A 57,671-nucleotide genomic window follows, 5' to 3' on the forward strand; every position below is an offset into this window, starting at 1 on the left:
CCTAGCCACCGCTACACCACAACCCATCCCACGCCGCTTCGCGACGCGGGATGCTGCCGCGTGTCTACGCACGGTTCGATTTTCGAGTTAGGGGGTGTAGTGCTGGTCGTGGGCTTGGCGGGGGGCGCAGACGGAGGCGCGGGAGCAGGAGCAACGGGAGCCGTCCGCGTCGAGGCGTACGGTCACCGCGTCGCGGGGCACGCTGTGGCCGACCACTCGACCACTGCCCTCGGGCGTCGTGACCCGACTACCGACGGCGGGCGCGGTCTCCTGGAAGCGCTGGTACAGCGGATGTTCGTACTTGAGGCAACACATCAGTCGACCGCAGGCTCCCGAGATCCGCAGCGGGTTCAGCGGCAGGTCCTGGTCCTTGGCCATCCGGATGGTCACCGGCTCGAAGTCGGTGAGGAACGTCGCGCAGCACAGGTCACGACCACACGAGCCGATGCCGCCCTGGACCCGAGCCGAGTCGCGCGCCGAGAGCTGGCGCAGCTCGACCCGGCAGTGCAGGGTGGCGCCGAGGTCGCGGACCAGTGACCGGAAATCCACCCGGTGCGGGGCGGTGAAGTAGACCGTGCTGCGCTCGCCGCCGCCGTCGGCGGAGCCGAGCACATGGTCGACGGCCACCACTTTCATCGGCAGGCCGTGCGCGCGGATCAGCCGTTTGGCCGCCACCTTCGCCTCGGCCTTACGACGGCGCAGCGCCTCATCACGGCGCAGGTCGTCGTCGCCGGCCAGCCCCACCAGCCGGGGGAAGCCGTCGGTCTCCTCGCTCACCCACTGGGCGGCCCAGACGCACTCGGCGACCTCGGGTCCGTCGTCGGTCGGCACGAGCACCCGGTCGCCCACCTGGGGACTCAGGTCGCCCGGGTCCAGGTAGTAGAGGCGCCCGTACCGGTTGAAGCTGACCGCGCAGAGCATGCCCATCCCTCCACCCTACGACGGATCACCGCGGAGAACGCGGCGGGCGATACCTCCATCTCCATCCATGACCGTCGACTCGACCGATTGCCGGGCCACCCGTCGTGCCGATGATCCTCGCCCGGACGGTTGAATCCGTGCCCGGGAAGGGGACAAACGCTGCCGGACAGCGTTGAGTGGAGGCAGACCTGCGGGGGGTGCAGGGGGAAGACCACGGCGTCGCCGTGTGCGCCGGCTCTGCTCTGGCGCCCGCGAGCGACGCCGTGGCCTGTCCGCGAACCAACACCACGACCAGGCCCGGGAGCGGGCGCCGGATACGGCTACCAGCCAACCCGGGTGTGCTGGTCGTAGCGGGCGCGCTCCTGGGTCGGCGACCGCCAGGTGGACTCGGCCAGGCTCGGTGCCCACTGGCGCAGGAGTGTCTCGGCGCCGTCGTACGCGACGCAGAGCACCGCCAGCACCCGCGCGGCGATCTCGGCGGCGTCGGCGACGCCCGGCCCGACCGGCGTCAGGCGGTTCGGTGGGCCGGCGGCGGTGGCGGCGACCACGGCCACCGCCTCGGCCGAGCGCAGCAGGTCGGCCAGCGTCCGGGCGAGGGCGAGACGGCTGCCCTCCACCCAGTCGGCGAGCGCGTCCGCGTACCCGGCGGTGGATTCCATCCGCCCGACCAGGCTCTCCGGCCCCTCGTCCAGGTGGCGCAGCAGCGCGGCACGCTCCTGCCCGTACGCCGAGGCGGCCGGCCCGGACCAGAGCACGGGGTCGGTGAGCGCGGCACCGACGTCGTCGTACCCCCGGACGAGCCGGCGCACGGCGTGCCCGGCGCTGACGAGCGGCGCCGGGTGCAGGTCGAGGAAGCCCCGGACGGCGTCGCCCGGCAACACCTGCATCCGACGGAGCAGGGGCCACACCCGGTGCCCTTCGGGAACACCGGCGGCGAGCAACGCGTCCACCCGGCGCAGCAGGTCGAGGCCGGGTTCGGCGAGCCGGTCCAGTGGGTCCATCACGGCTCTCCGGTGATCCGGCGGCGGGCGGCGCGGTCGACCTCGGCGTACCGGTCGGCGGCCTCGCGGACCGCCGAGGCGGCAGCGGCGAGGCGGCCGGCGGCGGCTCGGGCCTCGCGGGCCCGGTCGTCGGAGGCGGCGGCCCACTGCCGATGCAGGGCGCGACCGATCTCGCCGGGGCGGCCCGGGGCGTCCGCGCCGAACGCGGCCTGGGCGGGATCACTGGCGGTGACGGTGTGGGACAGGGTGGTGAGCGTGGCGCTCGCCTCGTCGAGCCGGGCGGAGAGCGCGCGCAGCGTGTCCATGTCAGGCCCCCGCGAGCGGTCGGTAGGCGGCGAACGTCTCGTTGTGCAGCTTCTCCCGGGCCCACTCGGCCGCGTCCGCCGCCGCGGTGACCGCGGCCTGCACCGAGCCGGCCACGTCGCGCGGGCTGCGGGCGTGCAGTGGCCCCAGGAACCGGACGTCGGTGATGCGGCCGGCGGCGGTGACCACCACCTCGACCAACCCGTCCGGCGAACGGACGGTGACCTCGACCGTCGACACGGCCTGGTCGAACTCGGCCTGCAACGACTCGATACGGCGATAGCGCCGCACCGCCTCCTCGATCCAGGCCTCGTCGATCTCCCCCCGCGGCATCGGCGACTCCTCCCGGATGGATCATCACTGAGCGTGCCGCCACCGTCACCACGGCACACCGGACCGTACCGCACACCAATCGCACGTGTCGATGGCTGTGGACAACCGGCGGAAGCTGCTGGTCAGCCTTTCCAGAGGGCAAGCATCATCGCCTCGACGGCGATGCGCGGTTTGACGTTCGCGTCGATGGCCGCACGGCAGGCGAGCACGGCCTCCAGCCGGCGCAGCGACCCCTCGGCGTCCCACTTCTGGGCCCCGGCGCCGGCGAGCGCGGCGGTGTCGGTGTGCACCGGGTCGACCGGTGCGCGCAGCGCCATGGTGAGCGCGTCGCGGTAGAAGCCGGCCAGGTCGACGAGCGCGCGGTCCAGCGCGTCGCGCTGGGCGCGGGTGGCCCGCGACTTCTGCCGCTTCTCCAGCTCCTTGAGCTGACCGGCGGCACCCCGGATCGCGCCGGCCGCGCCCCGGCCGGTGCCGCCCGCGCCGAGCGCCGTCTCCAGTGCCGCCCGTTCGGCCGTGTCGGCCTCGGCGACCGACGCCTCGGCCTCCGCCTCGGCAGCCTCGATCAGCGCGGACGCCGCGTCGAACGCCGCGCCCACGCCGGTCAGCCGGCGCGGCACGGCGAGTACCGCCTCACGCCGCTTGCGGGCCTCCGGGTCGCGGGCCAGCCGGCGGGCCCGACCCACGTGCCCCTGCGCGGCCGCCGCCGCCCACTGCGCCACGTCGGGCGCGATGCCGTCCCGACGGACCAGCACCTCGGCCACCGCGGTGGCCGGCGGCTGCCGCAGGGGTACGACCCGACAGCGCGACCGGATGGTCACCGAGATGTCGTCCGGGTGGGTGGACGGGGCGCAGAGCAGGAAGACCGTCCGCGGTGGCGGCTCCTCGATGGCCTTGAGCAGGGCGTTACCGGCTGCCTCGGTGAGCCGGTCGGCGTCCTCGATGACCACCACCTGCCAGCGGCCGCCGGACGGGGTGCTGGCCGCGCGGAGCACCAGCGCGCGCATCTCGCCGACGCCGATGGAGAGCCCTTCCGGCACCACCAGCCGGACGTCGGCGTTGGTCCCGCCCATCGTGGTGTGGCAGCCGGGGCACTCGCCGCAACCGGTGCCGTACGCACACTGCAGGGCCGCGGCGAAGGCGCGCGCGGCGACCGAGCGACCGGACCCGGGTGGCCCGGTGAAGATCCAGGCGTGGGTCATCCCGGCGGACGGGTCGGGGGTGCCCGCCCCGGTTTCGGCCTCGCCCGCTGCGACGAGTGCGGGAGTCCGATCGGTCGCGGCGGCACGCAGCACGGCCGCCGCCGCGGCGGCGGCGCGGCGCAGTTCGGTCACCGCCTCGTCCTGACCGACCAGGTCGGCGAAGACGTCCGGCATCAGGTCTTGTGCTCCATCGTCACCAGCTCCGCGTCGGATAACTCAGGCTGCACCGAGGTGTCCGGGCCCTGCGCGGGGCGTGGGTGCACGATGCCGCCGGGCTTGCCGAGCATCTCCTCGACGCGCCGGACCACCAGCTGAGTGATCTCGCCGACCGGCCGGGACGCGTCGAGTACCAGGTAGCGCTTCGGGTCGGCGGCGGCGAGGTCGAGGAAGGCGTAGCGGACGCGCTCGTGGAAGGCGATCGACTCGGCTTCGAGCCGGTCGGCGGCACCGCTGCGCGAGGCGACCCGGGACAGGCCGGTGCGCGGCTCGACGTCGAGCAGCACCACGAGGTCGGGCTTGAGGCCGCCGGTGGCCCAGGAGGAGAGCCAGGAGACCTCGTCGACCGGGAGCGTGCGCCCGGCGCCCTGGTAGGCGAGCGACGAGTCGACGTACCGGTCACTGATCACCACGCCACCGCGGATGAGCGCGGGCCGGACGACGGAGGCCACGTGGTGCGCCCGGTCGGCGGCGTAGAGCAGCGCCTCGGCGCGTGGGGACGGCGCCTCGTCGCCGGAGGTGTCCAGCACCAGCGACCGGATCCGCCGGCCGACGGCGGTGGCCCCCGGTTCGCGGGTGACCAGCACGTCGCGCCCGTCGGTGCGCAGCCGCTCGGCGAGCGCGGTGAGTTGGGTGGACTTGCCGGCGCCCTCGCCGCCCTCGAACACCACGAACAGCCCGGCGGAGACGAACGGCTCCGCCGGGGTCAGCGGGCGGCCCCGGATCGAGCCCCAGAGGTCGGCGAGGACCGGGACGCCCTTCTTGTCGTCCATCTGGCCGAAGGCGCTGATCCCGGCGAAGATGCCGGCGGCGCCGGCCGCGAGCAGCAGCAGTCGGGTGGAGGAGACGGAGATGCCGAGGTCGGCGATCTCCAGCTTGCGCGAGCCACCGACGCCGACCAGGACGCTGCTCAGCCCGATGGCCAGGATCAGCACCAGTCGGGTGCCGATCTGCACCACCGCGAACACCCGGCCACGCACCTCGTCGGCCACCTCCCCGCCCAGCAGCGTGGTGCCGGCCAGGAAGGCCATGCCCGCGCCGGCGCCGACCAGCACCGCGCCGACGATCGCCATGGACAGGTGGATAGCGAAGGCGAGGGTCATCACGGCGGCGCTGGCCAGCACGATGCTAATGCCGAACCAGCGACGCCGGGACATCTCCTTGACGACCATCGGGCCGAGCCCGATGCCGAGCGCCAGACCGACGAAGATCGCGCCGAAGAGCAGCGAGAACGCGGCGTCGCCGGCGCCCAGTGAGTTGGCGAAGAACTTGGCCGTGCCGACCACGATGCCGCCGCCGGCGAACGCGCCGAAGATGCCCAGCACCAGGCCGCGCACGAGCGGGGTCTGGCCGATGAATTTCCAGCCCTCGGAGAACTGCCGGAACATGCTCTGCTCGGAACGCCCCGCCTCGCCGCGCTGGGCCTCGCTGATCTCCTTGATCCCGAACGCCACCACCAACGCGGTGGCGAGCCGGGAGAAGGCGTTGAACCAGAGTGCGAGTTGAGCCGGTTCGGCCCAGGAGGGTAGGTCGCCGCCCACCGCGCCTCTGACACCACGGTCCAGCACGGCGAGGCCGATGGCCGCGGCCACCGGGGTGAGGCCGTACGTGGTGATCAACGTGAGCTGGTTGGCCGCCTCCAGGCGGGCCCGCGGGATCAGGTTGGGGACCGCGGCCTCCTTGGCCGGGATCCAGAGCAGGGTGAGCGACTCGATCAGGAAGGTGGCGATCAGCGCCCAGCCGACCACCAGGCCGCCGGCGGCGCCGCTGAGCGCGTAGAGCGGAATGGAGGCGAAGAGCACGAAGCGCAGCAGGTCGCAGATGACCATCGTCCAACGCCGGTCGAACCGGTCGGCGAAGACGCCGGCCACCGGGCCGAGCACCAGCGCGGGCAACAGTCGGATCGCGGTGACCCCGCCGAACGCGGCACCCTGGGCGGTGCTGCCCTGCACCTGCGAGGCGGCGAAGAGGGCGGTGGCGAGCAAGCCGAGCCAGTCACCGAAGGAGGCCGCGCCGAGCACGATCCAGAGCCGGCGGAACGGCCTGATTCGCAGTACCGAGCGGATCGCGGCGTAGCCGGACGCGTCGACCTGACCACCGCTGGACTGGTTGGCGGCGCTGCCCGACTGCTCACCCGCGCGCGACACGCCGGGCGACTCGCCGCTGTTCTGGCTTTCGATGGCCGTACCTCCACGTGCCGGCCCATCGCTGGGCACCCCCGGTGGAACACTCTAGACCCGGTGGGGGCCGCCCCACCGGCGACATTCTCCTGCTCGCTGAGCCTAGGCCGCCGACGCCGTCGACCGCAGCCCGGGACGTATGCGAGGGTGTTTCGCATTCATCGTCGGACAGTTAGCGTGCACACGTGGCCATCGAAAGCGACAAACTGCGCGAGCGCCTGGACCGGGCGACCGCCCATCTCGACCCCCCGTACGCCGTGGTGGATCTCACCGCCTATGACGCCAACGCGGCGGCCCTGGCCGACCGCGCAGCCGGCAAGCCGATCCGGCTGGCCAGCAAGTCCGTGCGCAGCCGGGACCTGATCGGCCGGGCGCTCAACCGGCCCGGTTGGCAGGGTGTCATGGCGTTCACCCTCCCCGAGGCGATCTGGCTGGTCCGGGCCGGTCTGAGCGACGACGTGCTGGTGGCGTACCCGAGCGCCGACCGGGCGGCCCTCACCGAGCTGGCCGCCGATCCGACACTCGCCGCCGCGATCACCCTGATGATCGACGGCACCGGTCAGCTCGACTTCGTCGACGCCGTCCGCGCCCCGGGGCAACGCGCCGAGCTGCGGCTCTGCCTCGACCTGGACGCCTCCTGGCGACCGCTGCGTGGCGTGCACGTCGGCGTCCGCCGCTCGCCGGTGCACAGCGCCCGGGCGGCGGGCGCGCTCGCCGCCACCGTCGCCGGCCGCGCCGGCTTCCGGCTGGTCGGGCTCATGTCGTACGAGGCGCAGATCGCCGGCCTGGGCGACGCGCCGCCGGGGCGGACGCTGCTGGCGGGCGCGATCAGGCTGGCCCAGCGCGGCTCCTACCGCGAGTTGCTGGCCCGCCGTGGCGCGGCGGTGGCGGCGGTACGCGAACACGCCGACCTGGAGTTCGTCAACGGCGGCGGCACCGGCAGCGTGGCCGCGACCAGCGCCGATCCCGCGGTCACCGAGGTCACCGCGGGATCGGGCCTGTACGGGCCGACGCTGTTCGACGCGTACCGCGCCTGGCGGCCCACCCCGGCGGCGTTCTTCGCCTGCGCGGTGGTCCGCCGACCGACGCCGGAGTTGGCGACCGTGCTCGGCGGCGGTTGGATCGCCTCCGGCCAGGCCGCCGACAGCCGGCTGCCCCGACCGTGGCTGCCGGCCGGCCTGAAGCTCGTCGGCACCGAGGGCGCCGGCGAGGTGCAGACCCCTCTCTCCGGCGCGGCGGCGGCCACCCTGCGCGTCGGCGACCGGGTGTGGTTCCGGCACGCCAAGGCAGGTGAGCTGTGCGAACGGGTCAACGAGCTGCACCTTGTCGAGGGGGACGCGGTCGTGGCGACCGTGCCCACCTACCGGGGCGAGGGCAAGGCCTTCCTTTAGGTGGCCCGCACCGCCAGGTCAGGCGGACTGGGCGGCCTCTGCGCGCTGCTCGCTCTCGCATCCGTCGACCTGGCGGTGCAGGTACTCCCGGATCAGCGCCTTCGCCTCGAGCAGGACCCGCTCGTCGCCGTCGGACTTCCGTCGGAACGCGAGCTTGATCAACGCGTCGGCGGCCTCCACGGCGATCTCCAGGACGAAGCGCAGCTTCGGCACGTCGGTCAGACCGAAGCGCTCGGTGAGCACCCGCGCCAACTGGTCGGCGATCACGCCGTTGTTGTCACGCTGCTCGTCGAGCAGGTGCAGGTCGACCACGTCGCCGAAGTGCAGGGTACGGAAGCCGGGAACGGTGCGGTGCATCGTGATGTACTCGTCGATTCCCGCGTCGACGCCGTCCCACCAGTGGGTCATCTCGTCGGAGGCGAAGCGCTCGTCGAGCCGCTGCAGGTAGGACTCCATCGTGCGCAGGGTCAACGCCTGCACGATCGCCCGCTTGTCCGGAAAGAACTGGTAGACCGACCCGATCGCCACTTCGGCGCGCTCCGCGAGCAGGGTCGTGGTCAGCCCCTCGTACCCCACCTCGTCGACGAGCTCGGCGCAGGCGTCCAACATGCGCTGTACCCGCGCGACACTTCGACCCTGCACCGGTACGCGGCGCAGCGGCCCGGTCGTGGCGGCTGGTGTGGACACTCGGCGCCACCCCCCTTCGACGGATGAACATATCTCTTGGTCACGAGTCCGTGACTACCGGTACAACGAGCGGACTGCAATTGCGGTATTTACCAGGGACAACGTTCCTGATATGAAGTCAGTTCATATTCATGAATGAGGAGCGCGCATGGTCGGCACCGCACCGCTCACCGCCCCCTGGTCCAACTGGGCCGGCAACCAGCGTGGCAGCGCCACCGCCATCCTGCGCCCCGGCTCGCCGGACGATGCGGCGGAAGCCGTCCGGGACGCCGCCGCCGCCGGAGGCCGCATCCGCGTCGCGGGCAGCGGCCACTCGTTCACCGCCGTCGCCCTCGCCGACGACCGGCGGATGGAGTTGTCCGAGCTGGAGACCTGCGTCAGCGTGGACGTCGCGCGCCGACTGGTCACCGTGCCGGCGGGAATGCCCCTGCACGCGCTCAACGGACTGCTCGCCCGGCACGGCCTCGCGCTGCCCAACCTGGGCGACATCGACGCGCAGACCATCGCCGGCGCCATCTCCACCGGCACCCACGGCACCGGCGCCGGCTACGGCTGCCTCTCCACCTTCGTCGAGGCCCTCACCCTGGTCACCGGCACGGGCGAGGTGCTGCGCTGCTCCGCGGACGAGCACCCCGACGTCTTCGCCGCCGCCCGGGTCTCGCTCGGCGCGCTCGGCGTCCTGGTCGAGGTGACCCTGCGCTGCGTGGACGCCTTCGTCCTACACGCCCACAAACGCCCCGCCGCCCTCGACGACGTGCTCGGCGACCTGCCCGCGCTGATCGGCCGGCACGACCACGTCGAGTTCTACTGGTTCCCCTACACGTCCCGGGTCCAGGTGAAGGCCAACGACCGGGTACCCGCCAACGACCGGCCGCTGTCCCGCTGGCGCGGCTGGCTGGACGACGACTTCCTGTCCAACCGGGTCTTCGCCGGGGCCTGCCGCCTCGGTCGGGCCGTGCCCGCCCTGGCACCCGGCATCAGCGCTGTCTCGGCCCGCGCGCTCACCGAACGGCGGTACACCGGACGCTCCGACCGGGTGTTCTGCACCCCGCGCCGGGTTCGCTTCGTCGAGATGGAGTACGGCCTCCCCCGCGCCGCGCTACCCGAGGCGCTCACCGCGCTGCGACGGATCGTGGACGGGCTCCCGTTCAAGATCCTCTTCCCGGTCGAGGTGCGCTTCACCGCCGCCGACGACATCTGGCTGTCCCACGGCTACGGCCGGGACAACGCGTACATCGCCGTACACCAGTACGTCGGCATGCCGTACGAGCCGTACTTTCAGGCGTTCGAGAAGGTCGCCGCGGCACTGGGCGGCCGCCCGCACTGGGGCAAGCTGCACTACCGCGACGCGGCGTCCCTCGCCGAGGCGTACCCCCGTTTCGCCGACTTCCAGGCGGTCCGCGACCGCCTGGACCCCCACCGCGTCTTCGCCAGCCCTCACCTGACCCACGTCCTCGGCGCCTGAGGGCGGCGTCCGCCCGTCAGACGTCCAGGACCACCGGCGGTGTCGACCACGTGGTGCGCGCCCGCGGTCGGCGCCTGTTCGACCTGGTCGCGCGTGGCGCTCAGCCGCCCGACGCCACCACCTGGTCCGGGCCGGCACCCAGGGCCCGGACGTAGCCGAGCACCCGCTGGTACGCCGTCCGATAGTCGCCCCGGAGGGGTGGCGGGGTGCCCGGGTCGGCAAGCGCCGCGGTCAGGTCGACCAGCCGGAGGGCCGGCGTCAGGTCGGTCCAGGTTGGCAGTGCCTCCATCCGGGTCACCGTCCAGCGCCCCGGAGCCGTCTCGGTGAAGGTCGCCCGGACCATCACACCCTCGCGGTTGTCGTCGATCGGCTCCTCGTGCCGGGCCAGTTCGTTGCCCATGCCGAAGACCACCCACTTGTCGCCGAAGCGCTGGAACGGCTGCACCGCGTGGGCGTGATGGCCCAGGATGAGGTCCACGTCGGGCGAGGAGATCAACTGCTGGGCCCAGGCCCGCTGGTCGGAGTCCGGCAGGTGCTGATACTCCGTGCCCCAGTGCAGGCTGAGCACGACGATGTCGGCACCGGCGGCCCGCGCCCTGTGGGCGGCGGCGAGGATCTCGGGCGGATCGATCAGGTTGGCCAACCACGGCTTGCCCGGGGGGCGACTCAGCCCGTTGAAGTTCAGGCTGTACGCCAGGTGCGCGACGCGAACGTCGCCGACCTGGTAGATCCGGGGTCGGGTCGCTTCGGCGGCGCTGCGGGCACTGCCGGTGTGCCCCAGCCCGGCGGCGTCGAGTGCGCGGATTGTCCGGGCCACCCCGTCGGCGCCTTGGTCGAGGGTGTGGTTGGAGGCGGTTGAGCAGCCGTCAAACCCGGTGGCGCGCAGCCCGTCGAGCACCTGCGGGGGCGCGTTGAACGACGGATAGCCGGCGAACGGGCCGGCGGGATCGGCCAGCGGCGTCTCGAGGTGGCACAGCGCCAGGTCGGCGTCGCGGACCGCCGGGGCGACCCCGGCGAACATCGGGGCGAAGTCCATGCTTCCGGCGCGGGCACCGTCCCGGCGCGCCTGGTCGGTCACCGCTGGATGGATCAGAACGTCGCCCGCGGCGACGAGTCGTACGGTCCGCCGGTCGGCGGGACTCCGGGTCGGCCCGGCGGACGGCCCGGGGGCGACGGCCTGCGGTGGAGCGTGCCACGCGCCAGCGACGGCTGGCGAGGGGTCGTCCGCGTCCATCGTCCGGATGCCGATCGCGGCCACGACGAGCAGCAACGCACCCGCCGCAGAACCGATGAGAACGCGGGGGCGCGGGACAGGGACTGCGAACATCCCCTCACGTTAGGCAGTCCACGCCAGAGCCCGGCCACCAAACTGGACATTTAACCCATTTGGGGCGGAAGCTAGTGTCACCCCTCGGCAGGACCGGTGGCGGCCTTCTTCGGAGCCGCCTTCTTCGCCGGAGCCGCCTTCCTGGCCGCCGTCGCCTTGGCAGTGGTGGTCTTCTTCGCGGCGGTGGACTTCGCGGCGGCAGCCGTCTTCTTCGTCGCCGTGGCCTTCTTCGCCGCCGTCGCCTTCTTCGCCGGGGCCTTCTTCGCCGCCGCCTTCTTGCGCGGCGCCGGACCCTTGGCCCGCTTGTCGGCCAGCATCTCGGACGCTTCCTCGATGCTCAGCGCCTCCGGGGTCTGCCCGCGCCGCAGGGACGCGTTGAACTCGCCGTCGGTGACGTACGGGCCGAACCGCCCGTCCTTGATCACCAGCGGCTTCTCGGTCAACGGGTCGACGCCCATCTCGCGCAGCGGCGGCGCGGCGGCCCGGCGGCCCCGGGTCTTCGGAGCGGCCAACAGGGCCAGCGCCTCGTCCAGGGTGACCGTGAACATCTGCTCTTCGGATTCGAGCGAGCGGAACTCCTCGCCCTGCTTCACGTACGGGCCGTAGCGACCGTTGTTGGCGAACACCTCAACGCCGTCGGGCGCGACGCCCACCAACCGGGGCAGGCTCAGCAGCCGCAGCGCCTCGTCGAGGGAGAGCGAGTCCGGTGTCTGCGAGCGCAGCAGCGAGGACTTGCGCTCGCCGCTGGAGACGTACGGGCCGAAGCGGCCGGACTTGAGCACGATCGGCTCGCCGGTGGCCGGGTCGTCGCCGAGCTTGCGCTCGCCGCTGCCGCCGAGGAACAGCTCGTGCACCTTCTCCGGGGTCAGCTCGTCCGGGGCCATGCCCTCGGGGATCGGCGCCCGGTCACCCTGGGGGCCAGCCTCCTCGCCCTCGGCCGGAGCGGCCGGCGTCTCGCCGGGAACCGCCCGCTGGAGGTACGGCCCGTACCGCCCGACCCGGACGACGACCTCGCGGCCGTCCTCGTCGGTGAAGAGCGGGATCGAGTTGACGCTGCGCGCGTCGATCTCGCTCAGGTTCTCGGTGACGAGCTTCTTGAGCCCACCGGAGCGGGCGATGTCCTGGTCGCCGGCACCGTTGGAGCTGCCGAAGTAGAACGCGGTGAGGAAGTCGACAGCGGCGTGGTCACCACCGGCGATCTCGTCCAGCTCGTTCTCCATCGTGGCGGTGAAGTCGTAGTCGATGAGGCGGGGGTAGTGCCGCTCCATCAGTCCGATCACCGCGAAGGCCAGGAACGTGGGGATCATCGCCTGGCCGCGCTTGGTGACGTACCCCCGGTCCTGGATCGTCTGCATGATCGACGCGTACGTCGACGGGCGGCCGATGCCCAACTCCTCCAGGGCCTTGACCAGCGACGCCTCGGTGTAGCGCGACGGCGGCTGGGTGTGGTGGCCCTGCGCGGCCAGCTCGTCGGCGGTCAGCCGCTGGTCCTTGACCAGGGTGGGCAGCCGACGCTCGGCGTCCTCGGCCTCGGCGTTCTCGTCGTCGCTGGACTCGACGTACGCGCGCAGGAAGCCCGGGTCGGTGATGGTCTTGCCGGTCGCGCCGAAGTCGGCCTCCTCCTGGGAGGTGGAGACCGCGCGGATGCGCACCGAGACGCTGGAACCGACGGCGTCGGTCATCTGCGAGGCGATCGTGCGCCGCCAGATCAGCTCGTAGAGCTTGAACTCCTCGGCGGACAGCTCCTTGGCCACCTCGCCCGGGGTACGGAAGTTGTCCCCCGCCGGGCGGATCGCCTCGTGCGCCTCCTGGGCATTCTTGACCTTGCCGGTGTAGCGACGCGGCTCCGGCGGAACGCTGCGCTCGCCGTACAGCTCGACGATCTGCCGGCGGGCCGCCGAGATGGCGGTCTCCGACAGGTTCACCGAGTCGGTACGCATATAGGTGATGTAGCCGTTCTCGTAGAGGCGCTGCGCGGTGCGCATCGTCTGCTGCGAGGACAGGCGCAGCTTGCGGGCCGCCTCCTGCTGGAGCGTCGAGGTGATGAACGGCGCGTACGGGCGGCGGCGGTACGGCTTCTCCTCGACCCGGGTGACCGTGAACGGCCGCCCGTCGAGCCGGGCGGCCAGACCCCGGGCACCGCTCTCGTCGAGGTGGACGACGCCCGCGCCGGCCCGGACCTTGCCCGTGGTGGGCTCGAAGTCCTTACCGGTGGCGATCCGGTCGCCGTTGAGCGCGATCAGGGTGGCGTTGAAGGTACGCGGCCCCTCACCGGCGTTGACCACGGCGAGGGTGGCCAGGATGTCCCAGTATTCGGCGGTGCGGAACGCCATCCGCTGCCGCTCCCGCTCCACCACGATCCGGGTCGCCACGGACTGCACCCGGCCCGCCGAGAGCTTCGGCATGACCTTCTTCCACAGCACCGGGGAGACCTCGTAGCCGTAGAGGCGGTCGAGGATGCGCCGCGCCTCCTGGGCGTCGACCAGGTCGCGGTCGATCTCCCGGGGGTTGGCCACGGCGGCCTGGATCGCCGGCTTGGTGATCTCGTGGAAGACCATCCGCTTGACCGGGACCTTGGGCTTGAGGGTCTCGACCAGGTGCCAGGCGATGGCCTCGCCCTCGCGGTCCTCATCCGTCGCCAGGAAGATCTCGTCGACCTCCTTGGACAGCTTCACCAGCTTGCTGATCTGCTGTCGGCGGTCGGCCGAGACGACGTAGAGGGCGTGGAAGCCGTTGTCCACATCCACCCCGAGGCGGGCCCAGGACTCGCCCTTGTACTTGGCCGGCACGTCGGCGGCGTTGCGCGGCAGGTCGCGGACGTGACCGAAGCTGGCCTCCACGACGTACCCCGGGCCGAGGTAGCCCGAGATCGTCTTGGCCTTCGCCGGTGACTCGACGATGACCAGACGGGTGGTTCCAGCGTTGCTCGGCACGTCTCTCCCCGACCTCACTCCTGCTCGTGGCCGGCCGGCGCCTAACGACAGCGACCGCTCTCGACCCCGCCGTGGCACCGGCGGTCCGGATGTCCAACGTAACGCGCCGTCCGCGTTTCGGGTTTCGCGGGCGGCAATCCGCTGCGGCGCGGCGGTCGAATCCCGCCCGCCGTGCTCGACACTGCCAGACGGCGCCACCGTACACCGTGGGTAGGCCCCGAAGCGGGTCCCTGTGACGATGAGGGACCCCCAACCAGCCCATCCAAGCCCAGCTGTCCAACACCAGACACCCCACCCCGGCCCCTCCCCGGCCCCTCCCGCTCGCGTCGATCATGGAGTTGTGGTGGGCGTTTAGGCCCCGAAGGAGAAGTACGTCCACCACCACAACTCCATGATCGACGCCGACTTTGGGCGGGGGCGGGGCGGCGGGGCGGCGGGCCGGGGCGGGGAGGGTTAGGGCCAGGCGTCGGGTGGGGCGGGTGCAGGCGGGGCGCCGACCAGTTCGGCGAGGCGGGCCAACCGGCGTCTGCCGGTTATCCGATACGCCGGGCCGCCCTCGTCGGGGCCGAGCAGCGTGCCGGCCAGGCCGGCGGCGGCGAGGGCCGCGCCGATCGCGTCCCAGGACCGCTGGTCATCCGCGCCGAGGCGCAGCAGGAAGCCGCCGGGCGGCTCCGGCGTCCCCGCGGCGGCGAGCCACAGCCGCAGCCGCCGGCCGGTCAGGTGGAAGGCCGGCGGAGGACGCTTCGCCGGCCCGTCCAGCCAGGCGACCGCGAGCGGCTTCAACAACCGGGTGTACGACGTCCGCACGGCGTGCCGCTGGTCCTCGGTCGGCTCCCAGCTCGCGGCCAACCCGCGCAGCGCCAGTTCGGCGACGAGCACGTGCACCCGCCAGGCGGCGTCCACCCGCACCGCGAGTCGGGCGGTCCCGCCCATCCGGACGACCTCGCCCGGCCCGGCGAGCAGCCCGGCCAGATCGGCGACCGCCGGTTCGGCCGCATCCGCGCCGAAGAAGACGAGTTGCCGTCCCCCGTCGTCGGCCCGGGGTGGCCCGGGAGGGGTCGACTCGGAACCGCCGCGCCGCCGGCTCGGACCCGCAGGCGCCGGGTCGGCCCGCGACGGGTCGGGCTCGGGTACGGGGAACAGCGCCGGCAGCGACTGCGCGGCCGGCGTGTCACCGAGCCCGTTCACCGACACTCGGGCACCTCGTCGAAGGCCTGTTTCAGCTCCTCGGAGTTGAGCTTGCTGGTGTCCAGCGCGCTGGCGTCGTACTCCTTGTTCAAGGTGTCGACGGCGGCCCGCACGCCGTCGTAGAAGGCGGCGGGCTCGCCGGTGCCCAGCCCCTCGATGGTGTCCCGGGCGCGGCCGTAGGCGTCCCGCATCTTCTCCAGCGACCCCCGGAAACCGGCGGAGATGGCCGCACCGTTGTCGGTCTCCGGGACGCCGGCCTGCTCGACCTTGCGGCGCGCGAGCTCGCTGGCCTGTTCCGCGCCGCCGAAGAGCCGCACCAGGTTCTCCTTGGCCTGCGCCGGAGTGGTCTGCGCCGTCATCTGCTGATCGGTGCTGCTGGTCAACTTGCTGATCTCGGAGCGCCACGGGGTGAGCGCGCCGCAGACCGAGGCCGCCCAGGCCCGTGGGCTGGGCCCACCGCAGCCGGTGAGGACGACGACGAGCGTGGCCAGGACCACCGTGAGCTTTCCGACGGCAGACGCCCGGCACGTACGCATGCGTTGCAGCGTACGACCTTCGGCCAGGTGTGGCACCGGGCCGGATGGCCGGGGTCCCCGCCCGACGGGTACGTCGAGCGGGGACCCCGGTGCCGCCGGTGTCAGGCGTTGACGGTCTCCGGACGGTGGTCGGCGCTGCCCGCGCCGGTGTCGGAGTCGTCCATGGCGATGCCCTTGCGCTTGCTGAAGACCACCGACGCCACGATGATCAGCGTCGCGACCAGCGCGATACCGATCCGCAGGCCGACATTGCGTTCGTCACCGACGCTCCAGGCCACCACGGCGGGGGCGATCAGCAGCGAGACCAGGTTCATCACCTTGATCAGCGGGTTGATGGCCGGGCCGGCGGTGTCCTTGAACGGGTCGCCGACGGTGTCGCCGATGACCGTGGCGGCGTGCGACTCGGAGCCCTTGCCGCCGTACGCGCCGTCCTCGACCAGCTTCTTGGCGTTGTCCCAGGCCCCACCGGAGTTGGACAGGAACACCGCCATCAGCGTGCCGGCTCCGATCGCGCCGGCCAGGTAGGAGGCCAGCGCGCCCGGGCCGAGGCCGAAGCCGACGGCGATCGGCGCCAGGATGGCGAGCAGGCCGGGGGTCATCAGTTCGCGCTGCGCGTCCCGGGTGCAGATGTCGACGACCTTGCCGTACTCCGGGCGCTGGGTGCGGTCCATGATGCCGGGCAGCTCACGGAACTGCCGGCGGACCTCCATGACGACCGCGCCGGCCGAGCGGGACACCGCGTTGATCGCCAGCCCGGAGAAGAGGAAGACGACCGCCGCACCGATGATCAGTCCGACCAGGTTGCGCGGGTTGGCCACGTTCAGCGAGTTGAGGATCTCGGTGCCGACGTCGCCCACGCCGGCGTCCGCGTACGCGGTCCGCAGGGTGTCCGTGTACGAGCCGAACAGCGCGGTCGCCGCCAGCACCGCGGTGGCGATCGCGATGCCCTTGGTGATGGCCTTGGTGGTGTTACCGACCGCGTCCAGCTCGGTGAGGATGCGCGCGCCGTGCTCGTCGATGTCGCCGGACATCTCCGCCACGCCCTGGGCGTTGTCGGAGATCGGCCCGAAGGTGTCCATGGCGACGATGACGCCGACGGTGGTGAGCAGGCCGGTGCCGGCCAGCGCCACCGCGAACAGCGACAGCGTGATGGAGCTGCCGCCGAGCAGGAACGCACCGAAAACGCCGGCGCCGATCAGCAGCGCCGAGTAGACCGCCGACTCCAGACCCACGCTGATGCCGGCGAGGATGACGGTGGCCGCGCCGGTCTGCGAGCTCTTGCCGATGTCCTGTACGGGCCGCTTGTTGGTCTCGGTGAAGTAGCCGGTCAGCGCCTGGATCGCGGCGGCCAGCACGATGCCGATCACCACCGCGCCGATGGCCACCAGTCGCGGGTTGCGGTCGACGTCGGTGAGGCCACCCTCCAGGTCGGCGAAGGTCGCCGGCAGGTACGCGTACGCGGCGATCGCCACCAGCACCGCGGAGATCACGGCGGAGATGTAGAAGGCCCGGTTGATCGCGGTGAGACCGTTGCGGTCGGAGGCGCGCAGCCGGGTGATGAAGACGCCGACGATGGCGACCAGCACGCCGATGGTGGAGATGATCAGCGGGAAGACCAGACCGTCCTCGCCGAAGGCGGCCCGCCCGAGGATCAGCGCGGCCACCAGCGTCACCGCGTACGACTCGAACAGGTCGGCGGCCATGCCGGCGCAGTCACCGACGTTGTCGCCCACGTTGTCGGCGATGGTGGCGGCGTTGCGCGGGTCGTCCTCGGGGATGCCCTGCTCGACCTTGCCGACCAGGTCGGCGCCGACGTCGGCGGCCTTGGTGAAGATGCCGCCGCCGACCCGCATGAACATCGCCAGCAGGGCGGCGCCGAAGCCGAAGCCCTCCAGCACCGTGGGCGCGTCACCCCGGTAGACCAGGACGACCAGCGCGGCGCCGAAGAGGCCGAGGCCGACGGTGAGGAAGCCGACCACGCCGCCGGTCCGGAAGGCGATCTTCATGGCGGCCTCCCGGCCACCCTGTCGCTCCCGGGCGGCGGCGGCCACGCGCAGGTTCGCGCGGGTCGCCAGCCACATGCCGGCGCCACCGATGGACGCGCTGAACACGGCGCCCACCACGAAGAAGAGCGAGCGGCCGAGCTTCACGGCCATCTCGCTGCCGTCGGTGTCGTGCACCGGCAGCAGGAAGAGCAGCACCACGGCGACGACGACGAAGATCGCCAAGGTGCGGAACTGGCGGAGCAGGTAGGCCGAGGCGCCCTCCTGGACCGCCCCCGAGATCTCCTGCATGTTGGTGGTGCCCTTGCCGGCTGCCAGCACGGTCTTCGTCAAAGCGGCGGCGAAGACGAGCGCCACCAGCGCGATGACCGCGGCGATGACGACGTACGTGACATTGCCTCCGGTAAGGGAAAGCCCGCCGCCATCGGCGGCCAAGGTCTCGGACATCTGTGTCCTCCTGTTACCGAACACTCGCGTCGACGGGTGGAGACGCACCGGTCGACGCCTGGATGCGGACTCGCAAGCGCGCGCCAACCCACCCCAGCGGACCAGCGATGACCACCCATACCCGCTGGCTGCGGGTTGGATCACTTGCTGACAACCCGGGTACTGTAGCCCTCCACAGTGTTCGAGGTCACACCGAGGTGGCACCGTGTCTCGATGATCTTCGTCGCTGTGTTATGAAACGAAATCTGATATAGGGCCCGATCGATGACGACAAGGCCGCATCCCCGGTGGGGACACGGCCTTGTGAGCATTCGTTCCGAAGTCAGCGCCCGACGGGCCACACCATTCGCACCTCGGTGCCGATGCCCTCGTCGACCGGGCGCACCTGCAGGTCCTCCACGAAGCCCGCGAGCAGAGCGAACCCGACACCAGTGGTCAACGCCTCGTCGGTCAGCGACTCGTCGGCCAACTCGTCCGGCGGCAGCGCCGCCAGCCCGATGCTGGCCTCGATCGGCGCCCGGTCCACGACCCGCACCGCGTACGTGCCACCGTCGGACATCTCCACCAGCACCGGATCGGCCAGGCCGTACTGACGGTGCAGCGCGACCGCCCGGGTGCACGCCTCACCGATGGCCAGGCGCACCTCGTCCAGCAGGTCCTCGCGGACACCGGCCCGTCGGGCGACGGCCACGCCGACCAGTCGGGCGGTACGCACGTGCACCGGGGCCGGAGAGAAGGAGAGCCGGACCGTCGCCATCACGCGTTGGCGCCGCTCGGGCCCGCGCCGGCCGCGGCCTCGACCGTGGCGTGCAGCGGGAACACCTGGTCCAGCGCCGTGATCCGGAAGATCTTGAGCAGCGGCTCCTTGTCACAGACCAGGGCGAACGAGCCGCCCGCCGTGCGCAGCCGCTTGTGCGCGCCCACCAGCACGCCCAGCCCGGTCGAGTCGAGGAAGTCCACCCGCCCGAGGTCCACGATCACGTGCCGGGCGCCGCCGTCGATCAGCTCGAGGAGACGTTCGCGGAGCCGGGGCGCGGTGTAGACGTCCACCTCACCGCCGACCTCAAGCACCGTGTGCTCGCCCACGGTACGCGTCGCCAGCGACAGCTCCATCGGTCCTCCTCGCCAGAGCCGTAAACTCTCCTGGGCATCTAACCACTACCGCCGGGACACCCTGCGGTCACCGGCGGCGGCTCTTCCCTTACCCCGGGGCCCGGCTTTTCATCTCCGAACACCAGTGCGAGAGTGCAGGACGTGACTTCCTCCCCGCCGGTCGACCTGCTGCGCCGGCTGCGCGCACGGGGCGCGGGCGACCCGGTCACCCACGTCGAGCGGGTGCCCGCCCGCGTCGGGGTGCCGGCGCCGTGGCCGGCGTGGGCGCCGCCGGAGCTTCGGGCGGCGTTCGCCCGCCGCGGCGTGGTCGCGCCCTGGCAGCACCAGGCCGAGGCGGCCACCCTGGCGTACGAGGGCAGCCACGTGATCGTCGCCACCGGCACCGCGTCCGGCAAGTCCCTGGCGTACCAGCTCCCGGCGCTGGCCACGCTGCTCGCCGACCCCCGGGCCACCGTGCTCTACCTGGCACCGACCAAGGCCCTCGCCGCCGACCAGCTGCGGGCCGTCGCCGGCCTGGAGCTGGAGGGGGTACGCCCCGCCTGCTACGACGGGGACACGCCGCGCGCGGAACGGGAGTGGATCCGCCGACACTCCCGCTTTGTGCTGACCAACCCGGACATGCTGCACCACGGCGTCCTGCCCGGCCACGCCCAGTGGTCGGGGTTCCTGCGCCGACTGGCGTACGTGGTGATCGACGAGTGCCACACCTACCGGGGTGTGTTCGGCTCGCACGTGGCGCACGTACTGCGCCGGTTGCGCCGGCAGTGCGCGCGCTTCGGGGCCAGCCCGGTGTTCGTCCTCGCCTCGGCCACCTCCGGCGACCCGGCGACCGCCGCCGCGCGACTCACCGGACTGCCGGTGACCGCGGTCACCGAGGACACCTCGCCGCGCGGCGGGGTGACCTTCGCGCTCTGGGAACCGCCACTGCTGCCACCGGACTCGGGCTCCTCTTCCCCGGTCCCCCCGCAGGCGACAGGCGACCACGACGACCTTCGTCAGGTCCGCCGGTCCGCGCTGCGCGAGACCGCGGACCTGCTCGCCGACACGGTCGCCGAGGGGGTACGCACGCTCGCGTTCGTCCGTTCCCGCAAGGGCGCCGAGGTGGTGGCGGCCAACGCGCGGCGGGCGCTCGACGACGCCGTGCCCGGGCTCGGCGACCGGGTGGCCGCCTACCGGGGCGGCTACCTGCGCGAGGAGCGCCGCGAGCTGGAACGCGCGCTGCTGCACGGTGACCTGCTCGGCCTGGCCTCCACCAACGCGCTGGAGCTGGGCGTGGACCTGGTGGGGCTGGACGCGGTGTTGATCTGCGGCTATCCGGGCACCCGGGCGTCGCTGTGGCAGCAGGCGGGCCGCGCCGGGCGTTCCGGTCAGGAGGCCCTCGCGGTGCTGGTGGCCCGGGACGACCCGCTGGACACCTACCTGGTGCACCACCCGGAGGCGATCTTCGGTGCGCCGGTGGAGGCGACGGTGCTCGACCCGGCCAACCCGTACGTGCTGGCCCCGCAGCTGGCCTGCGCCGCCGCCGAGGCGCCGCTGACGCCGGCCGACCTGGCGCTCTTCGGCGACGGGGCAAAGGAGGCCATCGACCAGTTGGTCGATGCCGGGGCGCTGCGACAGCGGCCCACCGGCTGGTACTGGCGACACCGCGAGCGCCCCGAGGTGGACCTGCGCGGCGAGGGCGGCGCGCCGGTCTGCGTGGTGGAGTCGGCCACCGGCCGGCTGCTCGGCACCGTCGACGGCAGCTCGTCCCACTTCCTGCTCCACCCCGGCGCGGTCTACCTGCACCAGGGCGTCTCATACGTGGTCGACGAGCTGGACCTCGCCGACGGCTGCGCGCTGGTGCACGTCGAGGAGCCGGACTGGTCCACCCACGCCCGGGACGTCACCGACCTGTCCGTGGTGTCGGTGCGCTCCTACGTCGACGCCGGGCCGGTCGGGATGTTCCTCGGCGAGGTGGACGTCACCAGCCAGGTGGTGTCGTACCAGCGGCGCAGGATCGCCACCGGCGAGGTGATCGACACCCGGCCGCTGGACCTGCCCGCCCGGGAGCTGCGGACGGTGGCGGTGTGGTTCACGCTGTCCGAGCGGTCGCTGACGTCCGCCGGGGTGCAGCCGGCCGACGTGCCGGGCGCGCTGCACGCCGCCGAACACGCCGCGATCGGCCTGCTTCCGCTGATGGCGACGTGCGACAGGTGGGACATCGGCGGCCTCTCCACCGCCCTGCACCCGGACACCGAGGCGCCGACGGTGTTCGTCTACGACGGTCACCCGGGCGGCGCGGGCTTCGCGGAGCGCGCCTACGGGACGGCGTCGGCGTGGCTCCGGGCCACCCGCGACGCGATCGCGGAGTGCGGCTGCGAGACCGGCTGCCCGTCCTGCGTGCAGTCGCCGAAGTGCGGCAACGGCAACAACCCTCTCTCGAAGCCGGACGCGATCCGGGTCCTCGACGTGGTGCTGGGCAATCTGCCCTCCTGAGCCACCTTGCATGAATCCCGGTGGCACTGGGCACAATGATGTGGGAGCGCTTCCATCGATGTTTGTGTTGTAGTTCGCCCCCGCGCCCGAGGAGAAGTTGTGGCCGACACGATCGCTGAGACCGTCGACCTGCTCTACACCATCGACCAGGAACACCTCACCCTCGACCAGCAGATCGCGCTCGGGGCCGCGCTGGCCGCGTTGGCTCAGGCCGAACGGCTGGAGCAGATCAACGAGAGACTGCGCGGCATCCACCAGGTGCTCAACACCTGGTCGTTGAAGTCGACGGTGGACGGTCGCTGAACCCGCGCGTGACCGGTCCGGCCGGGCGGACCGGTCAGGCTGGGCCAGTCGGGGCGAACTGGTCGGAGTGAGCCCGGGTCGGGGTGGCCTCGGGGTGAGCCGGTTCGGGGTGCGCGGGTTCGGGGTGCGCGGGTTCGGGGTGCGCGGATTGGTCGGGTGGGTGAGTCGGATGAGCATGGGCCGACGGGGTTTGCCCGGCTGTGCGAGACTCCGGCGCGACACCCCCTGAGGAGACCAGATGCAGCTCGACAACTTGCAGACCCTGCAGCAGTTCCACATCCGCCAGCGGCTGCGGATGATGGTCAACCAGTACGAGGTCCGCGCGGTGGCGCCGGACGGCAGCGAGGGCGAGTTGCTGGCCTTCGCGCAGCAGAAGCGGCTCGCTTTCAAGGAGCAGGTGACGATCTACACCGACGACTCCAAGCAGCAGCCCCTGCTCGGTTTCAAGGCCCGCCAGCGCCTCGACCTCGGCGCCACGTACGACGTCACCGACGCGGCCGGCAACCCGATCGGCCTGTTCCGTAAGGACTTCGCCCAGTCCCTGCTCCGCTCCACGTGGCACGTCGAGCAGGCCGGTCTGCCGCAGGTGACGGGTCAGGAGCGCAGCCTGCCGGTGGCGCTGCTGCGCCGGTTCGTCGACTCGCTGTCCTGGCTGCCGTACCACTTCGACTTCCTCGCCGGCGGCCAGCCCGTCTTCTCGGTGGTCAAGAAGTGGGGCCTGCGCGACAAGTACGTCGTCGAGGTGCAGAACCCACAGATCGACCGCCGCCTGGTGATCGCCATGGCCGTCGCCCTCGACGCGCTTCAGGCTCGCTGACGCACCCTGGCTGGCGTTTTCGCCACCTTGCCCGCGATCTTGCACTTTGTGCGCTGACATAGGCCACGAAAGCCACATCTCGTCGACACAAAGTGCAAGATCGGCGGAGCTGCCCACTCAAGCTCGGCCGGCGGGGCAGGGCCTACTGCCCCGCCCTGCCCCGCCGCCGACTGCTGCCCAGTCCAACCCGACCAGGGCCCTACCCACTCCGATCCGGCCGGGTTCTGCCGTTCAGCCGCGTACCGGCCCGGCGCGGGCCGTCGACGCCGCGACCCGCGTCAGACCCGGAATCGGCGTGAACGCCACCTCGACGGTCACCAGCACGTCCAGCCCGTCGACAACGCAGTCCACCATCCGGCCGTCGTTGCGCTGGACGATGTCCGTGGCGTACGCGCACGCCGCCCCGTCACCGTCGAGCGCCCGGGTAGCACCGGCCAGCGCGCCGAGATCAGCGGCCACCGCCGCGCGCTGAGACGCCATCCCGGTCGCGGCGACGGCGGCGCCGAATGTCCCGACCAGCACGAACACGAGCCCCAGCGCGAGCAGCAGAACGGTCGCGCCACCCCGCTCCGCGTCCGCTCGGCCGTCACGCTCTCGCTCCATGTCAAGGCTGCGGCTGCGGAACTGACCGTGGCGTGAGCCGATGCCAGGGCTGCCGCCGTTACCGGGCGACCGTACCTTTAGCCGGGGCATCACCCGCTGATTTCCTGAGCGCCGGGTTCCATCGCTGCGACGGCGGTGGCTACCACGGTGATCCGTGGTAGCCGGCCCCCGAGCGCACGGACGGGCGCACGGACGGTCGCCTGCACCCGATCGCCGTCGATCGACACCGACACCTCGGCCCCCGGTGGCGCGGTCTGTGCACCGTCCTCGTTGCCGACCCCCCGGGCGGCGGCGAGCGCGGCTTCCCGGGCGGTGTGCAGGCAACTCGCCTGTGTGCTGACGGCGTTCACCGCCGTCAGGCCGGCGAGGAGGAGCAGGAGAAGCGCCGGCAGGCCGGCCGCCAGTTCGGCGGTGAAGGATCCCCGCTCGTCGCCGACGAGGTGGGCCCACCGGCCGCCGTCGGACGCGCGCCCGGGAGCGTCCGTGTTCCGCGTACGGTCGACCTGCCGGCGCCCGATCACTTGAGTGCCCGGTCGATGACCGCGGTCAGCGCCGACTGGACGTTGCCGGAGGTCAGCACCTTCAACAGGATCCCGGCGAAGGCCACCGCGGCGAGCGTGCCGACGGCGTACTCGGCGGTGTTCATCCCGTCGTCGCCGCGCAGTCGGGCCATGAGTTTGCGCATGGATCTTCCCTTCCTCGATCGGTCAGAGCACGTCGCCGAGAACGGCGACGATCACCGGCACCAGGCCGGCGAGAATGAACGCGGGCAGGAAACAGAGCCCCAGTGGCAGCACGATGAGGACGCCCGCCCGACGGGCCGACGCCTCGGCGGCGGTGGCCCGGTCGGCCCGCAGGTCGTCGGCGAGACGGGTCAGCGCACCGGCCAGCGCCGCGCCGCTGTTGGCCGAGCGGAACGCCGCCGCGGCCATCCGATCCGCCCCTGGCACACCGTCCAACGCAGACCACGCCTCCGTCGGGCCGCCGCCGAGGAGCAACGTGCGGCCCACCCGGGCCAGTCGGGTGGCCAGCGGGCCGTCCAACGCCTCGGCCACCGACAGGACCGAGCGGTCCACCGGCGCACCGGCCCGCATCGCCGCCGCCAGGAGGTCGGCGGCGAGCGGCAGGTCGGCGGCCTCCCGAAGCCGCTGGTTGCGTACGGCGGGAGGCTCGATCCGCCGCAGCGACACATCCAGCAGGACGGCGACCGGAACTGCGCCCAGCAATCCGAACCATCCGCCGACAACCACTGCCACGGCGAGCCCGGCCATGCCTGCCGCGAGTCGGATCGCATCCGGACGGCGGCGTATCCCGGCAGTCCAGCGAGTGACCAGCGCCGTGGACATCAGGTGGTCCGTCCCGGCCCAGCGCCCAGCCGCTCAGCCCAGAAGAGGCCGACGATCTGTAGGGCGACGGCGAGGACCGCGCACACCCCACCGACCGTGTCGTGCAGGAGCACCGCCAGGGGGTCGACCCCGATCCCGTACCCGAGCCCGATCCCACCGATCGGCAGAGCCGCTAGCAACCAGGCGGTAGCGCGTGCGCCCGCCGCCTGTGCCGCTGCGGCGGCCAGCCCACGGTCGGTCGCACGGGCGTCCGCCTCGATCCGCTCGATCAGCTCCGCCAGCGGCGCGCCGGTCCGATCCGCCAGCCGCACGGCGGCCGAGGTCAGGTCGCGAAGCCGATCGACGCCGGCCATCGATGCTCCCGCGACGGAGGCGATCTCGAGGGCCGGCGGCACGGGCGAACCCGCCCGAAGGTCGGCCGCCAGGCCGCACAGGAGGTCCAGGCCGCGCCGTCGATTCAGCTCGACCTGCCGATTCGTTCTCCAGCGCAGCAGGGCGCGGATAGCGAGCGTGCCGTAGCCGGCCATCGCCACGGCGGCCACCGGCCCGCCGGAGACGGCTCCGACACCTGCTCCCACCAGACCGGCCAGGAGCAGCACACGACGCGGTGACCGTCGCGCGCGTACCGCAAGGGTCGCAAGCTGCCCACCGTTCTCCGGGCCCGCCGGCTCCGCGAACAGCCCGCCGGCCGCGTGGCCCGCCTGGTCCGCGAACTGCCCGCCAGTCGCGTGGCCCGCCTGGTCCGCGAGCTGCCCGCCGGCGGCGTGGTGCGGGGGCCTGGCTTCCTTGCGGGTTTCGGCCTCCGGCCCGGCGACGGCGGACGGGCGGCGCGAGTCCCGACGGGCCGGCGGACGTGCCGGACCGGCCGGCCGGGTGGGCCCCGCCGGTCCACCGATCGCCCTGGAACGGCCCGGGCTGTCGTCCAGGTCCCGAGTGGACCAGGCGACCGCCGTCCGCCCGCTGCTGGACGTCGGCTGCGCGAGTACGCCCGGTTGGGCCGGGGCCACCACGCCGTCGAACTCGTCGATGGGGCGGTCCTGCCCGCGAGCGAGGTCTCTGATCCACTCGACCAGGGCGTCGTCCGGGTCGACACCGGTGGCACGGGTCGGGGCCAGCACCCGACGCCGGCGGTCTCTGATGCTCTTCGCCCGCCAGATCACCAGGATCGCGGTGGACAGCAGTGGCGCCGCGACCAGCGCCATCGTGGCGTTCATGCCGGACCTGCCGATCCCGGCCACGGCTCGGTGAGGATCGGCGGGACCGCGACGCCCCGGTCCCGCAGCAGCGCGCCGAACGTACGGGCGGCCAGGCCCAGGCCTCGTCCACGTACCCAGGCGGGCACCACGGTGGCCAGGCGTTCCGGCCCTTCGGGGAGCAGGAGACAGATCGATTCGAGGACGCGGCCCTGATCGCCGCGACGTACCTGGAGCAGCACCTGAAGCGCGGCGACGACCTGGGCGTGCAGCGCGGCGCGGGGCAGACCGCCGAGCATGCCGAGCGCCTCCAGCCGGGCCGGCACGTCGGACGGGGTGTTGGCGTGCAGCGTGCCGGCACCGCCGTCGTGACCCGTGTTCAACGCGGCCAGCAGGTCGACCACCTCTGCGCCCCGGCACTCCCCGACGACCAGGCGGTCCGGACGCATCCGCAGCGCCTGCCGGACCAGGTCTCCGAGGCTGACCACGCCCGTCCCCTCGACGTTGGCGGTACGGGCCTGGAGCCCGACCACGTGTGGATGCCCCGGCTGAAGCTCTGCCGCGTCCTCGACCAGGACGATCCGTTCGGTGGCCGGCACCAACCCGAGCAGGGTGTTGAGCAGGGTCGTCTTGCCCGAGCCCGTGCCGCCGGTGACCAGGTACGCCAACCGGGCCGCGACGACGGCGGCGAGCAGCGGTGCCACCGGTCGCGGCACCGTCCCCTGGCTCACCAGCTCGTCGAGCGTGTACGGGCGATGCCGGAACGTCCGCAGGGACAAATAGGGGCCCTCGGTCGCCACCGGAGGCAGTACGGCGTGCAGGCGGGTGCCGTCGGGCAGGCGGGCGTCCGCGTACGGGGAGCCGTCGTCGAGCCGCCGACCCGCGCTGGCGATGAGCCGCTGCGCCAACCGGCGGACGTCGTCGACCGAGCCGACCGGGATCGGCACCTGGTGCAGCCCCGCACCCCGGTCCACCCAGACGCGTACGCCGTTGACCAGGACGTCGGTCACCTCCGGGTCGGCCAGCAGCGGGGCGAGTGGTCCGGCGCCGACGAGGTCGTCGTGCACCCGGTCGGCGATCCGCAGGACGGCGGTGTCGCCCAGCACGGCAGCGGTGGGCTCGGCGCGTACGGCGGACACGATCGCCGCCGGGGTGACCGGATCGGTGGCGGCGACGATCCGCTGCCGCACCCGGGCCGCGAAGGAGGGGCCTTCCGGCTGGCCGCTCATGCCGCACCGGTCGTGGCACCGGTGAGGTCCGCGACGATCCGCTGGCACAGGGCGGCGAGCGGACCCTTGCCTGCCGCCGCCGGTGCCTCGCCGCGTTCGAGGCCCCGGCAGAGCCCGGGCTCGGGGCGCAGCGTGCCGGCGAGGGGAAGCCCGAGGGCCCGCGCCACTTCGGTGGCGCGCAGGCGGCCGGGGGCGGGCCCGCGCACCACGACCGAGAGCGCGTCGCAGTGTGGTGCGGCCACGGCCACCACCCGGGCGGCGGCCGCGGTGGCACGCAACTCTGCCGGTACGACGACGAACGCCTGGTCGGCCGCCTGCAACGCGACCACGGCGGCGTCGTCGAGCTGCCGGGGCAGGTCGATCACGACGAAGTCCCGGCCCCGGTGGGCGGCGTCGACGGTCGCCGCCATGGCCGCGGCGGGCAGCGCCAGCATCTCGCCGCGATCCCAGGAGAGCACCACCAGGTCGCCCCGACTGGGCAGGGCCTGGACCAGCGCGGGGGCGTCCACCCGCCCGTCCGCGCTGGTGAGCGACGGCCAGCGCAGTCCCTCCAGCTGTTCCCAGCCGAGGACGAGATCGAGGCCACCGCCGAGCGGATCGGCGTCGATGAGCAGGGTGCGCAGTCGGGCCCGCGCGGCGGTCACCGCGAGGCCGCCGGCGAGCACGCTCGCCCCGGCGCCACCTCGGCCACCGAACAGGGCGACGACCCTCGCACCTGGACCGTCCGGCTGGTCGGGGCCGTGCTCGGCCAGGCGGTCCACGAGCCACGGTTCGGCGGCGGGCAGCGCGGCGACGTGTTCGGCGCCGATCAACTCGGCGATCTGCCAGCCGGGGTCGATCTGACCGGCCCGGCCGACGAGCACCAACCGGGGCCGCTTCGGTAGTCGGGCCCGCAGGCACGCCTGCGACTGGTCGACACCGAGCAGCACCAGCGGCGCGGAGGCCCAACGGGTGCGCGCCGCGGCCGGGTCGGCCGCGAGTTCCACCTCGGTTCCGCCGGCGGCGGCGAGCCGGAGCAGGTCGTCGAGCAGGTCGCCGTCCCCCGTGACGACCAGTGGGAGCCGTCGGATCGGCGGAACGGAGGTACGGGGTGCCATCGCGGCCTCCAGCGGTCGGGATCGGATGCACCGCCGACCCTGCTCGCGATGAGCCCCGAACGACGCCCTCGACCCGGCCGCCTGTGGACAACTCAGGGGCCTGTGGACAACGCCCGCCGAGACTGTTGATCTGCTACGCGCACTGGCGTTTGTGCAGCTAGCGGCGCTGCCGCAGAAATACCGCAGGGCCGCTCCCGAGAGAGCGGCCCCAGAAATCGGTGTTCAGCCGACGTGGTCGGTCCAGGCAGTATCGATGATCATCTGGTACGCGCTGATCCGTACCGGCGTGAGCGTCAGCATCTCGTGGGCGAGCAGGACACCCGTGTTCCCGTCGAAGATCAGGAGGAATTGGACGTCGTGTTCCCGGTCGTCGTAGGTGACCGCGACACCGGCCCGACCGGCGCGATCGGTCACCTGCCCCCGCCAGCGCAGGCCGGGCAGGTCGGCGAGGACCCGCAGGATCTCCGCTCGGGTGGCGCGCGGTATGACGTACCGCGCGTAGAGCGTGCCGACCTCCTTGCTCGCGGCCCCCGGGCCGTACTCAATCTTGAGCAGTTCCCGCAGTCGCACCTGATCGGCCGGTGGTGGCGTCAGCTCCATCGGTGGCAGCGGGATCAGCGACGACTCGGAAGAATCGGCCGGGCCCTGGGGGATTTTGCGCCGCCAGTACGCCTGGGACTTTTCGTCGGGGTACTGCGGCTCCAGTTGGGTGTTGGCCTGGCTGCCGGTCCCGTCCGCGGCCTGCCACACCTTGGCCTCGCCGACAAAGGCGACGTGGTAACGGTCGTCGGGCGAACTCATCACCGGGTCACCCCACACCTTCGTGTGGTGGTACATGTAGCGCCCGCCGCGGTTGTCGTACCCCGCGTCCTTGATCTTGCTGGCCAGCGTGCGCAGCCGCGGGCCGGCAGCCGGCGGGTCGGCGTCGAACTGGTACGCGACCGGCACGAGCACCAGGCCCGCCGCGTCCCCGGGCCCAGGCGGGACGTCCGGCGTGCTCTCGCCGGACGGCCGCAGCGCGGCCGCAGCGCCGGCCGCCACCGCGAGCGTCCCGCCGGGAGCGCCACTGGTTGGCCAACAGGCGCCGGGCCACCCCGTACAGCCATGGCAGGCTGCGGTCCGGCACCTCCCGACGCCGCCGCCACGCAACGACGAACACCTCCTGGGCGAGTTCCGCCGACGCGTCGGCGTCGCCGAGGCGGCGCAGACCGTACCTCACGATGTGCGCGTACTCGACGGCGTAGAGGCTGGTGAACCAGACCTCGTCACGCTTCCCCGGTGGACCCACCCGAACCCCCATCACGTCGGCGACCCTCACCCTGGCTTGTGTCGCGGAAGGCCCGACGATTACCGCGCCGCAAACTGTCGGAGCCGTCGGGCACACTCCCGGCCGTGAATGTGGAGGAGTTCTGGGGCGTCGTGGAGAGGGCACGGGCTGCGGCAGGCGTGGCGGCGGACCAACCGCAACGCGACGGTCAGCCGAGCGCGGTGGCTGACGCCCTGGTCGTGGAGCTGACGCGACTTCCGTTGTCGCACATCGTGGCGTTCGACCAGATGTTCGGCGAGGTGGCCGATCGAGCGGACAACTGGGATGTCTGCGCGGCCTGCTGGATCATCGAGTACGGGTTCCTCTCCGACGACGGATTCTCCGACTTCCAGGCGGGGCTGATCGGCCTGGGCAGAGATGCGTTCGAGTCAGCGGCACGTGATCCCGACTCGCTCGCCGACCATCCCGCAGTACGGCAGATCAGCGCATCGGAGGGCCGCCATCTGTGGATCGGCGACGAAGCTCTCCTGTGCGCTGCGGAGGCGGCGTACGAGCGGCTGACGGGCGACTCGGAGGCCTTCTGGGACGTCGTCGAATCAGCGCAGTCCGCCAATACTGCTCCACCGGAAGAACCTGCTGACGAGCGCTGGGACCTCACCGACGAAGACGAGTGGCGGCGGCGACTGCCCCGGCTCTTCGAGCTGTTCCGCGCCCGCCGACTCGCGGCCCAGTAGGAAGAGCGGGAGCGCTCCCCGACAAAGGGACGACCCCCGTCGGGGGGAGACGGGGGTCGTCAACGGTTCGGCTCCGGGGGGGTCGAGCCGAACCACTCAGCGGTCACGGGGGGTGCAACCGCCGAGGGCCTGTCTGTTTCGGGTATGTGAATGCACGTCGTGCGGACAAGTCTGCCTGAGCGGGCCCGTCACGTCGAGTGGTGTTCACTCCACTCAGCGCGAAAATCTCCTCGCTGAATGTGAGCACGGTCACGCTGAGCGGTGGTGGGGGCGCCCGTCCGCAGGTCCAAGGGGTGGCCTGACCCCGGGCACCCGCCGACGATAGACCATCCGGCTAGACTTTCGCGCCGTGGGCCGAAGTGCCGCTTTCTTCGATCTGGACAAGACCGTCATCGCCAAGTCGAGCGCCCTGGCGTTCGGTCGGCCGTTCTACCGGGACGGGCTGATCACTCGGCGTGACGTGGTCAAGTCGGCGTACGCGCAGCTGATGTTCCGGCTGGGCGGCACCGACGAGCAGACCATGGCCCGAACACGGGACTACCTGGCCGCGCTCTGCAAGGGCTGGCAGGTGGAACAGGTCCGCCAGATCGTCGCGGAAACGCTCCACGAGCTGATCAACCCCTATGTGTACGCCGAGGCCGCCGCCCTGATCGAGGAGCACCAGGCGGCCGGGCGGGACGTGGTGCTGGTGTCGGCGTCCGGCGAGGAGATGGTCCGCCCGATCGGCGAGCTGCTCGGGGTGACCGACGTGATCGCCACCCGGATGACGGTGCGGGACGGCCGTTACAGCGGTGAGGTCGAGTTCTACGCGGCCGGCCCGAGCAAGGTCGAGGCGGTCACCGAGTTGGCCGCCGCCCGGGACTACGACCTGGCCGACTCGTACGCCTACTCCGACTCGTACAGCGATCGTCCGCTGCTGGAGTGCGTGGGGCACCCGAGCGTGGTCAACCCGGACCGGCAGCTCCGCAAGCTGGCCTCGGAGAACGCCTGGCCGGTGCTGGAGTTCCGGCACCCGATTCCGCTGGGTCGCCGTTGGCGGGAGCGGCCGGCCGTCCCGGTGGCGGCGGCCGCGCTGGGGGTCGGTGTGGGAGTAGCCATCGGCATCGCCTGGTACGGCCGGCACCGCCGCACGCGCGCCGCCGCCACGGCCTGACCGAGCCCCGTCAAGGCAACGCACGGCCTCGGCACTCGCCGGCAACGCCACCCTCGGTAGGCATCCGCTCTCTCGGCGCTCACCCCTCAGGGTGTCACCGGCATCGTCGACAGTCGTCTATCCGACACACTTCATTATCCCCTGTCCCACGCCGCATTGAGCGATCGCTCAAAGATAGGTACCCTCGGCTTGAGCGATCGCTCAAGCGGGAGAATCCCACAGCCCACCGCCCCACACAGAACGAGGGCGCACTGGAGAGCCATGTCCGACACCAAGCAGCGTCTCCTCGACGGCGCCATCGCCGCCATCCGGGAGCACGGCATCGCCGGCGTCTCGGCCCGCACCATCGCCGCCGCCGCAGGCGTGAACCAGGCGCTGGTCTTCTACCACTTCGGCACGGTGGACGACCTGCTCGCGGCGGTCTGCCGGGTCAGCACCGCCGAGCGGGTCGAGCACTGGTCGGCACGGTTGGCCTCGGCCGGTTCGCTGCGCGAGCTGCTGGCGGTCGGACGGGCGCTGCACGAGGAGGAACGACAACTCGGCAACGTCACCTTCCTGGCTCAGATGTTGGCGGGCGCACAGGCGGACCAGCGCATGGCCGCCCCCACCGCCGGAGCGCTCCAACTCTGGGTGGACGAGATCGAGCAGGTCCTGCGGAGGCTGCTCGCCGGGTCACCGTTCGCCGAGGTGGCCGACGTGCCCGGCCTGGCTCGCGCGGTCTCGGCCGCTTTCATCGGGCTGGAACTCTACGACGGGGTGGACCCGGCCGGCGCGGACCGGGCGATGGCCGCGCTCGACCAGCTCGCGCTGCTCATGGAGATCGTCGACGATCTCGGGCCGATCGCCCGCCGCGCGCTACAGGCCAAGGTCAACCGGGCGACGCGGCGGGACTGAGCCACCGCTCACGCGGCGGCGAGAATGTCGTCGCCGATGGTGGTGAGCTGGTCGGCGCCGACCTCAACGGCCGACATGTAGTGGCGCAGCCAGGAGCGCAGCCCGTCCGGGGTGCCGGTGGCGAACGCGCCGGCCGCGCCGACGTACTCGGGCTCACGTTCGGCGTGACCGACGTCCACGGCGAGCAGGCCGCGCGGGTCGAGGCCGCTGGCGAGCAGTACCAGCCGGGCGGCGCCGCGCGCCACCACGCCGGACGGTCCGGCGAACGGCCGCAGGTTGAGCAGTTCTCCGTGTACGACGGCGGCGAGCACGAGCGGGGAGACCTTCGTTCCGCCGGCCACCAGACCGGCCAGCCCGTCGAGGCGGGCGGCGACCACCGGATCGGCGACCGGACGACCCAGCTCGGGCTCGGGCACGATGTCCCGGGCGGCGAGGACGTGCAGCCGGGCGAGAGCCTGCCGGGGCGCCTTCGGCCAGAGTTCACTCAGACCGGGCAGAGCACCGGCGACCCGTAGCGCCCCCTGGAGCACCGGCTCGGTGACGGTCCCGGCGCGTACCTCCTCGCGCTCGTGGACGGCCCCTTCGAGCGCGGCGCTGGCCACCGCCGAGCGGAGGCCGACCTCGGCCGCGACCTGGCCGCCGTTGCGGCGCAGCGCACGGTGCCCGAGCGCCTGGTCGAAGCGTTCGCGGGCCCGGTCGACGGCGGGCGCGATGTCGGCGAGCGCGAGCAGCGGGGCGAGCGGGTCGGTGGTCACCCCGCCACGCTAGCGATCCCACCGGGCTGATCGGCCCACACCCGCCCGCAACGCGACCCGGGCCACCGTCTTGATCGACACGACGTCGCGGAACTGGGCTGTCAAGCGGCCCGGATACCCCCGACTTCGGCGATCTCGTGTCGATCAAGAAACCCACAGACGGTCCGCAGGCGGGCCGTCGGGCGCGTGGCGGGGGCCACTCGGCGCGATGAGGTGGGCAGCGGTCGCCGGCCGGGGGACCCGCGACTACCCTCGTGCCCATCGAGACGCAGGTCACCCCGAGGACGAGGAGTCACGGCATGAGCGAGGCATTGGCAAATCTGCTGAACGAGACGCGCCAGTTCCCCCCGCCGGCCGAGCTCGCCGCGCACGCCAACGTCACCGTCGACGCGTACGCCGAGGCGCAGGCCGACCGGCTCGCGTTCTGGGCCAAGCAGGCCGACCGGCTGGCCTGGCCGAAGAAGTGGGACGAGGTGCTGGACTGGTCGAACCCGCCGTTCGCGAAGTGGTTCGTCGGTGGGCAGCTCAACGTGGCGTACAACTGTCTGGACCGGCACGTCGAGGCGGGCCGCGGCGACAAGGTCGCGATCCACTGGGAGGGCGAGCCGGGCGACACGCGCACTCTCACGTACGCCGACCTGCACGAGCTGACCTGCCGCGCGGCGAACGCGCTCACCGACCTGGGCGTGACCGCCGGCGACCGGGTGGCGATCTACCTGCCGATGATCCCCGAGGCGGCGGTGGCCATGCTGGCCTGCGCCCGGATCGGCGCGGCGCACAGCGTGGTGTTCGGCGGATTCTCGGCCGACTCGTTGAGCAACCGCATCCAGGACGCGAGCGCCAAGGTGGTGATCACCGCCGACGGTGGTTACCGGCGGGGCAAGCCGTCCGCGTTGAAGCCAACCGTGGACGAGGCGGTGGCGAGCTGCCCGTCGGTGGAGCACGTGCTCGTGGTCCGCCGCACCGGCGAGGACGTGGCCTGGTCGGACAAGGACCACTGGTGGCACGAGACGGTCGAGACGGCGTCGGCCGAGCACAGCGCGCAGCCGTTCGACGCCGAGCACCCGCTGTTCATCCTCTACACCAGCGGCACCACGGCCCGCCCGAAGGGCATCCTGCACACCACCGGCGGCTACCTGACGCAGGCGTCGTACACGACGCACGCGGTGTTCGACCTGAAGCCGGAGACGGACATCTACTGGTGCACCGCCGACATCGGCTGGGTCACCGGCCACTCCTACATCGTGTACGGCCCGCTCTCGAACGGCGCCACGCAGGTCATGTACGAGGGCACCCCGGACACCCCGCACAAGGGCCGGTTCTGGGACATCGTCGAGAAGTACAAGGTCAGCATCCTGTACACCGCGCCGACGCTGATCCGCACGATGATGAAGTGGGGCGAGGACATCCCGGCCGGCCACGACCTGTCGTCGCTGCGGCTCCTCGGCAGCGTCGGCGAGCCGATCAACCCCGAGGCCTGGATGTGGTACCGGCAGCACGTCGGCCGGGGCGAGCTGCCCATCGTGGACACCTGGTGGCAGACCGAGACCGGCGCCATCATGATCTCCCCACTGCCGGGGGTGACGGCCACGAAGCCGGGCTCGGCGATGGCGCCCCTGCCCGGCATCGTCGCCGACGTCGTGGACGACCAGGGTCAGTCGGTGCCGAACGGTGGTGGCGGCTACCTGGTGCTGCGTGAGCCGTGGCCGTCGATGCTGCGCACCATCTGGGGTGACGACGACCGGTTCATCGAGACCTACTGGAGCCGGTTCGAGGGCATGTACTTCGCCGGCGACGGCGCGAAGAAGGACGACGACGGGCACATCTGGCTGCTCGGTCGGGTCGACGACGTGATGCTGGTGTCCGGGCACAACATCTCGACGACCGAGGTCGAGTCGGCGCTGGTGTCGCACCCGTCGGTGGCCGAGGCGGCGGTGGTGGGCGCGACCGATCCGACCACCGGCCAGGCCATCGTGGCGTTCGCCATCCCGCGCGGCAGCACGGACGTCGCCGGCGAGGCGGGTGAGCAGCTCATCACCGACCTGCGCAACCACGTGGCGAAGACGCTCGGGCCGATCGCCAAGCCGCGGCAGATCATGCTGGTGCCGGAGCTGCCGAAGACCCGCTCCGGCAAGATCATGCGTCGGCTGCTGCGGGACGTGGCCGAGAACCGTTCGCTCGGCGACGTCACCACCCTGCAGGACTCCTCGGTGATGGAGCTGATCTCATCCGGGATGAGTGGCGCGAAGTCCGACGAGGACTGACGACAGGCGTACCCCGATCGGTGGGTGATGGTCCGCGCGGACCGTCACCCACCGTCGTCTTTTGTGGAGGTACGACCACCCGGCGCGCTCCTGTGCGGCAGCTGAACGGATAACGCCTGCATCACGTTCCCGCCGTTTGACCGGATTCTCATTTAGTTTCACGAAGGTCGGCTGGCCCTCGACGCGACGCTGCGTGCACGGAGTCCGCCGGCTTCCCTCGCCCATGCCCGAGAAACGGAGCGGCATGAACAGAAACTCCCAACCGGGGTCGCGTCGACGACTACTCGTCGCGCTGCCCGTCATCGCCCTCGCGGCCACGTCACTGACCGTGAGTGGCAGTGCGGCGGCACAGCCGTCCACCACCCCCCGGGCGGTGATCGGGGCTGACGAGTACTACATCAACTACGCCGAGCCCGAGGTCCAGCCGGACACTGCCGGCCGTGAGGTCAAGGGCAAGAACGGCGTCTACACCCCCAAGGTCGACGACGCCCGCGCGTTCGACCAGAAGCACGCGCGGGGCAACCCGGTGACGGCCCGCCAGCTCGCGCAGATCGAGGCCAAGTCGATCAAGACGGGCAAGAGCCCGCGCCAGATCAAGCAGGCGCCCAACACGCAGACGGCGAAGCTGCTGACGCTGCTGGTCGAGTTCAACGACAAGGCCAACGACGACTTCACCAACGTGATGGTCCCGAAGACGGTGTTCGAGGACCGGACCTGCGTCCCCGGCACCGTGCAGAACGGGCCGAAGCACAACAAGATCCCGGACCCGTCGCGGCTAACGCACGAGGACAACAACTCGATGTGGGTGCCGGACTTCTCGCCGTCGCACTACAACAAGATGCTGTACAGCAAGAAGGGCATCACCGAGCGGGTCCGCAAGGACCTCAAGGGCCCGGACGGCAAGAAGGGCATCGACATCTCCGGTCGCACGATGCACAACATGTACCTGGAGATGTCCAAGAACGCGTACACGGTCGACGGGCAGGCCAGCCCGTGGATCTCCGTGCCGCACTCCGAGGGCTGGTACGCGGCCAACCGCTGCACCCAGGACGAGAACGGCAACTGGGTTCCCGGCCGGGAGCAGTCGATGAACGGCCACCCGGACAACCCGGCCGGCGCGGGCCGGCTGGCGACCGACGCGATCGAGGCGCTCGCCGCCAAGGACCCGACCTTCCCGTGGGCTGACTACGACAAGGAAGACCAGGCCGACCGCGACGGTGACGGCAACCTCTTCGAGCCGGACGGCGTGATCGACCACCTCGTGCTGGTACACGCCGGCAAGGGCAAGTCGAGCGGCGGCGGCAGCCAGGGCACGTACGCCGTGTGGGCGCACTCCTCCTCGGTGCCGGGTGGCTACACCATCCCGGGCACCAGCCTGAAGGTGTCGAACTACATCGTGCAGCCGGAGGACGCCGGCGTCGGCGTCTTCGCCCACGAGTTCGGTCACGACCTCGGTCTGCCGGACCTCTACGACACCTCCGGCAACGCCGACTCCGACGTGGACTTCTGGGACCTGATGGCCTCCGGATCGCACTCGGGTGAGATCTTCCAGGCGCTGCCGACGCACATGGGCATCTGGGACAAGTGGGTGCTCGGCTGGGCCGACCCGCTGACCATCCGTCCGGGCTCCAACCCGCGTGAGGTCAAGCTCGGGCAGACCTCGCGTACGCCGATCGACGCCGAGGACGGCATCAAGGTCGACCTGCCGGACAAGGTGACCGTCCTGGCCACCCCGCACAGCGGCACCAAGATGTGGCACAGCAACAACGACCAGAGCTGGGCCGACGTCAAGCTGAGCCGCTCGGTGGACGTGCCCAACGCCGCGGACTCCAAGTTCTGGATGTGGAACAACTACATCATCGAGGAGGACTGGGACTTCGGCTTCCTCGAGCTGTCGACCGACGGCGGCACCACCTGGTCCGAGCAGAAGGTGTACGCCGAGGACGGCACGGTCGTCACGACGCCGGACAACTACGGCGACCCGAACGGCCGGATGAACGACTTCGGTGGCAAGAAGTACGGCCTGACCGGCAGCACCGACGGCTGGCGTCACGACTACGTCGACCTGTCGGCGTACGCGGGCCAGACCGTCCAGGTGCGACTGCGCCTGGCCACCGATGAGGCGTTCGAGGAGCGCAACTGGTTCGTCGACGACTTCTCGGTCACCGGCGGCGGCGCCACCACCTGGAGCGACGACGTCGAGGGCGGCGCGAACGGCTGGACGACCAGCGGCGGCACCTTCGTCGACACCACCGGCGCGGGCTGGAAGGTCTCCGGCGGCACCGAGGTGCACGCGCAGTACTACCTGGCCGAGTGGCGCAACTTCGATGGCTTCGACAACGGCCTGAAGTACGCCTACGACACCATCTACTCGCGCGACGCGTGGAAGGTCGACCGGATCTCCTACAACGCGCCGGGCATGCTGGTGTGGTACCGGGACAGCGCGCTGGGCGACGTCAACCACGTCACCGGTCAGATGACCTCACTGCCGAGCTACGGCGCCAAGGGCGGGCTGCTCATCGTCGACTCGCACAACGAGCCGTACCGGCGTACCGGCACGGCGGCCGAGAAGGACCCGTCGGTGACGGACAACCTGCCCAGCCGTCCGCAGTCGTCGAACGCGGCCTTCTCCCTCCAGAAGACGTACCCCTTCACGGAGTGCCTGGAGGCGGCCGGCGAGCTGTACAGCGCGTACTGCACGAAGTTCAAGGCGCTGCCGCCGGTGAAGGGCTTCACCGACGCCAAGGGCTGGTACCCGGGCATCGAGATCCGCGACGGTGCCGCGTACGCCCGGGACAACGACGCCTCCGTCGTGATTCCGTCGCGTGGCAACGCGCCGTACACCACCCGGGTGACCAACCCGGACGGTAGCCCGGCGCCGGACTACTACGGCGTGACGCTGGGCGGCGGCGCGATCGTGCTCGGCACGGGCAACCCGGCCGACGCGGGCGTGCAGAACGGCGTCTCGTTGACGATCCGTAAGGCCGCGAAGGACAACTCGTCCGCCACGATCTACGTCACCCCGGCGACGAAGTGACGGTTTAGCGGGTTCGGTAACTGATGGTGGGGCCGGTGGCGGGAACGCCACCGGCCCCACTGTCGTTTCATCTGATCTTATTGATCGAAGTGCATCGTTGCGGACGTTGCCACCCGGTCCGCCCTGACTCGCGCGCAGATGAAGCGCGGGGGTGTGACGGTGAAAAGCATTCCCAACAAAATCTTGCAACAAATCGACGCGCGCATCTTCCCACCCGTCGCAGCAGTGTCTATGTTCACCAATGGTCCCACTAGTGGGATCGATCTATCACCGGCCCCGACCCCCGTTGGGCCGGTTCCCTCACACCGGAGGTACCACGTGCGCAAAGTCGCAGTGGGTCTGCTCGGGCTTTCACTGACGGCGACGGGGCTGGCGTTCGGACCGTCCGCCAGTGCCGCGCCGCAGCCGAAACTGCCGACGGCCGCTCCGTCGGTCGCCGAGCCCGCCCTTGCCGACCACGACCTGCCGAACCCGCTGGAGGACAAGCGGCGGGCGCTGCGCCAGGAGGGCCTCAGCAAGGTCCTGACCGGCAAGGCCAAGGCACAGAAGGTCAACGGCAGCACCGTCGTCAAGGTCGGTAAGACCCAGGCCGACGGGGCCACCGCCCGGACCACCGGGGCGGGCACGGCCCAGACCGAGGACCAGTACGTCGAACTCTCCCGTGAACGGACCGACAAGATCTTCGTGATCCTTGCCGAGTTCGGCAACGATCGGCACCCGGATTACCCGGACAAGAGCATCGACCCCGACACCGCGGGGCCGACCAAGTTCGACGGGCCGCTGCACAACCAGATTCCGGCGCCCAACCGGGGGGCGGACAACTCCACCGTCTGGCAGCCGGACTACAACGCCGACCATTTCCGGCAGCTCTACTTCGGCACCAACCCTGGCGACGAGTCCCTGAAGCAGTACTACGAGGCCCAGTCCTCGGGTCGCTACAGCGTCGAGGGCGAGGTCACCGACTGGGTCAAGGTCAAGTACAACGAGGCCCGGTACGGGCGCTCCGACGACCCGATCGCCGACGACGACACCGCGAACCCGGCGAACGACCCGGCGGTCTGCGACAGCAACGTCTGCGACAACACCTGGGACCTGGTCCGGGACGCCGCCAACCAGTGGGTCGCCGACCAGAAGGCCGCCGGCCGCACCGACGCGCAGATCGCCGCCGACGTGAAGTCGATGGACCAGTACGACCGGTACGACTACGACAACGACGCCAACTTCAACGAGCCGGACGGCTACATCGACCACTTCCAGATCGTCCACTCCGGCGGCGACCAGGCCGACGGTGACCCGATCCAGGGTGAGGACGCCATCTGGAGCCACCGCTGGTACGCCTACGCTTCGGACCAGGGCAGCACCGGCCCGGAGACCTTCCCGGGCGGCGGCACCCAGATCGGTAACACCGGCGTCTGGATCGGTGACTACACGATCCAGCCGGAGAACGGTGGCCGGAGCGTCTTCTACCACGAGTACGGCCACGACCTCGGTCTGCCGGACGACTACAACGTCATCAGCGGTGGCGACAACAACAACGAGCACTGGACCCTGATGGCCCAGAGCCGGCTCGGCGCCAAGAACGACGGTGGCATCGGTGAGCGCGGCGGCGACCTCGGCGCGTGGAACAAGCTCCAGCTCGGCTGGCTCGACCACGACACGCTCGGGCCGAACGAGAAGCGCGACGTGGTGCTCGGCCCGCAGGAGTACAACTCGCCGGAGGCGCAGGCCGCGGTGGTCAACCTGCCGCCGCGGGAGTACTCCTTCTCGAACGGTGCGCCGTTCGAGGGCAGCAAGCAGTTCTTCACGGGCAACGAGGACAACATCAACAGCACGATGACCCGGACCCTGGATCTCACCGGGAAGTCGTCGGCTGCGTTGACCATGAAGGGCCGCTACAACATCGAGGCCAACTTCGACTACCTGTTCTTCGAGGTGTCGGCCGATGGCGGCAAGACCTGGGCGACCCTGCCCGGCACCGTCAACGGCAACCCGCTGAAGGAGATCTCCCCCGGGCGTTTCGCCCTGGACGGCTCCAGCGGCGGCAAGTGGGTCGACGTGAACATCCCGATGAACGCGGCGGCGGGCAAGGTCGTGCAGTTCCGGCTGCGCTACCAGACCGACGGCGGCGTGTCCCGAGGCGGCTTCTACGGTGACGCGATCACCGTGACCGCCGACGGCCAGACCGTGTTCACCGACGGCGGCGAGAACGGCGCCAACGGCTGGACCTTCGCGGGGAAGTTCGAGATCGCCTCGGCCACCTACACCAAGAAGTTCGCGAACTACTACATCGCCGGTACCCGGTCGTACACCTCGTACGACAAGTACCTCAAGACCGGCCCGTACTACTTCGGCTACCAGAACACCCGCCCGGACTACGTGGACCACTACGCGTACCAGGAGGGTCTGCTGATCTCGTACTGGAACCTGCGGTGGGCGGACAACGACACGTTCGCGCACCCGGGTGAGGGTCGGAACATGATCATCGACGCGCATCCGCGGCCGCTGTACAACCTGACCGGCGCCCCCTGGCGGGCCCGTGTTCAGGTCTACGACGCGCCGTTCAGCCTGAAGAAGGCGGACTCGTTCACGCTGCACATCAACAGCCAGGCCCAGTACGTCCGTGGCCAGGCGGGGCAGCCGCTGTTCGACGACACCCAGCAGTACTGGTACCCGGAGCTGCCGAACCACGGCGTCAAGCTCCCGGCTACCGGCCGGAAGATCCAGGTTCTGTCGCAGGACGGCATCAACACCACCGTCCGCTTCAACTGATCCCTCGATCAGGCACCACCCGTACCACGGCGATGCCCGGGCAGGTCACCTGCCCGGGCATCGCCCGTTCCCGGGGGAACCCCGATCGGGCGGCGCGCGTCCGATCACCCGTGCAACCGCGAACCCGCACCATCCTGACCGGCGCCGGTCTGACCGTCCTGTTGGCGCTGGCCGGCTGCGCCGGGACGCGGCACGAAGGAGGCACCGTGTCCGCCGAACAGACCCCGTCCGGCACTCCGGCGACCAGCGCACCACCGGCCTCGGCCGCGCCGACCGGAAGCGGGCCCACGCCGTCGGCCCCCGCCGGCCGCCCGTCACGCTCACACGTCCCGCTGCCCACCCTGCGCCCGCCGACCGGACCACCACGCAAGCCGACCGACGCCCGCCGGGCCAACGCCCTGGCCGGACGGATCAACCGGGGCGGCGACGGCCCCTGCTACGGCCTCGTCACCGACGACGGCCGGCAGTACGCGCTGCACGGCATCGGCAAGGGCACCTTCACCGTCGGTACGACGGTCCGGGTGACCATCGGCCCCGCCGACCCGGCCGCCGACTGTGGCCCCGGCATCCCGGCCACCATCGTCGACATCAGCCCGGTCGTCTGATCCCCCGCCAGGTCACAGTCGGGCCGGCCAAACGGCCGCCGCCCGACAGGGTCCTAGGCTGTCAACCATGACCGACCAGCGCGGCGAAGCCGTCGACGAGTCCTGCGTCCTCACCGAGGGCCCGTGGACGCACCGTTTCGTCGGCGCCAACGGCAGCCGCTTCCACGTGGTCGAGGCCGGCACCGGCCCGATGGTGCTCTTCCTGCACGGCTTCCCCGAGCACTGGTGGGCCTGGCACCAGATGCTCCCCGCAGTCGCCGACGCCGGCTTCCGCGCGGTCGCCGTGGACCTACGCGGCTACGGCGCGAGCGACAAACCACCCCGGGGGTACGACGGCTACACCCTCGCCGCCGACATCGCCGGCCTCATCCGGGCCCTCGGTGAGCGCTCGGCCACGCTCGTCGGCAGCGGCGTCGGCGGCATGGTCGCCTGGACGGTGGCGTCGTTCCACCCATCCCTGGTCCGCCGGCTGGTGGTCCTGGGCGCACCCCACCCGCTACGACTGCGCGCCGCGATCTTCGCCGACCCGCGCGGGCAGTTCGCCGCCTCCACCCCGGCGTTGAAGTTCCAGCTCCCCCGCTACGAACACGTGCTCACCAAGGACGGCGCGGCGGGCGTCGAGGAGATCCTGCGCCGCTGGGCCGGTCCGCGCTGGGCCGCCAGCGCGGACTTCGAGGCGTACGCCGAGCGGTGTCGGGAGGCGATGCGCATCCCGCAGGCCGCTTTCTGTGCGCTGGAAGGCTATCGCTGGGCCTTCCGGTCCGTGCTGCGGCTGCACGGCTACCGATTCGTGCGCCTCATGCAGAAACCGCTGGTCACCCCGACCCTGCAACTGCACGGGGCGGCCGACATCGCCGCCCTGCCGCGGACCGCCCTCGGGTCCGGCCGGTACGTCGTCGCCCCGTACGAGTGGCGTCTGCTGGACGGGGTGGGGCACTTCCCGCACCTGGAAGCCCCCGAGGTGGTGCTCGGCGAGATCCTGCGGTGGGCCAAGTCGTAGCCGTTCAGACCCGCTGCTCGCGCAGGTCGGTGACCTCGGCGGCCGGCGCCCAGCCCTGGTAGACGCCGAAGTCGAAGACCTCCAACCGCATCGCCTCGGCTACCGGCCAACGACCACCCGTGTACTCGACGCGCAGCCACGCGTCGTGCTCGCCGAGCACGATGAACGGCTGGCCCTGCCAGGTGCAGGTCGTCCGCACGTACGCCAGATCCTCGATCTCGCTCGCCGGCAGCACCCGCACGTGGCGGCCCGCGCGGACCTCCTCGAAGCCCTCGCCCGGCTCGGGCTGGTACAGGCGGATGTCGTCGCCGTCCGGGCTGGCCTGGTACTCCCGGCCCTGCCAGCGGGCCACGTAACCGTCGCGCATCACTCCTCCGGAACCCGCCGCCAGGTGACCGCGTCCGTGTCGAGGACCGCGACCACCCGTTCGGTGCCGTCGCCACCGATCCGCCAGAGCTGCGCGCCGTGCGGAAGGCGGGCGCTGTCCACCTTGAACTCCGCCACCACGTCACTACTCTCGCCCGGGGCGAAGCCGTTCCCCCGGAACGGTGGGCGCTCGATGACCCAACCCTCCATGGCACGCATCGCCGCCTCGTTCTGCCCGCCGTACGGAATCCGGTAGAGGCTGGGCCGGTGCGCCGGCCAACGCAGCACGTAGATCTCCTCGGCGTCCCGCACGAACGGCGAACCGGGGTAGTTCAGGCCCAACGCGTCGTGCAGCTCGGCCGGCATGGCCAGGTGGGCCAGCTCACCGGCCCGGTGCACGAAACCCGAGACCCGGTCGTACCCCCGCTCCAGGTAGTACGCGAGCTGGCTGGGCGCGATCGCCTTCTGCATCACGGTCGGGCGGGCCGGGTCGACCGCCGCCGGGGCGTACCGGGGACGCGCGGCGGGTTCCGCCTCGGCCGCCGGTTCCACCGGGTCGACCTCCAGGTCGTCGCCCAGGCCCACCTCGGCGGCCCAGTTGGCCAACGCGACGATCTGGTCACCGGGCAACTTCGCGCCGACCGGGGTGCCCGGGTTGACGGCGAACGACCAGTCCTCGTCGGGCCAGCGCCGGATCAGCTGGGCGAACTTCACCCGGACCGTGTCGACGGCACCCTCGACGTGGTCGGCGAGGCGCTCCGGGGACGTGTAGACCACCACGTACGTCTCGCCGTCGAGGCGGGCGGTGCGCCAGACGAAGCCCGGGTCGCCGGGGCGGCTGCCCCGCTTCGAGTCCGCCGCAGCCGGCAGCAGCACGCGGGCCAGCAGCAGAGTGGACAGGAACGTGTCCGTGCTTCCGGCCCCGGCCGCGCCGAGCAGGTCCTCCTCGACGGTGTTCGCCGGCTGGAACTGCGGCGACGCCGGCTCGTCGACCGTCGGAGGCTCGACGGCGGCCGCGATCGTCGCCTCCGCGTGGGAGTCGGGGCGTGCCGGCTCGGGTTCGTAAGCCACCGGGGATCGGGACGACCCACCGGTGTCGCCGCCGAAGCCAGCGTCGCCGGCCGAACGGGCATCGCCCGGGCCGGCGTCGGTGGCCGGTCCGGTACCTGCCAGGTAGGCGTCGGCGGCCGGGGGGACGCTGGATGGCTCGAACAGGCTCGCTCCACCACCAGACGCGGCCCAGGCAGTGGGATCCGGCACGGACGGGCCGGACGCGAGCGGGCCGGACGCGAGCGGGCCGGACGCGAGCGGGCCGGACGCGAGCGGGCCGGGCACGGACGGGTCGGGCACGGACGGGTCGGGCACAGACGGGCCGAACACAGACGGACCGGGCACGGACGGACCGGGCACGGACGGGTCGGACGCGAGCGGGTCGGGCACGGACGGGCCGGGCACGGACGGGCCGGGCACAGACGGGCCGGACACAGACGGGCTGAACGGTGGCGGGGCGGTGGTCGTCGGGCCGGGTCGCCGGGCAGTGTCGAAGAAGGGGCCGACCTCGGGCGGATCGAGATCGCGGGACTCGATGATGGTGCCCTCGATGACGATGGGCGTGAAGCCGCGACGGGGGGCGGGCGGGCCGGAGACCGGTTCCGCGACCGCCGGCGGCAGATCCTCCACCGATTCGAAGCGCCGCCGCTCAGCAGGCCGGCCACGCGGGATCGCCTGGGTCTCGTCCGCCGGCTCCGAAGGGCGGGCCGGTGGCGGCCCGCCGTTGACCGGACCGGGCACCCGGAATGCACGGGTGGGCTCCTCGGCCAACGGGTCGGGCCGTCGCGGCGGCAACGGCTGCGTGGCCTCGTCATCGGTCAGCGGCGCTCGCACCACCCGGGATGTGCCCAGGTCAGCCGCGGGCGGCCACGCTCCGCGGCTGACGTCCGGCGCGGGCATCGCGAAGGCCTGGGTCGCGCTGTCGCCGCCGGGCACGTCGGCGGGGCGGCGGCGCGGAAAGGGCTGACTGCCGCGCCCGAACCGCGACGGCGGCGCAGCCCGGTCGCCCGTCCGACCGTCGCCCGGGGTCAGGCCCGACTTACGACCGGACGTCGGTTCGAAGAAGGAGCGCCGGCCGTCCTCGTTGGCGCCACCACCGACGGCCGGGCCGTCACCCTCGCTGACCGGCCGGGTCGCGGACGACCGGCCGGCGCGTGGAATCGGCTGGTCGACCGGGGCGGTGCGGGTGCGGTCAGCGGCCAGGGGCACGTACCGCGAAGCAGCGGTGCGGCTCGGTCCCGGCCCGTCGCCGGGGCCCGGCCGGACGGTGCGGGGCGGTTCGGTCGGCTGCGGTGGCCCGGCGGCGGGCATGTCCTCCACCCCGGAGCGGCGCGGCAGGTCACCCGGGCCGGGCGAGCGGGTGGGAGGACCCGAGGCGGGGGTCGGCGACACCGGCGGCGTCGCGCCCCTCGGCCCGGGTCGTCCGGGCGGCGTCGCCTCGGGGACCGGCGGCGAGGGCGGTACGAACCCGGCTGCGGGAGGGGCCTCCCGACCGGTCGTACCCGCCCGGAACCGGGAGAGGGTCTCGGCCCGCTCCAGCCGGGCCCGGGCGCCCATGGCGCGCCCCGGCAGCCGGACGTCACCACGGGAGAGCTGCGACACGAACCAGGACGGCAGGTACCCCTCGACGGGCAGCCCGGGGTTGACCGCGAGCCACCACTCGTGGTTTGGCCAGCCCAGCGCGAGGTCGGCGAACGGAACACGCCGGTGGGTGCCCGCGTGCTCGCCGAGGCAGGCCCGCAGCGCGGTGGTGGAGGTGAAGGCCAGTACGTGCGTCCGGCCACCGGTCGTCCAGGTGCCCCAGCCGGCGGCCTGACCGGAGGATGCCGGTGCGGAGACGGGCAACAGCAGATCGGTACGGGACAGGAGGCGGAAGTAGAGCTCCTGGTCGTTGGCGCGCAGCGCGTCCCGCATCGCCACCTCGGCCTCCGTGGCCGGCTCCCATTCGGTCACGGCCACCTCTCCTCCCGAGAACAGGCCACAGGTATCGCGTACAACCTACAAGGTGGCATCAAGATCACAATGGCTGGCCGGCGGCGGTCCGCCCCGGCGGCGGCGAGGCGATAACATCCCGTTCCGGAGCCGACACGATACGGAGGCTGTCGATGTCCCGGTCGATTGCGCACCCGGTCCTGGCCAGTCTGGCGGTCGCGCTGCTGACCGGCGCGACAGGTCCGGCCGTCGCCGCCGGCCCGCGCCGATCGGCTCCGGTCTGCGCGACCCCACTGACGCCCGTTCGACCGGTCGAGGCCACACCGTGGCCCCAGCAGCGGTACGACCCCGCGCGGCTCGCGCCGCTGACCACCGGCGCGGGGGTGACGGTCGCCGTGGTCGACTCCGGCGTCGACCGGGCACACCCCCAACTGGCCGGTCGGGTGCTGCCCGGCGCCGACCTGCTCGAACCGGGTGGGGACGGCGGCCAGGACTGTGCCGGGCACGGCACCGGTGTGGCGAGCATCATCGCGGCGGCGCCGCAGCCCGACGTCGCCTTCCACGGTCTGGCGCCGGCCGCCCGGATCCTGCCGGTACGTGTGAGTGAGCAGCAGGTGGTGCAGGGCCGGGAATCGGGGCGCACGGTCAGCGCCGGCGAGTTCGCCCGCGCCATCCGCTGGGCCGTCGACCACGACGCCGACGTGGTGAACCTCTCCGTGGTGCTGTACGCCGACGACCCGCAGGTCCGTTCCGCCGTCCAGTACGCCGTCGAGCGCGACGTGGTGCTGGTGGCCGCCGTGGGCAACCTGCACGACAACGGTGACCCGCGCCCGTTCCCGGCCGCGTACGACGGGGTGCTCGGGGTGGGCGCGATCGGGGCGGACGGGGCACGGGCCACCTTCTCGCAGACCGGCGCGTACGTCGATCTGGTCGCCCCCGGCAGCGAGGTGCTCGTCGCCGCGCCCGCTCAGGGCCACCAACGGGTGGAGGGCACCAGTTACGCCGCGCCGTTCGTGGCCGCCACCGCGGCGCTGCTGCGCGCGTACCGACCCGAGCTGACCGCCACCGAGGTGGTGGAGCGGATCGTCGCCACGGCCGATCCGGCACCCGGCCCGGGACACGGCGGCGGGTACGGGGCCGGCGTGTTGAACCCCTACCGGGCGGTCACCGAGACCGGCGGCCGGCCGGGCGGACCCCGATCCGCGGCCGCGCTCGCCGATGACCGGACCGATCAGGCCGCGCTGGCCCGCCAGGCGCGTCGCGCGACCGCCCGGGACCGGGCTATGGTGGCCGGCGCGGTGATCGGCGTGACGGCGGTCGCCGTGGTTCTGCTGGCCCTCGTGCTGCCCCGGGGCGCGCGCCGACGTTGGCGACCGGCCGAGCCGGCCTGACCCGGCCCGGTCGCCGCCGTGGCCCTCACCCGAGGGTGACCGGGACGCCGACGCGGTCACGGTCAGCGCTCCCGGCCCACCGACGTCACTGGAACAGCCCGGTGTTCTTCTTCTCGGTGTCGAGGTAGTCGGCGACGGAGTCGTCCACCGCCAACTTGATGGCACGCAGCATCGCCTGCAGGTCCTGCGAGGCGGAGCGCCACCGCGCCTGGCGCTGCTCGTACGCCTGGCGGGCGTCACCGGACCAGGCCGACACCAGCGGCGCAGCGTCACGTTCGAGCTGGCCGAGCTGCGAGTCGAGCGTGTTCAGCGCCCGTTGAATGTCCGCGCCGGCCTGTTGCAGCGCGGCAAAGTTGACGACCAGCACACCGTTGTCCATCGGAACGCCCTCCCCGGCAGGTCAGAGCGGCAGCTGGATGCCGCCGTGGTTGGTGCCGGCCACCCGGCTGGCCGCCTCGTCGTCCGAGACGTCGTACTGTCGGCCGGCGGTGCGAACGGCACCGGCGGTCTCCCGCAGCGCGCGGTGCAACGCCGCCTGATCGTCTGCCCACTGTCGCTTGACCTGCGCGAACGACCGCCCGCCGGCGCCGCGCCAGGCCTGCTGCAACACCTCCAACTCGGCCAGCAGGCCGGTCAGCATGGACTGCAACGACTGGTCCACCTGCTCGAACTTCGCGGCGGTCTGCTTCATCACCGCTGCTTCTGCCTGGGTCTGGGACACCCGGACGTCACCTCGTCTCCTCGGTCGTGCCTGGCTGTCAATGCGCCCGCGGTGGGAGCGCACCGCTCGCGTGGCCCGCTCGACGAACACGGTCGGACACGGGTCAGCGATGAACTTCGTGGCTGACGGTAGCGGCCTGGTAGCGGTTCTGCTACCCCCCGGCTCCCCCCTGTGGACAACTACGACAGCCATCGGTCGCCTACTATGTGCGGCAGCCCTGTCGCGGCGCGTGACGGGCATCCGGGGGCGGTCGGCCGCCGGGCACGTCCAGACCGGGTCGAGGAGGCGCGGTGCCGCCGATCACCACTTCAGGCGCGCAACCGGCGAGCGACGCCGGGTGGGGCCCGACCGCAGCTTCCCCGACAGCCGGGCCGGACATCCCCGCCGTCTTGTCGGTCGACACCGCACCGGGCGTCGGATCGACCACGATCGGCGGCAGCGCGCCGGGCGCTCTCGGCGGCGCAGCGCGCGGAGGTGGCGTACCCGCTCGACGGCCCACCGCGCGGTGGGCCGCCATCGGTCGACTCGGTGCGGGGATGCGCGCGGGCCAACTGGTCACCGGGCAGATCGCCGTGGCGGTCGTCCTCGCCGCCTCCGGCCAGGGCGCCCCGGTCATGGTCGCCGCGTTGTTGGTGGCGACGATTCTGGTGACGGCCGTCTGCGTCCGGCTCCGGGGCCGGTGGCTCTTCGAGTGGCTGGGCACCGCCGCCGGGCACGTGACCCGCCGTCGCGGACTGGGCGAGCGGGCCGGCCCGGCCGAACTGCTCGACCTGGTCGCGCCCGGCGCCGTCGTCGGCTCGACCGAGTTGTCCAGCGGGCCGGCGGCGGTGCTGGAGGACACCGGCGGCATGGTGGTGGTGCTGGAACTCGGAGACCCCGGCGACCTCCTCGGCGACGCGTCCCGGGCGATCCCCGCGCCGTCCACGCTGCTGCCGACGCCGGGGCCGGACGTGCCACCGGTACGGATCCAACTGCTGCTCACCGGCACACCGGCGCCCGTACCGACGGCGGGTGGCACGGTCGGGACCTCGTACCGGCAGCTCACCGACGGCCGCCTCGTCGGGCGGGAGCGGGCGGTGCTGGCGGTCCGGGTGCTGCGGGCGGACGGCTGGACGCCGGAGGCGCTGCGCCGGGCGCTCGCCGGCACGACCCGCCGGATCATCCGTCGGCTCGGGCCGCTGACCGCCCGGCCGCTCGGCGTACCCGCGGCGCTGCGGGTCCTGGGCGAGCTGGCCCATCACGACGGCGAGCCGGTACTCCAGGCCTGGCCGTCGCTGCGCACCGGCGCTCTGGTCCAGGCGACGTTCCGGCTGGTCCGCTGGCCACCGGCCGGTGGGGTGGGGGCCCGGCGGCTGGTACCCCGGCTGCTGACGCTGCCGGCGACCGCGACGACCGTGTCGCTCTGCGTGGGGCCGGCCGCCGGCACGGACGCGGTGACCGAGCTGACCGTACGCCTGGCTGCCACGTCGACGGCCGAACTGACCGTGGCCGTCGACGCGTTGGGCCGCCTCGTCGACGGCGCGGGCGGGGAACTGCGGCGGCTCGACGGCGCGCACCTGGACGGCCTGGCCGGCACGCTGCCGCTGGCGCTCCTCTCGGCCGGGCGGCCCGAGGCGGCGTTGGACGACTGGGAGCTGACCCTGGGCGAGGCGGGGATGATGGTCGGCACCAACCGGCACGGTGGCGCGGTCACCGTGCGGCTGTTCCGGCCGGAGGGCACGCGGGTGCTGTTGCTGGGCGGGGTGCGTACCGCTCAGCTCGTCGCGTTGCGTGCGATGGCCCTGGGTGCGCTGGTGGTGGTGCAGACGTCGCGGCCCCGCGCGTGGGAGCCGTTCGTACGGGGGGTGGGCGCGCCGGGCGGAACGATTCCGCTCATCCCGCCGGGCCGGCCGGTCGCCGAATCGGCCGGCGCCGCCCTGCGGCCGTTGCTGCTGGTCGTCGACACCGGACCGGTGCCGGCCGAGACCGAACCCGGTCCGGCGTGGCGGGCCACCCTGGTGGTGCGCGACGAGCTGACCCCGGCCGACGTGGACATGTTGAGTCGCGCCGACCTGGCGGTGCTCCAGCGGCTGCACCCGGCGGAGGCGACGCTGGCCGGCGCGGCGCTGGGCCTGGGCGCCTCGGCCGATTGGCTGACCCGCATCGGTGACGACATGGTGGCGGTGGTGAATCGTCGCGCGTTGCGGTGGGCGCTGCTCTCCCCGACTCCGATCGAATCCCAGCTGATCGGCCGGCCGGCACGCGCCTGAGCGCGCCCGCGCTCAGGGCCAGAGCGGCCGCGCGTGGCGGGCCGGTCGTCCTCGATGGTCAAACTGACGGGTTACGCCCGCGCATGGTCCGTGGCACGATCCCCGCCATGGGTTTTCTGAAAGGGTTGCTGATTCGGCTGGCCACCACGGCACTGGCCTTCTGGCTGGCCACGCTGCTCATTCCGGGCATCGACCTGGAATCGACCTCCGCCGTCCAGACGGTCACCACGCTGGTCCTGGTGGCGGCGATCTTCGGCATCGTCAACGCGGTGCTCCAGCCGGTCATCAAGACCGTCGGCTGCGGCTTCTACCTGCTCACGCTCGGCCTCATCGCGCTGGTGGTGAACGGGCTGCTGTTCCTGCTCACCAGTTGGATCGCCAATCAGGCCGACCTGCCATTCTCGGTGGACGGGTTCTGGCCGGCCGCCGTCCTGGGCGCCCTGTTCGTGAGCATCGTGACGTGGATCCTCGGGGCCGTCCTCGACCGCGACTGACCGACCACCACCGTCCCGGACCGCCCGGCCCCGATGGGCAGGGCGGTCCGGTGACCAGAGTTCGGGAATTGGCCGGCTGGCGGCCCCCTCGGGTCGGTTAGCGTCGCCGACGTGTTCACCCTGATCCGGCCCGACGGCCACCTGCTCAGCACCGATCCCGCCCGGCTCGACCTGGACCGGGTGCACCACTGGCTGTCCACCGACGCGTACTGGGCACTGGGACGCGACCGGGAGACCGTCGTGCGCGCGTTCGCGGAGTCGCTGCCGTTCGGTATCTACCGGACCGAGGACGACAGCCAGGTCGCGGTGGCCCGCGTGGTCACCGACCGCGCCACCTTCGCCTGGCTCTGCGACGTGTACGTCGACCGCTCCGCGCGAGGGCTCGGCCTGGGCACGTGGCTGGCCGGTGCGGTCCGCGACCACCTGGCCGACCTGGGCGTACGCCGGATCCTGCTGGCCACCAACGACGCGCACGAGGTGTACGCGCGGGTGGGCTTCACCCCGTTGGACGTTCCCGAGCGGTGGATGAACCTCGACCGGCGACCGCCGGTGACCCCGATCACCGGAAAGGAACAAAACGGAGGTACGCCCCTTACGGTGGAGGCGTGACGCCACTCCGCCTTGGATACCTCTACGGCATCGGCGCGTACCTGCTCTGGGGCTTCTTCCCGCTCTACTTCAAGCTGCTGCGGCCCACCGGCCCGATGGAGATCCTGGCCCACCGGATCGTGTGGTCGGTGCTCTTCGTGGCTCTGCTGCTCGGCGCGCTGCGCAACGTCGGCTTCCTACGGGCCCTGCTGCGCCGACGCGCGGCGCTCGCCGGGATCGTCGCCGCGGCGGTGCTCATCGCCGTCAACTGGGGTACCTACATCTACGGCGTCAGCTCTGACCGGGTGGTGGAGACCGCGCTCGGCTACTTCATCAACCCCCTGGTGGTGGTGCTGCTCGGGGTGACGGTGCTGCGGGAGCGGCTGCGGCCCGCGCAGTGGGTGGCCCTGGGTATCGGCGGGTCTGCCGTCGCGGTGCTCGCCATCGACTACGGCCGGCTGCCCTGGCTGGCGCTGACCCTGGCGTTCAGCTTCGCTGGCTACGGCCTGATCAAGAAGCGGCTCGGGCTGCCCGCCGCCGAGGGGCTCTTCGTCGAGTCGGCGGTGCTGGCGCTGCCCGCGCTGGGTTACCTGGCCTGGTTGTCCCGGCACGACGGACTGACCTTCGGGCACGTCTCGGCCGGGCACACCGCGCTGCTGGTGCTGGCCGGCGCGGCCACCGCGATCCCGCTGCTGCTCTTCGCCGGGGCCGCCAACCGGCTGCCGCTGACCGGCCTCGGCATGATCCAGTACCTGGCGCCGATCCTCCAGCTCGCCTGCGGTGTGCTGATCTTCCACGAGCCGATGCCGCCGGCCCGCCTCGCCGGCTTCGCGCTGGTCTGGCTCGCCCTGGTGGTCTTCACCGCCGACGCCATCCGCGCCGCCCGCCAGTCCCGCCAGGCCCGCCCCATCGTGGTCGATCATGGAGTTGTGGTGCCCGCCGAACACTAGTTCGGGCGCTTTGTCACCCACCACAACTCCATCATCGACGAGGTGGGGGCGGGGCGGAGGTGGGGGCGGGGCGGGGGCGGGCGGGCGGGCGGGGTTAGGGGACTGCGTAGGTGAGTAGGGGGGTGCCGTCGGCTCTCTGGAGTTCCACGCTGACCAGCTCCGCGTCGGTGAAGCGGGTCATGCCGGTGAACACCAGGTCGTCGCCCGGCGCGGCGAGCCAGGAGCCGATCTGTTCGCTCGCGCCGCTCGGTCCCTTCGCCACCAGCCGGAACGGGTACGCCTTGCCGTAGCTCGTCCGCGCGTCGTACCCGCAGTGCATGGTGATCTCGGTGCCCCACTTGCTGCCGGTCAGACCGATGTCGGCGTGCACCGGACCGGCGAGTGCCACCGGCCGCATGGCGACCATCGACACCTGCGGGACGGCGCGGGAACTGCCCTGCGCCCCCGGGTCAGGCGGCGGGGCGACCGGTCGGGGCAGTACGGCGGCCGTTCCCACGCCGACCACCAGGGCCAACGCGGCGGCGGCCAGCGTCGTCAGGGCGTACCGCCGACGGGTCCTGGTCCGTTCGCGGCGTCGGCGCGCCCGGGCCTCCTCGAGCAGCGCGGGCGCCCGGGGCGCGGTCGGCGGTGGCAGGAACTGTTCCAGGCCCGCCGGGTCGAGGCGACCGAGCAGTCCCGGTAGGACGGCGATCTCGGCGACGGCGTCCCGGCACGAGGCGCAGCCGGCGAGGTGCCGCTCGTAGGCCGCCCGCTCGGCGGGGGCCAGGGCGCCCAGCACGTACGCGCCGTCGTCGTGCGCGAACTCGCACCGGGTCATCCCGTCACCCCCATCTCGACCAGGACCAACCGTAGTGAGCGCAGCGCATAGTGGGTGCGTGACTTGACCGTGCCCGGCGGCACCCCCAGTCGCGACGCCGCCTCGGCCACCGACCGCCCCTGGTAGAAGCACTCCACCAGGACTTCACGGTGGGTCGGGCTGAGCCGGTTCAACGCCTCGGCGACGGTCCACGCCTCGACGGCGCGTTCGGCCTCGTCGACGACCTCCGGCGGCTCGGGAATCTCGTCGGTGAACACCTCGCCGACCCGCGTGGAGCGTCGACGCCAGGCGTCGATGGCCAGGTTGCGGGCGGTCGTGAACAGCCAGGCCCGCACGGAGCCGCGTCGTGGGTCGAGGGACTCGGGATGCCGCCAGGCCCGCAGCAGCGTCTCCTGCACCAGGTCCTCGGCCCGCTGCCGGTCGCCGTTGACCAGCCGCAGGGCGTGTGCGTACAACGCCTCCGCGTGCTCGTCGTGCAGCGCCCGCAGCAGTTGGGCGTCATGGTCGCTGATGGCGGTCTCCTCACTTCCGGCGCGTGTCCGGCGGTGCGTCCGCCCGGGAATACGTGTGGTGACGCCGAACGGTTCAGCCCGAGGTCAGACCACTGCTGGCCGGGCAGGTGTTCACGCCTGGTTCACATCGCGGCCGACGACCGCTCACCGCGTCCTCCTAGCGTCCGGCTGGTACGCCGCCTGTCGCGCCACCACACTCAACTGGAGGCCTCTGAAATGAGCGACCGTCCCCGGCTGCTCCCCCTGTTGACCGGCAAGCGACACGGCACTCGTGACGCCATGACCTGCCTGTACCGCTGCGGCAACGCCTGTGACCACCCCGTACCGAACACGTCCGACAACGCGTACTTCGGGGACGCGGTGGACGCGGAGGTCTCCCGGCGCGGCGTGGTCCGGGCCGGCGCGGTCGGCGCCCTGGTGCTCGGCTTCGGCGGCGCGGCGGTCGGCGCGCTGGCCGGCGCGGCCCCCGCCAGCGCGGCCCCCACCACCGGGGACGTGCCGGAGAACTTCGGCTTCGGCCGTCCCACCACGGGTGTCGGCAGCGGCGCGCTGACCTTCAAGCCGATTCCGCCGAACAAGCTGGACACCCTGGTCGTGCCGAACGGCTACGACCACGCCGTGGTGATCAAGTGGGGTGACCCGGTGCTGCCGGGCGCGCCGGCGTTCGACCTGCACCACCAGAGCGCCGCCGCGCAGTCGAAGCAGTTCGGCTACAACAACGACTTCGTGGGCGTGCTGCCGCTGGACAAGCAGGGCCGGCGGGCGCTGCTCGTGGTCAACCACGAGTACACCAACGAGGACCTCATGTTCCCCGGGTTCCCCGGCCTGGACGGACTCTCCGTGGAGCAGCTGCGCACCGCCATGGCCGCGCACGGCATGTCCGTGGTGGAGCTGGAGCGGGTCGGTGGCACCGGGCAGTGGAAGCCCGTGGGCAACGGCCGCCGGCCGTACAACCGGCGGGTCACCGCGTTGAGCACCAAGTTCGACCTGACCGGCCCGGCCGCCGGCTCGGCCTGGCTGAAGACCGCCGCCGACCCCAAGGGTCGTACGGTCGTCGGCACGCTGAACAACTGCTCCGGTGGCGTCACCCCGTGGGGGACCGTGCTCTCCGGTGAGGAGAACTTCAACCAGTACTTCGTGGGCGCGGACGCCGCCCCGGCCGAGCTGAAGCCGAAGCTCGACCGGTACGGGATCAGCACCACCAGCCGCTACCCCAGCGGCAGCCGCAAGTGGGAACGCGCCGACGAGCGCTTCGACCTGGCCAAGCACCCCAACGAGGCGCACCGGTTCGGGTGGGTCGTCGAGATCGACCCGTTCGACCCGGAGAGCCGTCCGCGCAAGCACACCGCGATGGGTCGCTTCAAGCACGAGGGCGCGAACGTCATCGTCGCCAGGGACGGCCACGTGGTCGCGTACATGGGCGACGACGAGCGGTTCGACTACCTGTACAAGTTCGTCTCGGACAAGAAGTTCCTCAAGGGCAACTCCTGGGCCGCCCGCAAGCACAACCTGACCCTGCTGGAGTCCGGCACGCTGTACGTGGCGAAGCTCGACCAGACCAGCGCCGCCGAGATCGACGGCTCCGGCACGCTCCCCACCGACGGGGCGTTCAACGGCCGGGGGCGCTGGATCAAGCTGGTCAGCGGCAACAGGTCGTTCGTCGACGGGATGACCGCCGCGGACGTGCTCACCTTCACCCGGCTCGCCGGTGACAAGGTCGGCGCGACCAAGATGGACCGTCCCGAGGACGTCGAGCCGAGCCACCTCACAGGCAAGGTGTACGTGGCGCTGACCAACAACACCGACCGCGGCAAGGCCGGCAAGGCGGCGGCCGACGAGGCCAACCCGCGCAACGCCAACAAGCACGGGCAGATCCTGGAGCTGGTCGAGGACCGCGACGACAACACGGCGGCGACGTTCGCCTGGTCACTCCCCATCGTCTGCGGCGACCCGACCGACCCCTCGACCTTCTTCTCCGGGTACGACAAGACCCAGGTCTCGCCGATCTCGTGCCCGGACAACGTCGCCTTCGACGCCACCGGCAACCTGTGGATCTCCACCGACGGCAATGCGCTGGGCAGCAACGACGGTCTCTTCGCCACCGCTGTCGAGGGTCCGGAGAAGGGCCACCTCAAGCAGTTCCTGACCGTGCCGATCGGCGCGGAGACCTGCGGCCCGTTCATCACCGGCGACAACCGCTCGGTGTTCGTCGCGGTGCAGCACCCGGGCGAGATCACCGGCGCCTCGGTGGAGAACCCGGCCTCGAACTGGCCCGACGGCGACTACGCCAAGCCGGGCGTGGTGGTCACCTGGCGCCTCAACGGCGGCCCGGTGGGCAGCTGACGTTCTCCCCTGGCGGTTCGGCGCTGGACCGCCGCGAGAGGCCCTCTCCCAGCCAGGGAGGGGGCCTCTCGGCCTCGCTGCGGTCAGTGGTCGGCGGCGATGCCGTCGGCGACCGTACGGGCGACGGTGAGCAGCTTCGCGCGTACGACACGGGCCGAGGTCATCATCTCGCTCGCGGGCAGGGCGCAGGCCAGCACGACCCGACGTTCCATGTCCTTGTCGGGTGCCACGAGCACCGCCGCGCAGGCCACCCCCTGGCGGAACTGTCCCAACTCCAACTGCATCCCCCGACGGTCACCGGCGGCCAGGTCGGCCTCGAACGCCTCGCTGGCGGTCAGCGTGGCGGTGGTGAAGGGACGCATGCCGTACTCGCGGAGATAGCGGAAGCGCTGCTCGGCGGTCAGGGTGGCGAGCAGGGACTTGCCGAGAGCGGTCGCGTGGGCCCCCTCGTCGAAGCCGGGAACGAGATCCTCCAGGTAGGGAGAACGGTGCCCCTCGGCAACCGCCGTGATGGCGACCTGACCGCCGACGAACCGACCCAGGAAATGGCTGTAACCGGTGTCGACGGCGGCACGTCGCAACGTCTCGCCGACCACCGGCGGCCCCCGGAACGCGGTCACCAACTCGCGGTAACGGTCGGCCACCTCGAGGCCCACGATGTACGTGCCGTCCTCGCGACGGATCACGTAACCCTCGTACGCGAGGGTGCGGACGAGGTGGTAGGTCGTGGCCACGGTCAGCTCACACCGTCGGGCGATCTGCTTGACGGTCAGGCCCTTCGGGGCGCGACCGACCGACTCGAGCACCCGCAGTGCTCGGGACACGCTGCGGATCAGGTCCGAAGGTTCTGCCAAGGGGTCGCGCACAACCACCTCCGCCGCCGGGGACTTACACCATATGAAAAACAGGCCGCGTGCGAAATGCCTGTTCGGGTCGAGGATGCCAGATCACCATCCACTCCTCGTACACCGGCGGTCACCGGGAGTTGCCTGAGCACGACTCGCGTAGGTTTGCCGCACGATGACCGACACCGTCCTCACCCCCGCGCGCGTCCGCACCCGTCCCATCCGGGCCAGCGCCGGCGCCGTGGTCACCACCGTGGCCTGCGTACTGCCCGTCTTCCTGCTCGGCGGCCTCGCCGTCCAGATGGGTACGGATCTCCGCTTCTCCCCCGCCGGGCTGGGCCTGGCCGTCTCCGTCTACTTCGGCGTGAGCGCGCTGGCCTCGGTGCCCTCCGGACGCCTCGTCGAGCGGTACGGGCCGGCGCTGGTCGCCCGCTGTGGCATCGTGCTGGCCTCCGGGTCGATGCTGGCCGTGGCAGCGCTCGCCCACTCGTACGAGATGCTGCTCGCGCTGCTGGCGCTCAGCGCCGCCGCGAACGCCCTCGGCCAGCTGGCCAGCAACGCGGCGCTCGCCGAGCACGTCCCGCCGAGGAGGCAGGGCCTGTCGTTCGGCGTCAAGCAGGCGGCGATCC

At 72.1% G+C, this 57,671-nt stretch carries 50 protein-coding genes and 1 pseudogene (1 of these 51 running past the window's edge); 20 read left to right on the forward strand and 31 right to left on the reverse strand.

Features of this window, described 5'->3' with window-relative positions; genetic code table 11:
- Positions 1–87: 87 nt before the first annotated feature.
- The 6 genes from ACLQ25_RS03435 to tmk all read right to left on the reverse strand — a co-directional run bounded on the left by ACLQ25_RS03435 (position 88) and on the right by tmk (position 6,021).
- Positions 88–927, reverse strand: a complete 840-nt coding sequence (locus tag ACLQ25_RS03435) for a PSP1 domain-containing protein (RefSeq protein WP_425728965.1) — start codon at positions 925–927, stop codon at positions 88–90.
- A 314-nt stretch (positions 928–1,241) separates the two neighbouring features.
- Complete coding sequence (locus tag ACLQ25_RS03440; protein WP_425728967.1) at positions 1,242–1,922, reverse strand: hypothetical protein; 681 nt, start codon at positions 1,920–1,922, stop codon at positions 1,242–1,244.
- A complete protein-coding gene (locus ACLQ25_RS03445) occupies positions 1,922–2,227 on the reverse strand; it encodes a hypothetical protein (protein ID WP_425728969.1) in 306 nt (101 codons plus the stop codon). Before ACLQ25_RS03445 ends, ACLQ25_RS03440 begins: the two co-directional genes overlap by 1 nt.
- A 1-nt stretch (position 2,228) precedes the next feature.
- Positions 2,229–2,558 (reverse strand): YbaB/EbfC family nucleoid-associated protein, encoded by a 330-nt coding sequence (locus ACLQ25_RS03450; RefSeq protein ID WP_355049259.1) that lies wholly within the window; start codon positions 2,556–2,558, stop codon positions 2,229–2,231.
- 122 nt (positions 2,559–2,680) lie between these two features.
- Positions 2,681–3,931 carry a DNA polymerase III subunit delta' gene (locus ACLQ25_RS03455; RefSeq protein ID WP_425728971.1) on the reverse strand — a complete coding sequence of 417 codons (1,251 nt, stop codon included), beginning with the start codon at positions 3,929–3,931 and terminating at the stop codon, positions 2,681–2,683.
- Positions 3,931–6,021: a dTMP kinase gene (gene tmk / locus ACLQ25_RS03460; protein WP_425729214.1), complete on the reverse strand. Its 2,091-nt coding sequence runs from the start codon at positions 6,019–6,021 to the stop codon at positions 3,931–3,933. The genes ACLQ25_RS03455 and tmk overlap by 1 nt, the downstream gene beginning before the upstream one ends.
- 317 nt (positions 6,022–6,338) lie before the next feature.
- On the opposite strand from tmk, the gene ACLQ25_RS03465 reads away from it, so the two are divergent.
- Positions 6,339–7,544, forward strand: a complete 1,206-nt coding sequence (locus ACLQ25_RS03465) for an amino acid deaminase/aldolase (RefSeq protein ID WP_425728973.1) — start codon at positions 6,339–6,341, stop codon at positions 7,542–7,544.
- A gap of 18 nt (positions 7,545–7,562) precedes the next feature.
- On the opposite strand, the gene ACLQ25_RS03470 is transcribed toward ACLQ25_RS03465, so the two are convergent.
- Positions 7,563–8,153, reverse strand: a complete 591-nt coding sequence (locus ACLQ25_RS03470; RefSeq protein ID WP_357124646.1) for a TetR/AcrR family transcriptional regulator — start codon at positions 8,151–8,153, stop codon at positions 7,563–7,565.
- A gap of 226 nt (positions 8,154–8,379) precedes the next feature.
- Between ACLQ25_RS03470 and ACLQ25_RS03475 the strand changes: the two genes are divergently transcribed.
- Entirely contained in the window at positions 8,380–9,696 is a 1,317-nt protein-coding gene (locus ACLQ25_RS03475; RefSeq protein ID WP_425728975.1) for a D-arabinono-1,4-lactone oxidase, read from the forward strand.
- A 100-nt stretch (positions 9,697–9,796) separates the two neighbouring features.
- Here the strand turns inward: ACLQ25_RS03475 and ACLQ25_RS03480 are convergent, their stop codons facing one another.
- The 7 genes from ACLQ25_RS03480 to ACLQ25_RS03510 form a co-directional block, all read right to left on the reverse strand.
- Positions 9,797–11,023 (reverse strand): CapA family protein, encoded by a 1,227-nt coding sequence (locus tag ACLQ25_RS03480; protein WP_425728977.1) that lies wholly within the window; start codon positions 11,021–11,023, stop codon positions 9,797–9,799.
- 77 nt (positions 11,024–11,100) lie between these two features.
- Positions 11,101–13,956 (reverse strand): type I DNA topoisomerase, encoded by a 2,856-nt coding sequence (topA, locus tag ACLQ25_RS03485; protein WP_425728979.1) that lies wholly within the window; start codon positions 13,954–13,956, stop codon positions 11,101–11,103.
- Between the two features lie 453 nt (positions 13,957–14,409).
- The gene (locus tag ACLQ25_RS03490; protein ID WP_425728981.1) at positions 14,410–15,150 is read right to left on the reverse strand and encodes a hypothetical protein; all 741 of its coding nucleotides are present in this window, start codon (positions 15,148–15,150) and stop codon (positions 14,410–14,412) included.
- Entirely contained in the window at positions 15,141–15,680 is a 540-nt protein-coding gene (locus tag ACLQ25_RS03495; protein ID WP_425728983.1) for a hypothetical protein, read from the reverse strand. The genes ACLQ25_RS03490 and ACLQ25_RS03495 overlap by 10 nt, the downstream gene beginning before the upstream one ends.
- Before the next feature lie 101 nt (positions 15,681–15,781).
- Entirely contained in the window at positions 15,782–18,130 is a 2,349-nt protein-coding gene (locus ACLQ25_RS03500) for a sodium-translocating pyrophosphatase (protein ID WP_425728985.1), read from the reverse strand.
- Between the two features lie 322 nt (positions 18,131–18,452).
- A complete protein-coding gene (locus tag ACLQ25_RS03505) occupies positions 18,453–18,890 on the reverse strand; it encodes an ATP-binding protein (RefSeq protein ID WP_355049271.1) in 438 nt (145 codons plus the stop codon).
- The gene (locus tag ACLQ25_RS03510) at positions 18,887–19,243 is read right to left on the reverse strand and encodes an STAS domain-containing protein (protein WP_355049272.1); all 357 of its coding nucleotides are present in this window, start codon (positions 19,241–19,243) and stop codon (positions 18,887–18,889) included. The genes ACLQ25_RS03505 and ACLQ25_RS03510 overlap by 4 nt, the downstream gene beginning before the upstream one ends.
- Positions 19,244–19,375: 132 nt before the next feature.
- Between ACLQ25_RS03510 and ACLQ25_RS03515 the strand changes: the two genes are divergently transcribed.
- The 3 genes from ACLQ25_RS03515 to ACLQ25_RS03525 all read left to right on the forward strand — a co-directional run bounded on the left by ACLQ25_RS03515 (position 19,376) and on the right by ACLQ25_RS03525 (position 22,838).
- Positions 19,376–21,718: a DEAD/DEAH box helicase gene (locus ACLQ25_RS03515; RefSeq protein WP_425728988.1), complete on the forward strand. Its 2,343-nt coding sequence runs from the start codon at positions 19,376–19,378 to the stop codon at positions 21,716–21,718.
- A gap of 99 nt (positions 21,719–21,817) precedes the next feature.
- A complete protein-coding gene (locus ACLQ25_RS03520; protein WP_355049274.1) occupies positions 21,818–22,021 on the forward strand; it encodes a hypothetical protein in 204 nt (67 codons plus the stop codon).
- Positions 22,022–22,259: 238 nt separating this feature from the next.
- Complete coding sequence (locus tag ACLQ25_RS03525; protein ID WP_425728990.1) at positions 22,260–22,838, forward strand: hypothetical protein; 579 nt, start codon at positions 22,260–22,262, stop codon at positions 22,836–22,838.
- A 231-nt stretch (positions 22,839–23,069) separates the two neighbouring features.
- Here the strand turns inward: ACLQ25_RS03525 and ACLQ25_RS03530 are convergent, their stop codons facing one another.
- From ACLQ25_RS03530 to ACLQ25_RS03570, 9 genes and pseudogenes are all read right to left on the reverse strand, one after another.
- Positions 23,070–23,441 (reverse strand): Rv3654c family TadE-like protein, encoded by a 372-nt coding sequence (locus ACLQ25_RS03530; RefSeq protein ID WP_425728992.1) that lies wholly within the window; start codon positions 23,439–23,441, stop codon positions 23,070–23,072.
- Between the two features lie 89 nt (positions 23,442–23,530).
- Positions 23,531–23,845, reverse strand: a complete 315-nt coding sequence (locus ACLQ25_RS03535; RefSeq protein ID WP_425729216.1) for a TadE family type IV pilus minor pilin — start codon at positions 23,843–23,845, stop codon at positions 23,531–23,533.
- A 113-nt stretch (positions 23,846–23,958) separates the two neighbouring features.
- Positions 23,959–24,126, reverse strand: a complete 168-nt coding sequence (locus tag ACLQ25_RS03540; RefSeq protein WP_425728994.1) for a DUF4244 domain-containing protein — start codon at positions 24,124–24,126, stop codon at positions 23,959–23,961.
- 22 nt (positions 24,127–24,148) lie between these two features.
- Positions 24,149–24,787, reverse strand: coding sequence for a type II secretion system F family protein (locus ACLQ25_RS03545; RefSeq protein ID WP_425728996.1), 639 nt, complete (start codon positions 24,785–24,787; stop codon positions 24,149–24,151).
- Positions 24,787–26,001 carry a hypothetical protein gene (locus ACLQ25_RS03550; RefSeq protein ID WP_425728998.1) on the reverse strand — a complete coding sequence of 405 codons (1,215 nt, stop codon included), beginning with the start codon at positions 25,999–26,001 and terminating at the stop codon, positions 24,787–24,789. The genes ACLQ25_RS03545 and ACLQ25_RS03550 overlap by 1 nt, the downstream gene beginning before the upstream one ends.
- A complete protein-coding gene (locus ACLQ25_RS03555) occupies positions 25,998–27,209 on the reverse strand; it encodes a TadA family conjugal transfer-associated ATPase (protein ID WP_425729000.1) in 1,212 nt (403 codons plus the stop codon). Before ACLQ25_RS03555 ends, ACLQ25_RS03550 begins: the two co-directional genes overlap by 4 nt.
- Positions 27,206–28,306 (reverse strand): septum site-determining protein Ssd, encoded by a 1,101-nt coding sequence (gene ssd, locus ACLQ25_RS03560; RefSeq protein ID WP_425729002.1) that lies wholly within the window; start codon positions 28,304–28,306, stop codon positions 27,206–27,208. The genes ACLQ25_RS03555 and ssd overlap by 4 nt, the downstream gene beginning before the upstream one ends.
- A 222-nt stretch (positions 28,307–28,528) precedes the next feature.
- Positions 28,529–29,347, reverse strand: coding sequence for a CU044_5270 family protein (locus ACLQ25_RS03565; protein ID WP_425729004.1), 819 nt, complete (start codon positions 29,345–29,347; stop codon positions 28,529–28,531).
- A gap of 70 nt (positions 29,348–29,417) precedes the next feature.
- Positions 29,418–29,606, reverse strand: a pseudogene (locus ACLQ25_RS03570) (RNA polymerase sigma factor); the annotation flags it as partial.
- 92 nt (positions 29,607–29,698) lie between these two features.
- Between ACLQ25_RS03570 and ACLQ25_RS03575 the strand changes: the two are divergent.
- The 3 genes from ACLQ25_RS03575 (at position 29,699) to ACLQ25_RS03585 (ending at position 32,354) form a co-directional block, all read left to right on the forward strand.
- Positions 29,699–30,307, forward strand: a complete 609-nt coding sequence (locus ACLQ25_RS03575; RefSeq protein ID WP_425729006.1) for a DUF4240 domain-containing protein — start codon at positions 29,699–29,701, stop codon at positions 30,305–30,307.
- A 349-nt stretch (positions 30,308–30,656) separates the two neighbouring features.
- Positions 30,657–31,460 (forward strand): HAD family hydrolase, encoded by an 804-nt coding sequence (locus tag ACLQ25_RS03580; RefSeq protein ID WP_357123615.1) that lies wholly within the window; start codon positions 30,657–30,659, stop codon positions 31,458–31,460.
- A 261-nt stretch (positions 31,461–31,721) separates the two neighbouring features.
- Positions 31,722–32,354, forward strand: a complete 633-nt coding sequence (locus ACLQ25_RS03585; protein WP_425729008.1) for a TetR/AcrR family transcriptional regulator — start codon at positions 31,722–31,724, stop codon at positions 32,352–32,354.
- Between the two features lie 8 nt (positions 32,355–32,362).
- Here the strand turns inward: ACLQ25_RS03585 and ACLQ25_RS03590 are convergent, their stop codons facing one another.
- On the reverse strand, positions 32,363–33,109 hold the full coding sequence (locus ACLQ25_RS03590) for an oxidoreductase (RefSeq protein ID WP_425729010.1): 747 nt from the start codon (positions 33,107–33,109) through the stop codon (positions 32,363–32,365).
- Positions 33,110–33,408: 299 nt separating this feature from the next.
- On the opposite strand from ACLQ25_RS03590, the gene acs reads away from it, so the two are divergent.
- The 5 genes from acs to ACLQ25_RS03615 all read left to right on the forward strand — a co-directional run bounded on the left by acs (position 33,409) and on the right by ACLQ25_RS03615 (position 42,784).
- The gene (acs, locus tag ACLQ25_RS03595; RefSeq protein ID WP_425729012.1) at positions 33,409–35,373 is read left to right on the forward strand and encodes an acetate--CoA ligase; all 1,965 of its coding nucleotides are present in this window, start codon (positions 33,409–33,411) and stop codon (positions 35,371–35,373) included.
- A 244-nt stretch (positions 35,374–35,617) separates the two neighbouring features.
- The gene (locus tag ACLQ25_RS03600) at positions 35,618–38,410 is read left to right on the forward strand and encodes an immune inhibitor A domain-containing protein (protein WP_425729014.1); all 2,793 of its coding nucleotides are present in this window, start codon (positions 35,618–35,620) and stop codon (positions 38,408–38,410) included.
- A 333-nt stretch (positions 38,411–38,743) separates the two neighbouring features.
- Positions 38,744–41,179 carry an immune inhibitor A domain-containing protein gene (locus tag ACLQ25_RS03605; protein WP_425729217.1) on the forward strand — a complete coding sequence of 812 codons (2,436 nt, stop codon included), beginning with the start codon at positions 38,744–38,746 and terminating at the stop codon, positions 41,177–41,179.
- A 110-nt stretch (positions 41,180–41,289) separates the two neighbouring features.
- The gene (locus tag ACLQ25_RS03610; RefSeq protein ID WP_425729016.1) at positions 41,290–41,784 is read left to right on the forward strand and encodes a hypothetical protein; all 495 of its coding nucleotides are present in this window, start codon (positions 41,290–41,292) and stop codon (positions 41,782–41,784) included.
- A gap of 67 nt (positions 41,785–41,851) precedes the next feature.
- A complete protein-coding gene (locus ACLQ25_RS03615; protein WP_357123591.1) occupies positions 41,852–42,784 on the forward strand; it encodes an alpha/beta fold hydrolase in 933 nt (310 codons plus the stop codon).
- A 4-nt stretch (positions 42,785–42,788) separates the two neighbouring features.
- On the opposite strand, the gene ACLQ25_RS03620 is transcribed toward ACLQ25_RS03615, so the two are convergent.
- Together ACLQ25_RS03620 and ACLQ25_RS03625 are read right to left on the reverse strand one after the other, a co-directional pair.
- Positions 42,789–43,154: a hypothetical protein gene (locus ACLQ25_RS03620; RefSeq protein ID WP_124822515.1), complete on the reverse strand. Its 366-nt coding sequence runs from the start codon at positions 43,152–43,154 to the stop codon at positions 42,789–42,791.
- A complete protein-coding gene (locus tag ACLQ25_RS03625) occupies positions 43,151–46,153 on the reverse strand; it encodes an SseB family protein (RefSeq protein ID WP_425729018.1) in 3,003 nt (1,000 codons plus the stop codon). The genes ACLQ25_RS03620 and ACLQ25_RS03625 overlap by 4 nt, the downstream gene beginning before the upstream one ends.
- Before the next feature lie 152 nt (positions 46,154–46,305).
- Between ACLQ25_RS03625 and mycP the strand changes: the two genes are divergently transcribed.
- Positions 46,306–47,523, forward strand: a complete 1,218-nt coding sequence (mycP, locus tag ACLQ25_RS03630; protein WP_425729020.1) for a type VII secretion-associated serine protease mycosin — start codon at positions 46,306–46,308, stop codon at positions 47,521–47,523.
- An 85-nt stretch (positions 47,524–47,608) separates the two neighbouring features.
- On the opposite strand, the gene ACLQ25_RS03635 is transcribed toward mycP, so the two are convergent.
- Entirely contained in the window at positions 47,609–47,902 is a 294-nt protein-coding gene (locus tag ACLQ25_RS03635) for a WXG100 family type VII secretion target (RefSeq protein ID WP_425729022.1), read from the reverse strand.
- Positions 47,903–47,923: 21 nt separating this feature from the next.
- Positions 47,924–48,244: a WXG100 family type VII secretion target gene (locus tag ACLQ25_RS03640; protein ID WP_425729024.1), complete on the reverse strand. Its 321-nt coding sequence runs from the start codon at positions 48,242–48,244 to the stop codon at positions 47,924–47,926.
- 536 nt (positions 48,245–48,780) lie between these two features.
- Here ACLQ25_RS03640 and eccE point away from each other — a divergent pair.
- The 4 genes from eccE (at position 48,781) to rarD (ending at position 52,525) form a co-directional block, all read left to right on the forward strand.
- Positions 48,781–50,493, forward strand: a complete 1,713-nt coding sequence (gene eccE, locus ACLQ25_RS03645) for a type VII secretion protein EccE (RefSeq protein WP_425729218.1) — start codon at positions 48,781–48,783, stop codon at positions 50,491–50,493.
- 107 nt (positions 50,494–50,600) lie between these two features.
- Positions 50,601–50,987: a phage holin family protein gene (locus ACLQ25_RS03650; protein WP_425729026.1), complete on the forward strand. Its 387-nt coding sequence runs from the start codon at positions 50,601–50,603 to the stop codon at positions 50,985–50,987.
- Between the two features lie 111 nt (positions 50,988–51,098).
- Positions 51,099–51,596, forward strand: coding sequence for a GNAT family N-acetyltransferase (locus ACLQ25_RS03655; protein WP_425729028.1), 498 nt, complete (start codon positions 51,099–51,101; stop codon positions 51,594–51,596).
- The gene (gene rarD / locus ACLQ25_RS03660) at positions 51,593–52,525 is read left to right on the forward strand and encodes an EamA family transporter RarD (protein ID WP_425729030.1); all 933 of its coding nucleotides are present in this window, start codon (positions 51,593–51,595) and stop codon (positions 52,523–52,525) included. The genes ACLQ25_RS03655 and rarD overlap by 4 nt, the downstream gene beginning before the upstream one ends.
- Before the next feature lie 94 nt (positions 52,526–52,619).
- Here rarD and ACLQ25_RS03665 read toward each other — a convergent pair whose 3' ends face one another.
- The gene (locus tag ACLQ25_RS03665; protein ID WP_425729032.1) at positions 52,620–53,342 is read right to left on the reverse strand and encodes an anti-sigma factor family protein; all 723 of its coding nucleotides are present in this window, start codon (positions 53,340–53,342) and stop codon (positions 52,620–52,622) included.
- On the reverse strand, positions 53,339–53,854 hold the full coding sequence (locus tag ACLQ25_RS03670; RefSeq protein ID WP_425729219.1) for a sigma-70 family RNA polymerase sigma factor: 516 nt from the start codon (positions 53,852–53,854) through the stop codon (positions 53,339–53,341). The genes ACLQ25_RS03665 and ACLQ25_RS03670 overlap by 4 nt, the downstream gene beginning before the upstream one ends.
- A gap of 216 nt (positions 53,855–54,070) precedes the next feature.
- Here ACLQ25_RS03670 and ACLQ25_RS03675 point away from each other — a divergent pair, with 216 nt between their 5' ends.
- Positions 54,071–56,197, forward strand: coding sequence for a PhoX family protein (locus ACLQ25_RS03675; RefSeq protein WP_425729034.1), 2,127 nt, complete (start codon positions 54,071–54,073; stop codon positions 56,195–56,197).
- An 83-nt stretch (positions 56,198–56,280) separates the two neighbouring features.
- Here the strand turns inward: ACLQ25_RS03675 and ACLQ25_RS03680 are convergent, their stop codons facing one another.
- Positions 56,281–57,063: an IclR family transcriptional regulator gene (locus ACLQ25_RS03680; RefSeq protein ID WP_425729036.1), complete on the reverse strand. Its 783-nt coding sequence runs from the start codon at positions 57,061–57,063 to the stop codon at positions 56,281–56,283.
- A gap of 154 nt (positions 57,064–57,217) precedes the next feature.
- On the opposite strand from ACLQ25_RS03680, the gene ACLQ25_RS03685 reads away from it, so the two are divergent.
- Positions 57,218–57,671, forward strand: partial view of an MFS transporter gene (locus tag ACLQ25_RS03685; RefSeq protein ID WP_425729038.1) — the 5' end (the start) only. It continues 728 nt past the right edge of the window; 454 of the gene's 1,182 nt are visible here — the first part of the coding sequence; the start codon lies at positions 57,218–57,220; its stop codon lies off the right edge, out of view.

The organism is Micromonospora sp. DT44, from assembly GCF_049841635.1.
Classification (GTDB): Bacteria; Actinomycetota; Actinomycetes; order Mycobacteriales; family Micromonosporaceae; genus Micromonospora.

What these genes read in the sequence shown, in the direction of transcription:
- ACLQ25_RS03435 (WP_425728965.1), bottom strand. Translation starts at nt 927, where the DNA reads ATGGGCATGCTCTGCGCGGTCAGCTTCAACCGGTACGGGCGCCTCTAC.
- ACLQ25_RS03440 (WP_425728967.1), bottom strand. Translation starts at nt 1,922, where the DNA reads ATGGACCCACTGGACCGGCTCGCCGAACCCGGCCTCGACCTGCTGCGC.
- ACLQ25_RS03445 (WP_425728969.1), bottom strand. Translation starts at nt 2,227, where the DNA reads ATGGACACGCTGCGCGCGCTCTCCGCCCGGCTCGACGAGGCGAGCGCC.
- ACLQ25_RS03450 (WP_355049259.1), bottom strand. Translation starts at nt 2,558, where the DNA reads ATGCCGCGGGGGGAGATCGACGAGGCCTGGATCGAGGAGGCGGTGCGG.
- ACLQ25_RS03455 (WP_425728971.1), bottom strand. Translation starts at nt 3,931, where the DNA reads ATGCCGGACGTCTTCGCCGACCTGGTCGGTCAGGACGAGGCGGTGACC.
- ACLQ25_RS03470 (WP_357124646.1), bottom strand. Translation starts at nt 8,153, where the DNA reads ATGTTGGACGCCTGCGCCGAGCTCGTCGACGAGGTGGGGTACGAGGGG.
- ACLQ25_RS03475 (WP_425728975.1), top strand. Translation starts at nt 8,380, where the DNA reads ATGGTCGGCACCGCACCGCTCACCGCCCCCTGGTCCAACTGGGCCGGC.
- ACLQ25_RS03480 (WP_425728977.1), bottom strand. Translation starts at nt 11,023, where the DNA reads ATGTTCGCAGTCCCTGTCCCGCGCCCCCGCGTTCTCATCGGTTCTGCG.
- ACLQ25_RS03495 (WP_425728983.1), bottom strand. Translation starts at nt 15,680, where the DNA reads ATGCGTACGTGCCGGGCGTCTGCCGTCGGAAAGCTCACGGTGGTCCTG.
- ACLQ25_RS03500 (WP_425728985.1), bottom strand. Translation starts at nt 18,130, where the DNA reads ATGTCCGAGACCTTGGCCGCCGATGGCGGCGGGCTTTCCCTTACCGGA.
- ACLQ25_RS03510 (WP_355049272.1), bottom strand. Translation starts at nt 19,243, where the DNA reads ATGGAGCTGTCGCTGGCGACGCGTACCGTGGGCGAGCACACGGTGCTT.
- ACLQ25_RS03525 (WP_425728990.1), top strand. Translation starts at nt 22,260, where the DNA reads ATGCAGCTCGACAACTTGCAGACCCTGCAGCAGTTCCACATCCGCCAG.
- ACLQ25_RS03530 (WP_425728992.1), bottom strand. Translation starts at nt 23,441, where the DNA reads ATGGAGCGAGAGCGTGACGGCCGAGCGGACGCGGAGCGGGGTGGCGCG.
- ACLQ25_RS03540 (WP_425728994.1), bottom strand. Translation starts at nt 24,126, where the DNA reads ATGCGCAAACTCATGGCCCGACTGCGCGGCGACGACGGGATGAACACC.
- ACLQ25_RS03545 (WP_425728996.1), bottom strand. Translation starts at nt 24,787, where the DNA reads ATGTCCACGGCGCTGGTCACTCGCTGGACTGCCGGGATACGCCGCCGT.
- ACLQ25_RS03550 (WP_425728998.1), bottom strand. Translation starts at nt 26,001, where the DNA reads ATGAACGCCACGATGGCGCTGGTCGCGGCGCCACTGCTGTCCACCGCG.
- ACLQ25_RS03555 (WP_425729000.1), bottom strand. Translation starts at nt 27,209, where the DNA reads ATGAGCGGCCAGCCGGAAGGCCCCTCCTTCGCGGCCCGGGTGCGGCAG.
- ssd (WP_425729002.1), bottom strand. Translation starts at nt 28,306, where the DNA reads ATGGCACCCCGTACCTCCGTTCCGCCGATCCGACGGCTCCCACTGGTC.
- ACLQ25_RS03585 (WP_425729008.1), top strand. Translation starts at nt 31,722, where the DNA reads ATGTCCGACACCAAGCAGCGTCTCCTCGACGGCGCCATCGCCGCCATC.
- acs (WP_425729012.1), top strand. Translation starts at nt 33,409, where the DNA reads ATGAGCGAGGCATTGGCAAATCTGCTGAACGAGACGCGCCAGTTCCCC.
- ACLQ25_RS03600 (WP_425729014.1), top strand. Translation starts at nt 35,618, where the DNA reads ATGAACAGAAACTCCCAACCGGGGTCGCGTCGACGACTACTCGTCGCG.
- ACLQ25_RS03615 (WP_357123591.1), top strand. Translation starts at nt 41,852, where the DNA reads ATGACCGACCAGCGCGGCGAAGCCGTCGACGAGTCCTGCGTCCTCACC.
- mycP (WP_425729020.1), top strand. Translation starts at nt 46,306, where the DNA reads ATGTCCCGGTCGATTGCGCACCCGGTCCTGGCCAGTCTGGCGGTCGCG.
- ACLQ25_RS03635 (WP_425729022.1), bottom strand. Translation starts at nt 47,902, where the DNA reads ATGGACAACGGTGTGCTGGTCGTCAACTTTGCCGCGCTGCAACAGGCC.
- eccE (WP_425729218.1), top strand. Translation starts at nt 48,781, where the DNA reads ATGCGCGCGGGCCAACTGGTCACCGGGCAGATCGCCGTGGCGGTCGTC.
- ACLQ25_RS03650 (WP_425729026.1), top strand. Translation starts at nt 50,601, where the DNA reads ATGGGTTTTCTGAAAGGGTTGCTGATTCGGCTGGCCACCACGGCACTG.
- ACLQ25_RS03665 (WP_425729032.1), bottom strand. Translation starts at nt 53,342, where the DNA reads ATGACCCGGTGCGAGTTCGCGCACGACGACGGCGCGTACGTGCTGGGC.
- ACLQ25_RS03675 (WP_425729034.1), top strand. Translation starts at nt 54,071, where the DNA reads ATGAGCGACCGTCCCCGGCTGCTCCCCCTGTTGACCGGCAAGCGACAC.